This is a genomic window from Nocardia takedensis NBRC 100417 (genome assembly GCF_000308695.1).
GTDB lineage: Bacteria > Actinomycetota > Actinomycetes > Mycobacteriales > Mycobacteriaceae > Nocardia > Nocardia takedensis.
In genome coordinates this window covers 56,422-104,036 of the sequence record NZ_BAGG01000264.1, presented here as the reverse complement: position 1 = coordinate 104,036, position 47,615 = coordinate 56,422, and the positions used below count along the sequence as shown (strand labels likewise).

42 protein-coding genes and 1 pseudogene are annotated in these 47,615 nt (G+C 68.8%); 11 read left to right on the top strand and 32 right to left on the bottom strand.

Going from position 1 to position 47,615, the window contains the following annotated elements; all coding sequences use genetic code 11:
- Positions 1 to 41: 41 nt before the first annotated feature.
- The 11 genes from ON30_RS34315 to ON30_RS34265 form a co-directional block, all read right to left on the bottom strand.
- Positions 42 to 629 (bottom strand): hypothetical protein, encoded by a 588-nt coding sequence (locus tag ON30_RS34315; protein ID WP_051030413.1) that lies wholly within the window; start codon positions 627 to 629, stop codon positions 42 to 44.
- 9 nt (positions 630 to 638) lie between these two features.
- Positions 639 to 1,103 carry an SRPBCC family protein gene (locus tag ON30_RS34310; RefSeq protein ID WP_218006341.1) on the bottom strand — a complete coding sequence of 155 codons (465 nt, stop codon included), beginning with the start codon at positions 1,101 to 1,103 and terminating at the stop codon, positions 639 to 641.
- A 30-nt stretch (positions 1,104 to 1,133) separates the two neighbouring features.
- Positions 1,134 to 2,417, bottom strand: a complete 1,284-nt coding sequence (locus tag ON30_RS34305; RefSeq protein ID WP_051030410.1) for an aspartate aminotransferase family protein — start codon at positions 2,415 to 2,417, stop codon at positions 1,134 to 1,136.
- Positions 2,418 to 2,437: 20 nt separating this feature from the next.
- Complete coding sequence (locus tag ON30_RS34300; RefSeq protein WP_040714480.1) at positions 2,438 to 3,568, bottom strand: acyl-CoA dehydrogenase family protein; 1,131 nt, start codon at positions 3,566 to 3,568, stop codon at positions 2,438 to 2,440.
- 19 nt (positions 3,569 to 3,587) lie between these two features.
- Entirely contained in the window at positions 3,588 to 5,231 is a 1,644-nt protein-coding gene (locus ON30_RS34295) for an aldehyde dehydrogenase family protein (protein ID WP_051030407.1), read from the bottom strand.
- Positions 5,232 to 5,721: 490 nt separating this feature from the next.
- On the bottom strand, positions 5,722 to 6,816 hold the full coding sequence (locus ON30_RS34290; protein WP_051030406.1) for a hypothetical protein: 1,095 nt from the start codon (positions 6,814 to 6,816) through the stop codon (positions 5,722 to 5,724).
- A gap of 702 nt (positions 6,817 to 7,518) precedes the next feature.
- On the bottom strand, positions 7,519 to 8,670 hold the full coding sequence (locus ON30_RS34285; RefSeq protein WP_051030405.1) for a helix-turn-helix domain-containing protein: 1,152 nt from the start codon (positions 8,668 to 8,670) through the stop codon (positions 7,519 to 7,521).
- A 48-nt stretch (positions 8,671 to 8,718) separates the two neighbouring features.
- Complete coding sequence (locus tag ON30_RS34280; RefSeq protein WP_051030404.1) at positions 8,719 to 9,360, bottom strand: TetR/AcrR family transcriptional regulator; 642 nt, start codon at positions 9,358 to 9,360, stop codon at positions 8,719 to 8,721.
- Positions 9,361 to 9,723: 363 nt separating this feature from the next.
- Entirely contained in the window at positions 9,724 to 11,295 is a 1,572-nt protein-coding gene (locus tag ON30_RS34275; protein ID WP_051030403.1) for an MFS transporter, read from the bottom strand.
- Between the two features lie 261 nt (positions 11,296 to 11,556).
- The gene (locus tag ON30_RS36830) at positions 11,557 to 12,090 is read right to left on the bottom strand and encodes a hypothetical protein (protein WP_051030402.1); all 534 of its coding nucleotides are present in this window, start codon (positions 12,088 to 12,090) and stop codon (positions 11,557 to 11,559) included.
- A gap of 197 nt (positions 12,091 to 12,287) precedes the next feature.
- On the bottom strand, positions 12,288 to 12,869 hold the full coding sequence (locus ON30_RS34265) for a hypothetical protein (RefSeq protein WP_040714479.1): 582 nt from the start codon (positions 12,867 to 12,869) through the stop codon (positions 12,288 to 12,290).
- A 217-nt stretch (positions 12,870 to 13,086) separates the two neighbouring features.
- Between ON30_RS34265 and ON30_RS34260 the strand changes: the two genes are divergently transcribed.
- Positions 13,087 to 14,049, top strand: a complete 963-nt coding sequence (locus ON30_RS34260) for a YihY/virulence factor BrkB family protein (RefSeq protein ID WP_051030401.1) — start codon at positions 13,087 to 13,089, stop codon at positions 14,047 to 14,049.
- Positions 14,050 to 14,129: 80 nt separating this feature from the next.
- A complete protein-coding gene (locus ON30_RS34255) occupies positions 14,130 to 14,693 on the top strand; it encodes a dihydrofolate reductase family protein (RefSeq protein ID WP_040714478.1) in 564 nt (187 codons plus the stop codon).
- Between the two features lie 48 nt (positions 14,694 to 14,741).
- Here the strand turns inward: ON30_RS34255 and ON30_RS34250 are convergent, their stop codons facing one another.
- From ON30_RS34250 to ON30_RS34180, 14 genes are all read right to left on the bottom strand, one after another.
- Complete coding sequence (locus ON30_RS34250) at positions 14,742 to 16,043, bottom strand: cytochrome P450 (protein WP_040714477.1); 1,302 nt, start codon at positions 16,041 to 16,043, stop codon at positions 14,742 to 14,744.
- Positions 16,044 to 16,094: 51 nt separating this feature from the next.
- Complete coding sequence (locus ON30_RS34245) at positions 16,095 to 16,916, bottom strand: class I SAM-dependent methyltransferase (protein ID WP_051030400.1); 822 nt, start codon at positions 16,914 to 16,916, stop codon at positions 16,095 to 16,097.
- A gap of 73 nt (positions 16,917 to 16,989) precedes the next feature.
- Positions 16,990 to 17,697, bottom strand: coding sequence for a 2-hydroxychromene-2-carboxylate isomerase (locus ON30_RS34240; protein ID WP_040714476.1), 708 nt, complete (start codon positions 17,695 to 17,697; stop codon positions 16,990 to 16,992).
- Positions 17,698 to 17,712: 15 nt separating this feature from the next.
- The gene (gene fabG / locus ON30_RS34235; protein WP_040714475.1) at positions 17,713 to 18,450 is read right to left on the bottom strand and encodes a 3-oxoacyl-ACP reductase FabG; all 738 of its coding nucleotides are present in this window, start codon (positions 18,448 to 18,450) and stop codon (positions 17,713 to 17,715) included.
- Positions 18,431 to 19,363, bottom strand: coding sequence for an ApeI family dehydratase (locus tag ON30_RS38640; RefSeq protein ID WP_051030399.1), 933 nt, complete (start codon positions 19,361 to 19,363; stop codon positions 18,431 to 18,433). Before ON30_RS38640 ends, fabG begins: the two co-directional genes overlap by 20 nt.
- Entirely contained in the window at positions 19,360 to 20,475 is a 1,116-nt protein-coding gene (locus ON30_RS34220; RefSeq protein ID WP_218006340.1) for a beta-ketoacyl synthase N-terminal-like domain-containing protein, read from the bottom strand. The genes ON30_RS38640 and ON30_RS34220 overlap by 4 nt, the downstream gene beginning before the upstream one ends.
- Positions 20,463 to 20,843, bottom strand: coding sequence for a hypothetical protein (locus ON30_RS34215; protein ID WP_051030398.1), 381 nt, complete (start codon positions 20,841 to 20,843; stop codon positions 20,463 to 20,465). Before ON30_RS34215 ends, ON30_RS34220 begins: the two co-directional genes overlap by 13 nt.
- 2 nt (positions 20,844 to 20,845) lie before the next feature.
- Entirely contained in the window at positions 20,846 to 21,253 is a 408-nt protein-coding gene (locus ON30_RS34210; RefSeq protein ID WP_040714474.1) for a hypothetical protein, read from the bottom strand.
- Position 21,254: 1 nt separating this feature from the next.
- Positions 21,255 to 21,578: a hypothetical protein gene (locus tag ON30_RS34205; RefSeq protein WP_040714473.1), complete on the bottom strand. Its 324-nt coding sequence runs from the start codon at positions 21,576 to 21,578 to the stop codon at positions 21,255 to 21,257.
- A gap of 10 nt (positions 21,579 to 21,588) precedes the next feature.
- Positions 21,589 to 22,566 carry an acyl-CoA thioesterase family protein gene (locus ON30_RS34200; protein WP_040714470.1) on the bottom strand — a complete coding sequence of 326 codons (978 nt, stop codon included), beginning with the start codon at positions 22,564 to 22,566 and terminating at the stop codon, positions 21,589 to 21,591.
- A gap of 5 nt (positions 22,567 to 22,571) precedes the next feature.
- On the bottom strand, positions 22,572 to 23,519 hold the full coding sequence (locus ON30_RS34195; RefSeq protein WP_040714468.1) for a beta-ketoacyl synthase N-terminal-like domain-containing protein: 948 nt from the start codon (positions 23,517 to 23,519) through the stop codon (positions 22,572 to 22,574).
- Positions 23,516 to 24,658, bottom strand: coding sequence for a beta-ketoacyl synthase N-terminal-like domain-containing protein (locus tag ON30_RS34190; RefSeq protein WP_218006339.1), 1,143 nt, complete (start codon positions 24,656 to 24,658; stop codon positions 23,516 to 23,518). Before ON30_RS34190 ends, ON30_RS34195 begins: the two co-directional genes overlap by 4 nt.
- 8 nt (positions 24,659 to 24,666) lie before the next feature.
- On the bottom strand, positions 24,667 to 25,905 hold the full coding sequence (locus tag ON30_RS34185) for a beta-ketoacyl-[acyl-carrier-protein] synthase family protein (protein ID WP_040714463.1): 1,239 nt from the start codon (positions 25,903 to 25,905) through the stop codon (positions 24,667 to 24,669).
- Between the two features lie 35 nt (positions 25,906 to 25,940).
- Positions 25,941 to 26,192, bottom strand: coding sequence for an acyl carrier protein (locus tag ON30_RS34180; protein WP_040714461.1), 252 nt, complete (start codon positions 26,190 to 26,192; stop codon positions 25,941 to 25,943).
- A gap of 406 nt (positions 26,193 to 26,598) precedes the next feature.
- Here ON30_RS34180 and ON30_RS34175 point away from each other — a divergent pair, with 406 nt between their 5' ends.
- Entirely contained in the window at positions 26,599 to 28,155 is a 1,557-nt protein-coding gene (locus tag ON30_RS34175) for a phytoene desaturase family protein (RefSeq protein ID WP_040714460.1), read from the top strand.
- A 25-nt stretch (positions 28,156 to 28,180) separates the two neighbouring features.
- Here ON30_RS34175 and ON30_RS34170 read toward each other — a convergent pair whose 3' ends face one another.
- A complete protein-coding gene (locus tag ON30_RS34170) occupies positions 28,181 to 29,197 on the bottom strand; it encodes a ParB/RepB/Spo0J family partition protein (protein WP_083911887.1) in 1,017 nt (338 codons plus the stop codon).
- 329 nt (positions 29,198 to 29,526) lie between these two features.
- On the opposite strand from ON30_RS34170, the gene ON30_RS34165 reads away from it, so the two are divergent.
- The 8 genes from ON30_RS34165 to ON30_RS34130 all read left to right on the top strand — a co-directional run bounded on the left by ON30_RS34165 (position 29,527) and on the right by ON30_RS34130 (position 42,699).
- Positions 29,527 to 30,357: an acyl-CoA thioesterase domain-containing protein gene (locus ON30_RS34165; protein WP_051030395.1), complete on the top strand. Its 831-nt coding sequence runs from the start codon at positions 29,527 to 29,529 to the stop codon at positions 30,355 to 30,357.
- 51 nt (positions 30,358 to 30,408) lie between these two features.
- The gene (locus ON30_RS34160) at positions 30,409 to 30,597 is read left to right on the top strand and encodes a ferredoxin (protein WP_040714458.1); all 189 of its coding nucleotides are present in this window, start codon (positions 30,409 to 30,411) and stop codon (positions 30,595 to 30,597) included.
- 74 nt (positions 30,598 to 30,671) lie between these two features.
- Positions 30,672 to 31,940: a cytochrome P450 gene (locus ON30_RS41915; protein ID WP_040714457.1), complete on the top strand. Its 1,269-nt coding sequence runs from the start codon at positions 30,672 to 30,674 to the stop codon at positions 31,938 to 31,940.
- 43 nt (positions 31,941 to 31,983) lie between these two features.
- Positions 31,984 to 32,823, top strand: coding sequence for an SDR family oxidoreductase (locus ON30_RS34150; protein WP_051030394.1), 840 nt, complete (start codon positions 31,984 to 31,986; stop codon positions 32,821 to 32,823).
- 93 nt (positions 32,824 to 32,916) lie between these two features.
- Positions 32,917 to 34,758 (top strand): asparagine synthase (glutamine-hydrolyzing), encoded by a 1,842-nt coding sequence (asnB, locus tag ON30_RS34145; protein ID WP_040714456.1) that lies wholly within the window; start codon positions 32,917 to 32,919, stop codon positions 34,756 to 34,758.
- Positions 34,759 to 34,842: 84 nt separating this feature from the next.
- A complete protein-coding gene (locus tag ON30_RS34140; protein WP_051030393.1) occupies positions 34,843 to 40,437 on the top strand; it encodes an SDR family NAD(P)-dependent oxidoreductase in 5,595 nt (1,864 codons plus the stop codon).
- The gene (locus ON30_RS34135; RefSeq protein WP_083911885.1) at positions 40,434 to 41,552 is read left to right on the top strand and encodes a cytochrome P450 family protein; all 1,119 of its coding nucleotides are present in this window, start codon (positions 40,434 to 40,436) and stop codon (positions 41,550 to 41,552) included. Before ON30_RS34140 ends, ON30_RS34135 begins: the two co-directional genes overlap by 4 nt.
- A 184-nt stretch (positions 41,553 to 41,736) precedes the next feature.
- Positions 41,737 to 42,699, top strand: a complete 963-nt coding sequence (locus ON30_RS34130) for an alpha/beta hydrolase (protein WP_051030391.1) — start codon at positions 41,737 to 41,739, stop codon at positions 42,697 to 42,699.
- Between the two features lie 61 nt (positions 42,700 to 42,760).
- On the opposite strand, the gene ON30_RS34125 is transcribed toward ON30_RS34130, so the two are convergent.
- The 6 genes and pseudogenes from ON30_RS34125 to ON30_RS34105 form a co-directional block, all read right to left on the bottom strand.
- On the bottom strand, positions 42,761 to 44,569 hold the full coding sequence (locus ON30_RS34125) for a multicopper oxidase family protein (RefSeq protein ID WP_040714454.1): 1,809 nt from the start codon (positions 44,567 to 44,569) through the stop codon (positions 42,761 to 42,763).
- Positions 44,570 to 44,815: 246 nt separating this feature from the next.
- On the bottom strand, positions 44,816 to 45,016 hold the full coding sequence (locus tag ON30_RS34120) for a hypothetical protein (protein WP_040714452.1): 201 nt from the start codon (positions 45,014 to 45,016) through the stop codon (positions 44,816 to 44,818).
- 202 nt (positions 45,017 to 45,218) lie between these two features.
- Positions 45,219 to 45,623: a hypothetical protein gene (locus ON30_RS34115; protein WP_040714450.1), complete on the bottom strand. Its 405-nt coding sequence runs from the start codon at positions 45,621 to 45,623 to the stop codon at positions 45,219 to 45,221.
- 72 nt (positions 45,624 to 45,695) lie between these two features.
- The gene (locus ON30_RS34110; protein ID WP_040714448.1) at positions 45,696 to 46,820 is read right to left on the bottom strand and encodes an FAD-dependent oxidoreductase; all 1,125 of its coding nucleotides are present in this window, start codon (positions 46,818 to 46,820) and stop codon (positions 45,696 to 45,698) included.
- 27 nt (positions 46,821 to 46,847) lie between these two features.
- Positions 46,848 to 47,060: pseudogene (locus ON30_RS39935) on the bottom strand (peptide deformylase); the annotation flags it as partial.
- A gap of 21 nt (positions 47,061 to 47,081) precedes the next feature.
- Positions 47,082 to 47,492, bottom strand: a complete 411-nt coding sequence (locus tag ON30_RS34105; RefSeq protein WP_040714447.1) for a hypothetical protein — start codon at positions 47,490 to 47,492, stop codon at positions 47,082 to 47,084.
- Positions 47,493 to 47,615: the final 123 nt, after the last annotated feature.

Below are 47,615 nucleotides of genomic sequence, written 5' to 3'. Positions count from 1 at the left end.
CTTCGAGGAGGGACTTGCGCAGTGCTTCGGTGAGACGTTCTTCAGTCGTCATCGGCGGACCTCACTGATTCGGATGTCGAGACTGACGGATTTCGGGAGGGATCGGCCTCGGCCGACCGCGCGCGGAAGGGGTCCGCCGCGGCGGACCCCTTCTGCGCGATGAGCTTCCAGTTCATCGTGATGCCGTGGTACATGCGGTAGTCGGCTTCGAATCGCTCGAACGCGGGATGCGGCACCGGCTCGAACGCCAACCCGTACGGTTTGGGATAGTTGTTGAACACGGAGCGATCGGCGCACACGTGCGCGGGGATGGCGAGGATCGCCCATTCCCAGCCGAAGACCAGGATGTAGGCCGTGACCACCAGGCCCTGGGTGACGGCGCTGTGCATCACGTTGTACAACACGAAATATGCCCGGGCGATATTGCCGTCCGGGCTTCGTCTGAATGCCAGCATCCCCGGCGCCGTGCCGACCAGGTCGATGTAGCCGAAGAGCAGCACGGCGTGCCACACGTCGAGGTCGCTCCAGTTGAACAGCATGAGCAGGAAGCACGCCGCGAACCCCAAGCCGTATTCGAGGCGTGCGTGCAGTGCGGTCGCCGGGGTGAAGAAGTGATTGACTGTGTCCATGGCGATCGCCTACCCGCGGGGCTGTGCGGCCGCGCCCACCGCGCGCGCCGGACCGTCGTCGATCATGATGCCGCCGAACAGCTTCGACACGATCTGCGACATGGCGTGCCTGAGCACCCGCAGCGCGACGGGATTCACGATCGACTCCATGCTCGGAACTCCGAAATCGAATTCGGCCGTGAAGGTGAGGATCAGGTCGCCGTCGACCTCGTCGACGCGCCAAGCACCCTCGAAGACGTCGAAGTCGCCGTCGATCTGGGTGAAGGTGATGGTGCAGGTGTCGTCGTCGTAGACGTCTTCTTCACTCCAGCACAGGACGCCGTTCCTGAAGTAGATCTCCCAGTGGGTGAGCGCGGACCCCGGGCGCGGGCCTGCCTCGGTGCGCACCGACTTCACCTGCTCGGGCGCGTATTTGACATAGACTTCGCCGTCCTTCAGTCGCTCGTAGACCTCGCGCCGCGACCAGCCGGACACCGCCGAGCGAACCTCAACCGCCTGCATTCGTTACCCCTGCCCATTGTCGAGTTGGATTGTCGCCGGCGTGAGCGAGGCGAAGCTGCGCTGCACCGCCTGTTCGATCTGCGCGATCTCCGATTCCGCGATCACGGCCGGCGGGGTGAAACGGATAACCGTCGGGCAGTTGACGGAATGATTGGCGATGACGCCGTTCTCGACCAGCCCGAGCATCATCTCGCCCGCGTACCCACCGTCGGCGAAGTCGATCCCGATCAGCAGGCCCGCGCCGCGGATCTCGCGCACGACGTCGGGCGGTGCGTGTCGCGCCGCGGCCTCGAAGCTCTCCAGCAGTCGCTTGCCGATCCTGGCCGCCTCGTCGACTACGTCGTAGATGGCCAGGGCTTCGATCGCGGCCAGCGCCGCGGCCGCGGTGATCGGCGCGCCACTGAAGGTCGACTGGTGCAGGAACGGATCCTTCTCGAACGGCGCGTACGCGCTCTCGGTCGCCACGACGGCGGCCACCGGGACCACGCCGCCGGACAGCGTCTTGCCGACCAACATCACGTCGGGTCGCACGGCCGTTCCGTCGATCGCCCACAGCTTTCCCAACCTGCCCAGGCCGGTGAGGATTTCGTCGACGATGAGGAAGGCCCCGAATTCGGTGCACGCGGTCTGGACGCCGTCGAGATAGTCGGCGTCGGGAATGATCACGCCCGCTTCGCCTTGCACGGGTTCGAGGATGACGCAGGCGGGCGGGCCGTCGCTCAACGCGCGCCGCAGCGCCGCGACGTCGTTGTACGGAATCTCCTCGACATCGGGAAGCAGCGGGGTGAACGGTTTCTGATAGACCGGTCTGGCGCTGACGCTGAGTGCGCCGATCGTGCGGCCGTGGTAACCGTTGGACATCGTGACGACGCGCCGGTAGCCGTGGATGCGCGCGAGTTTGAGGGCTGTCTCGGTCGCTTCGGCGCCGGAGCAGGTGAAGTAGACCTTGTCCAAGCCCGGTGGGGTGATGCCGACGAGTGCCTCGGCGGCTTGGGCCACGCGGCCTTCGATGAACAGTCGAGCGGACAGCGGATGACGCTGTACCTGTTCGACGACGGCCGCGACGACGTGCGGGTTGGTGGCGCCCAGCAGAAAGACGCCGTATCCGGAACAGTTCACGTACGGCGTGCCGGATTCGTCGAAGACCAGCGCGCCGTGCGAACGCTGTTCGACCTGCCCGCCGAAAATCCTCGAGAGCGCGACGAGCTTTCCCCCGAGGTGGCGTGCGTAGGTTTCGCGAACTCCCGCGCCGAGGGCGGGTGTCGTGCTGTCGGTATTGGGCTGCATGCGAAATCCCCGTTACTGGTTCAGGTGATGGAAATGGGCCGACCCAGGAATGAACCCTCGAGTTCGCTCACCATCGAGTTCCGGGAAGGCGGATGCAATGCCAGGGCGTGTGTCGCGGAGGCCAGGTAACTGATGGCGGGATCGGTGATGAACGCGATGCCGCCCAGGGTTTCCACGACGGCGCCGACCGTGCGGACGATCGCGTCCTGCGCGGCGTATCGGGCGATGAGCGCGCGGCCGAGTCGATCGGACCGATCGTCGGGGTCGTCGATGGATCGCGCGACGCTTTCCAGCGACAGCATGGTCGCCTGGAGCGCGCCCGCGGCCGCCGCCCGCGCGTGCGGCGTGCCTTTCCCGCTGTCCAGGAGCCGATCCACCAGTGCGCCCGCCATGCCCAGATACGCGGCGGTGATCAGCAGGGTGAACCACGTCAGACCGTGGGTCTCGAGTTCCTCGAGGGTGATGTCGATGCCTTCGGCGGGTTTCATGACGAGTTCGTCCGGAACCTCGACATCGGTGAGGACGACCTCGTCGCTCTCGGCGGCCCGCAGCACCGACGCGTTCCAGAACGGGCGCACCGAGAGGCCGTCGATGGTCGACGGGATGACCAGGACGCCGATCTGCGGTTCGTCGTCGTCGCCGATCAACGACACGCTGGCCGACATGAGATCCATCGATCGCGACAGGCTGCACGGCTTCTTCGACCCGTTGACGATCCAGTGTCCGCCTTTGCGATGGGCGGTCATCGTCGGCGACAGGAAACCCTGACCGGACCGTCCCTCGGCGAATCCCGACGACATGAAGAGGCGGTCGTTGGCCACCGCGTCGAGGACCATCCATTCCACGCCGTCGAAATGCTCTTCGATGGAACTCAACGCCGCTACCGAGAAATTGTGCATCGTGGCCGCGACCGCCAGGGACGGCGCGAGCGATCCCAGCGCCCGCGTGCAGTGCAGCGCTCGGTGGGCGGAGGCCCCCATCCCGCCGTGGCGTTCGGCGACCAACATCCCGGTCGCTCCGGAATCCCGATAGATTCCGAGTCCGATCGAACTGTCGGACTCCAATCGGCCGAAATCGGTCCGGGCGAGATTCTCGCCCAGGCCCGGAACCACATCTTCCAGAATCTCCAGCGACTCACGAGTGCTTCCCACCGTCAGTGCTCCTTCTCACCTAGTCGGAACCGAGGGGTCGGTCGTCTGCCGCGTTTTCGGAGTCGGTCAACCGGACGAACACCGATTCCCGGGGTCGCACCGCCGACGCGATGCTGATGGCCTGTAGATGACTGGTCCGCAGGATCGGGAAATGCGCCTCACCGAACGGGCCGCCGGTCAGTCCGGTGCCGCCGTGGGTCGGTAGACCGGGCGCCTGGGAGATGTGGCTGTCGTTGATCTTCAGGAAGCCACCGTTGTTCAGTCGGCGACAGAAGACCTCGATGAGATCCGGGTCCTGGATCCAGGCGGAATTCCTGAGCCCGTAGCGATTCGCGTTCATGAAATCGACGCAGGTTTCGAATAGGCCGTCCTGGGTACCGTCGGCATCGGTGTCCGCATCCACGACGACCAGCGGCAGCAGCGGGAAGAATGTCTCTTCCCGCACGACATCCAGCGTCTCCGCCACTTTCAGCCCGTCGATCCTGAGCAGGGTCGGATCGATGAAATATCCGGTTTCGCTGGGGGTCCCGTCGATTTCTATGCGTCCGCCGCCACACAGCACCTGCGCACCCGCGTCGGTCGCGGCGCCGAGCATCGACTCGAATGCCGCCGACTTCATCACCGGGGAGAGCAGCGAGCCCTCGTCCTCGGGATAACCCGGCCGAATTCGGCGGACCACCTGGATCAGTTTTTCCAGCAGGGTGTCCGCGACGTCCTTGTGCACGATCGCGTATTTGGGCACCATGCAGATCTGGGTCGAGCCGTAGAAACATTCCGACAGCGCGGTGACCGCGAGGTCGACCTCGGCGTCCGACCAGACCAGGACACCGTCGTTTCCGGCGAGTTCCAGAATCGCTTTCTTGCCCCGCGCGTGCCAACGGTTGCCGAGATCGATTCCGCGAACGGATTCGCCGAAGTACATCAGATCGTCGACATCGTCGGATTCGAGCCAACTGTCGAGCACGTCGTTGGGCGAGGCACAGATCACGTTGGCGGTGCCCGCGGGCGCCTTCCATTCGGAAAGAACCGGGTTGACGATCTCACGCCAGAACCACGCCGTCGCCAGGGGCGCGCTGCGCGGCGCCTTCACGATGACGGTATTGCCCGCGATCAACGCGCCGAGAGCGATCATCGAATTCGCCGCGGGCGCGTTGTGCGGGGGGTGTACCGCGACTACGCCGTCCGGTTTGCGCACCAGCCTGAGTTCTCGGCCGCCTTCGGTGGTGACTTCGGACAGTTGCTTGCGGGCGCGCGACAGATTCACCTCGGAGGTCATCTCGACGGCGCTGCCCACTTCCCACACGGCCAACTGCCTGGGATGACCTTCTGCGACCAGCATGTCGGTGAACTCGTCGGCACGCGCGCGAATCCGCTCGCCCACCGCCGTCGCGACCGCGAGACGCTCCTCCGGCGACCACCTCGACCACTCGGGGAACGCCGCCCTGGCCGCCGCCGAGGCTTCGCGCACTTGGTCGAGCGAACTCAGACCCACCCGCCCCACGACGCGTTCGTCCTCGCAGTCGTCGATGAGGCCGCGATCGAGATTGCGTTTCAATTTCAGCGCCGAGATCTCATCGCGCAGCAGTGCGCTCGCGCGGATGACGTGTAGCCATTTGCGGTGATCCGCATCCCGACCGTCGATCAACGACGGGTAGCTCTTCATAGGGACGTGTCCTCTCGAATGCATTGCCGTCCAGCGTTAACCGGCATTCTGTAGACGAATCACTCCGAGCGTCAGCGCTCCGGGCAAAGCTATGACAGAGCCGAAATCGCGTCAACGCGTCCGTCTGCCACACCAGATGGAAAGAAGCCGTTGGACACGCGGAGGCGGCGCGGGTCGCGACACGAATAGACCACCGCGGATTACTTGACAGGCATCGCGAGTTGTCTGTATCGCCCATTCACGAGTATCGAGCAGCGCCGATCACCGACAGGGCAGTGCGGCGGGCCGATCGCGTTCGACGGAAATCCCGATTCGGGAGTCATGAGGCACGAGGCGTTTCGAATTGCCGAATGTCAGCCGCTGAACAGGTGATCCGCGCCGAAGAAGGCGAAGACGCCCGAAAATACGCCCCGTCGGGACTTCACCGTCGAGGACGCGGGCGATATAATTTTCCGTCCGCGCTACGGACGAAACGTGGTCGGGAAAGAGTTCAGGACGTCTCGGTGCGCAGTTGCAGATCGCGCGCGATGGTAGCCCAGGTCACCGAGCAATACCTCGCCAACTCGATGAAGTGCGAAACGCAATGGTCCGGAACGGAGGTGGCGATCTTGGTGCTGTCGTCGAACCTGACGGTGCGCGCATGCAGCCAGCGCAGCAGTTCGCGTCCGGTCTCGTTCATCCTCAGTGCCGGGTCGCGCGAGAGGATCGCGAGCAGCGCCGTCGCGTCGGCCGGCTGATCGACACCGACGGGATGTTGTCCGTCGGCGCCGAGATGTACGGCATCGACCACGTCGCCGGGAGACGGTGATCCGGGAAATTCGCCACGGCTCAGGCGATCTCGAACGTTGCGCACCGTCCCCGGCGAGACTCCGGCCGCGCGTGCGATCGTGCGCAGCGACGCCGTGGGCATCTGCTCGAGCAGTTCGGCCGCGCGCCTGCGACCGTCGGAGGCGTCGACCGGACGGAACCGGCCGTCCTTGCCCAATCGGGTGTTCGACTGCGGATCGGCATCAGTTGCACACCGCAGGCGACTCACCACTTTGGCGGAGAGCCCGGTCGTCGAACCGATCGCACGGTCGGACCATTCGCTGTGGGTCACAAGGATTTTGGCGGCGGCAGCGCGTCGCTCCGCGAAGGTGAGCGGCAGTCCGTTGCTGATGTTCGCCTGCACCGCGACGATGAAGGCCAGGTCGATCGGACCGGTGATGAGATAGGCATCGAGTTCATCCATGCCCTTGCAGACCGCCGCGGCCACGCGATGCAGGCCGTCGAGTATGCGCATCGTCTGGCGATGGACGATGATGGGCGGCAACGGCCACTCGGCCGCCACCATCCGCTCGACATGGGCGCTGTTGAGGCCGCTCGAGCGTGGCGAGCCCTCGGCGAGCAGGTCGCGGATCTTGACCACACTCACGGGCAGCGAATTCCGGCTCGGTAGCCCGCCTCCCGCCGAGAGCGTCGCCGAGGACGAGGGTTCCAGGTCCACCCCCGGCACGCTCACCTCGTGACGGCCGCCCAGGGCGACACTCTCGTCGATTCTGCCAGTTGTCATCTTGTGCCTCGTCTCGGACTCGACGCCGTTCACCAGGGACGAATACGTCGGCAAGAAAACCTTTTTCACGCGCGGCTCCCCTGCCCCGTGCGCGTGCCGAGCGCCCCGGGCCCGGCGACGGGTCACCCCCGGTCGTTTCGGATGTCCTCACGCAAACCGACCCCGAACAGCGCGGAGTCGCGGATTCGTCGCCTCGAACTCGCCGACACGGACACGCCCCGTCGGCGGGCGGATCATCGTAGCGGTTCAGGAGGAGGTTCTATTTCGCCGTGAACTCCGGATCGGGCCCCGCCTTCCAGGCACTGCCCGCCGGCGATCCGTATCGGGTCCAATGCTCGACTCCCCGTTCGTGAAACTCGCGGATTATCCGCCGCACATGGACTTCCACCACTTGCATCAACAGGTGACCACCCGGATCGGCCTGCACCACGCCGAAGCCGTCACCACATCACACGGCGCGTCCTGATCGATTACCCGGTCGCGCATGTGATTTTCTACAACCACTTGGTCAGCAGCCCAACCTTTCTGGACGAGACATTGTGATCAAGCTACATCTGGATGCAAGTGCAGTCAAATACTTGGCCGATTCGCGCCGTGCGACGCGCGGCGACGAGGGCGATCATTTCCGAAAACAATGTATTTCACGTTCTGCCAACGACTTTGGTTCATCACCGTCTCACACCTCCCCCTACCAGCGAGGCTTTTACCGCGGCGAACCCCGTCGGCGATTCGGCTCTACGGCATCGCGGCATCGGCGCGGTCGACCTCGCGCCCCTCACCGTTCGGACGCGGACGGTAGGCACTCGGCGGAGTGCCGGTCCACCGTGCGAACGATCGACTGAACGCCGCCGTGCTGGCATAGCCGAGGCGCGCCGCGGTCTCTTTCACCGTGAGGTCGAGGACACCGAGCATATCGATGGCGAGCGCGCAGCGGACCTCCTCCTGGACGATGCGGAAGTTGGTCCCCTCCTCGGCGAGTCGCCGATGCAGGGTGCGGCGATCCATGTTCAGTCTGGCCGCGATCTCGCCCGCGGTCGGCGCGGTGTGGATCTGTTGCAGGAGAATCGCGCGAATCCTGCTCGCGAGCGGGCCGCGCTCGTGTCGGTTCTGCAACAGATCCAGGCACTGCTGCTCGCACAGCGCGGCGGTCGCCGGATCCGGCATCGACATCGGTTCCGCGAGCAGATCGAGGGGGAACGTCAGTTCCGTGGTCGGGCGGTCGGCGGTGATCCGCAACCGCCCGATCGGATCGTGGGCGAGGTCGGCGAGCATCCGCGCCATGCCCTCGGTCATCGTCGCCACACGATGCTCGGGCAGCGCCAGGTCCAGGCGCGCCTCCCCGAGACGATCCACCAGTCGCGGACTCAGACAGCGCAACACGATCACGCCGAAGATGATCACGATGTCGCGTTCGAGCAGGAACGCGCGGACATCGTCCGGGAGGTCTTCGTGCCGGAACGTGATCCGTCCCGTCGTCTGACTCAGACCGAAGGTGATGTCGATGAAACGGTTGCCGATCCGCAAGGTCCGCAAGGCGACGCGCAGCGCCTCGCCCGCGGTGGGGCTGCTGAGCATGGCGAAGCCCAGCAAGCCGAAGTTCGCCAGCGAGAAACGCATCGCCACCTCGGTGCCGAGCCCCGGTCGGTCCCCGAGCGTCTGCACCAGGTTTCGCGCGACGGACAGTTCCTGCACGCCTTCGACTTCCAGGTCCTCGGCGTCGAGATCGGCGACATGCAGTCCGGTCGAGGCCAGCAGTCGACGCTCCGCGATCCCGTGATCGAGGCCGACCCGGACCATGTGCCGGATTCCGACGGCGCCGCGGCGGAAGTCCCATGACTGTTGCTTCACCGTGCCGAAATTATCAAGGTTCCCCGTCGCGGGGTCCATCCCCCGATCGGTACGGCGTGGCCGGCGTTCGGCGGAGTCGGGCGCGGACTACACCGCGGGCCGGTCGTGCAGATGCGCCAGGCATCGCCAATACACGGTGAGAAATTGGACGAGATTTTCAATCAACGCGTCAGCCTCGCTCGTGGTGGAGCCATTGATCCACGAAGCCAGAATCTGTCCGACCCCGCCGACCATGAGCTGAGCGACGAACGGCACCGAACCGTGCTGATCGGTCGGCGTCGCCTCGCGGAGTTGCGCGTCCATGAGGTCGACGAACAATTGGGTCGATTCATACCGCTTGTGCAGGAGAACGGGATTGAATTGATTGGCGCTGAACAGCAGACGGCCCACGCGACTGTCGGCTTCGATGGCGCGCACAATTTCACCGATACCGGCGCGCAACTTCTCCTCGACCGGCGCGTTCGCCGCCGCCAGTTGCGCGGAGGCCGCCAGTTCCCGCACCGCCCAGTCGTAGATCTCGGCGGCGAACTCGTCTCTGTCCGTGAAGCTTTCGTAGAAGTAGCGCTGGGTGAGGCCGGCCTGCTGGCACACGTTGCGCAAGGTGAGCTCGCCGGGACTGTCGTGCACCCCGAGGATATTCAGGCCCACCTGAAGTAAGTGCTGGCGTCTTTGCGCGACCCGCTCTGCCGCGGGAAGACCGTTGTACGGACGGCTCGTTGTCGACGTCACCCCTCCAGTTTGACAGATGCGGGCCCACCGTATGCGGAGCCCCATCGAAGTCGGGGGAAGTATCGCGAAAGGGAATAACCGGCCCTGTCGCACATTTCGAATGCGACCGGTCTGATCGTTCCAATTGGTATGTCCCCCGGTGGAACTCGCGGCGTCCGGGAACCGGGGGAAACAAAGCACCGAGATCGGCGAGCGCGGTCCCGACCTCGCATGTGTGCCGGCTCACATATCCGTGCTTGCGAATTCGGCCGTGATCGCGGCCGCGAGGTTAGCGGCGACCCGCGTCGACGTGGTTCGCCGGTGCTCCGCGACGCCCCGGTGTCGGGACGTCGCTCCCCTGACGTCCGGGGCGTTTCGACTGTCTCAGCTCACCGGCGACGGCGGCTTCGTGGCCTGCGAGGCGTCCGCGACGTCCTCGGCGCTCGGCCGCACCCCCTCGGTCGGTTTGAGCAGGAGCCAGCCGACGACAGCGGCGGCCACCGAAACACCCCCGGCGACGAGGGAGGCCGTGTGGAAGCCGTCGAGGAACGCGTCTTTGACGAGGCCACCGAGTTGGGCGCCGACGGGATCCGGGATCGAATGCGCCGCCTGGACACCGGTCAACATCGAATTCGTCGCCGCGTCGTGGGCCTGCTGGGGCAACGGGAGGTCGGCCAATCCGGTGGCCACCTTCCCGGAGTACACCGACGCGAGGATCGAGCCGAGCACGGCGACCCCCAGCGTCCCGCCGAGTTCGCGACTCGTGTCGTTGACCGCGGAGCCCGCACCGACCTGCCCGGTCGACAATTCGTTGAGCACCATGAGGGTCGCTGGCCCCGAGACTAGCGCCACACCCGCGGCCAACGTCACCATCACGGGCACGATCACACCCCAGTACGAGGTGTCCGCGTCGTACCGAATGGTGAGCCAGAACGCGGCGGCCATGACGAGCGAGCCGAACACGGCGGTACGGCCGGCGCCGATCTTCGAGCCCAACCACATACTCGGACCGGCGAACACCGCCATCGCGATGGCGAAGGGCAGTGTTCGGATCCCCGTCTCCAGGGGCAGGAATTCTTTGACGCCCTGGAAATACTGCGTCATCAGGAAGACGAATCCCATCAGGGCGAACATGCCGAAGGTCAGCAGCATGGCCGCCGCGGCGAAGGTGCGGTCGCGAAACAGACGGATGTCGAACAACGGCGAGGAGAATCGGGTCTCCCAGACCACGTACGCCGCGATGATCGCCGCACCGACCGCGAGCCCGCCGACCGTGCGGAGGGTCAGCCAGCCGTTGTTCGGCGCCTCGATCACGCTGTAGACGATGAGGGAGATGCCCGCCATCGACAGCACCATGCCACCGAGATCGAAACGGCCGACATCGGGATTCCTGTTGGGCGGAATGAGGGCCGCGACCCCCACCAGGGCCACGATCCCGGCGGGGACATTGATCCAGAAGATCGAACTCCACGAATAGTGGTTGAGCAACCAACCGCCCACCACCGGCCCCACCGCGGCGGCGACGCCGGCGACCGCAGCCCAGATCGCGACCGCGATCGCGCGTTCGTTGAGGTTGTCGAACAGGATCACCACGATCGCGAGCGTGGCCGGAAAGACCAGGGCGGCGAAGAGCCCGAGGCCAGCCCGCGCGGCGATCAACTGGTTCAGATCCGTCGAGATCGCCGCGAGTGCGGACACCGCCGCGAAGCCCACGATGCCGATCAGGAGCACGGTCTTGCGGCCGAAGCGATCACCCAGGTAGCCGCCGGTCAACAGCAAGCCCGCGAACACGAGCGTGTACATGTCCACCACCAGTTGCAACCCGGAGGTGCTCGCGCCGAGCTCCGTGGAGATCTTCGGCAACGCGACATTGACGATGGTGTTGTCCACGAATACCAGGAACTCGGCGAAGCACAGGGCCACCAGTCCGAGCCATCGGATCACCACGGAACGCATCGGTTATGGACCTTCTTGTCTCTGGCGGACGGCACCCGGCGAGAGCCGCGACCCGCGCGCGGCCCGGTACCGGCGCCGACCACCGGTCGGCACAACGCCACTGTATGAGACACCCGAGGCGACCGGAATGATCCAACGGGACAGAACCTTGATCATTTCGGCACGAGGGAAGGACGACCGAACTCAGGGTCTGCGACGCCGAGCGCGCGAAATCCGCTCGGAGAAGCGGGAAGATCACGTCGTGACGAGTGCGGTCGAGATCTACGCGTTCGCGGGCTGGTCCAGCTTGCGCAATCGGCCCATCCAGCCTTGGGCGGTGTGCCGAGGGACGTCGTAGTGCTTGGCCACGGCGGTGACCGTGCCGAGGTTGTCGTATATCGCGCGCAGTTCGTCGACGTCGGGCATGCGCCGGTACGCCCTTCCTGGCTCCTCGCCTGCACGCGGCGACGGCGCGGGAGTCGCCGTCTCGCGGCGGACCGGAGCCGAGGCTTTCGGCGGGACAACGGGTTCGGGTGTCGCGTCGGCGGCCGGTGCCGGGGCGGCGGGCCGGGTCGGCTCGGCGAGCGCGGCGGTGGGACGGAACTTCGCGGCCAACGCGGTCACGATCGCCGTCATGTCGATGGCGTCCACGCTGGCCGCCGTCAATCCGGCCACGGACGTCGAACTGAGGGCGATTTCGGTGACCCGCGCCTCCTGCGCGGTCGTCTCGACGCGGACGGTCAGCCGCGGCGTCTCACCCCGGGCACGCTGATCGTCGACCGAATCGGGAATGATCACCACGGTGTAGCTCGGCATGTACGGTATGTTCCTCGTGACGGCTTCGGGTGTCGGGTCTGGCGTTTGCGAACGATAGCACACATGATTTCGGATTCCGGGCGAGAAGATTCCGTCCAGAATTCCTCGGTGCGAACAGCAGTCCGCTCTCACGATGTGTCGACCGTTCTCGACCGGGCGCTGTGGCAATGGTGAACGTGTCGGTCATGGGCGGCTTTCTATCGCCGTCCGGCCGGACGCGATTGTTTGGTGGGCCAGGGCGAGGCCAGTTGACGCTGGTCCTGCAATGCCCTGATCCAGTCCTTCGCGACGCGATGGGGTACGTCGTAGTGGCGGGCGACTTTCGCGATACTTCCGAGTCGCCAGTAGTTGACCCCGAAATCCGACGGCATGCCCGCTGCCCCGGGCTGAGCGCCCTCCCCCGCCGCCGTTTCGGACTGCCGGATGGCTGCCTCGGCACCGTCCTCTGCCGACATCGATTCCGGCACAGCAGGCGGTAGCGAAGCGTCCCGCTCAGCGAAAGTCTCTCGGCGCGAGGGCGTGTCGTCCGGAGGGCGCGGGACCGCGTCCGCCTCTGGGGTATCCGACGGGACCGCCTCCGGCGCTGTTCCGGTCAGCAATCGCACCGTGCGGACGATCAACCCGAAGTCGACATCCGCCAGTTCGCCGGGGATCTCGTACCCACCGGTCGCGGCCTGCACTTCGGCCAGCGACACCGCACCGCCGTCGATGTCCACCCTGGCTCTGGCGAGGGAATCTCCCGCCTCCGTCGCGATGGTGATGACGAAACTCTCGGTCATTGTTCACTCCGTCGAAAGAAGGCGCGGTCGCCGGCGGAGTCGTCTCTGTCTGCCGCGAGGGGGTAGCCGAACAACTCGTGGGTCTTCCTGCCGGTGTGTGTCGATTGTGTCGTATAAGAATGTAGCAGCGCGAACCGACAGCGAGTATTCGACCACGGCGACCCGTTTGGCGCCGGTGGGGAGGGGTATTTGCGGTGGTGAGCGGGAGGTTCGGGCGATGGCGGAAATCGCGGTGACGACTGTCGGTCGGTCCGGGCGCAGGGTCAGGGGCCCGTGGGCGCTACGGCGCGGTACCTGGTGGGCGGTGTTGCGGCGCACGGTGAGCACGTTGTGGAACGACGACCTGACCGACCGGGCCGCTAGTCTGACCTACTACAGCGTGATCTCGTTGCTGCCCGGTGTGGTGGTGGTGTCGGCGCTGCTGGGGTTGGCGGGGCCGTCGGCGACGCGGTCGCTGATCGACACCATCACCGAACTCGGTTACGGCGGCGACAATTCGGTGTCGATCCAGGTGCTCGAGGAGTTGCAGAGCGCGCGAGCGTTGGCGGGCCCGGCGGCGATCGTGGGTCTGGTGACCGCGCTGTGGACGGCGTCGGGATACATCGGCGCGTTCGTGCGCGCGATCAACGCGGTCTACGACACCGAGGAAGGTCGGCCGCTGTGGAAGACGGTGCCGTTGCAGATCGCGCTGACCGTCGCGCTGGTGGTCCTGGTCGTGGTGTGCGCGGGCGGTGTCGTGCTCAGCGGCCGGGTCGCCGAGGTCATCGGAAGGTGGCTGGGGTTCGGTCCGGCCGCGGTGGGTGTGTGGGGCGTCGCGAAATGGCCGGTGTTGGCGCTGTTGGTGAGCGTGGTGATCGCACTGCTGTACTGGGCGGCCCCCAACGCCCGTCAGCTGGGACTGCGGTGGTTGACCCCCGGCAGCGTGTTCGCCGTCGCCCTGTGGATCGCCGCGTCGGCCGGATTCGCTTTCTACGTAGCGCATTTCGGCTCCTACAACAAGGTCTACGGGTCGTTGGCGGGCGCCGTGGTGTTCCTGGTGTGGATGTGGCTGTCGAATGTGGCGATCCTGCTGGGCGCGAAACTCGACGCCGAGTTGGCCCGCGGCCGCCACATCGAACAAGGCGGCGATCCCGACACCACCCCGATCCTGCCCCACCGCGACGCCCCCGACACCGACTGATTCGTCCCGTCGAGCACCGATGAGATTCTGGTGCCGGGACCGTCTGTCCGTGGGAGATCGACTCACGAGAGGATGGCGGAATGCGGAAACTGATCTTCGGCATGAACGTGACCTTGGACGGCTTCGTCGCGGCCCCCGGCGACGACATCGGCTGGGGCGTGTCCGGTGACGAACTGTTCCAATGGTGGCTCGACCAGGAGCGGGCCTACGACACCGTGCTGTACGGACGCAAACTGTGGGAGGCGATGAGTTCCCACTGGCCGACCGGCGACCAGCGGCCCGACGCCACCGCGGCGCAGGTCGAGTTCGCGCGGAACTGGCGGGACACGCCGAAGGTGGTGTTCTCCTCGACGCTCACCGAGGTCGACTGGAACGCCCGCCTGGTCTCCGGTGACGCCGTCGCCGAGATCACCCGGCTCAAATCCGAGGACGGCGGTCCGATGAGCATCGGCGGCGCGGCACTGGCCGCCGCGGCCATGCGGGCCGGGCTGATCGACGAGTACGCCGTGGTCACCCATCCGGTCCTGATCGGCGGCGGCACGCCGTTCTTCACGGCGCTGGACCGGTGGGTGAACCTGAACCTGGTGCAGACGCGCACCTTCCCCGACGGAGTGGTCCTGACCCGATACGAGACGAGGCGCTGAGGCCGCGGGGAGCGAACCGACGGCCGTCGCCGTACCCGCCGGATGGTGTCAGTTCGGCGTGTGGGCCCGGGCGACCGGACCCAGGTCGGCGGGCATGTGTTGGTAACCGCGCAGGGTGAACAGCCGCCTGCGCCGCGGTTCGCCGCGCAGTCGCAGGTTCGGGTAGCGGGTGTAGAGCGAGCGCAGCGCGTGTTCGGCTTCCATTCTGGCCAGCGTCGCGCCGAGGCAGACGTGGATGCCGCTGCTGAAGGCGACGTGGTCCGCGGCGTTGGGGCGGGTGATGTCGAAGCGGTCGGGGTTCTCGAAGACGAGCGGGTCGCGGTTGGCGCCCGCCAGGGAGAGCATCACCGTCGTGCCCGCGGGCACCGTCTGACCGTCGACGTCGATGTCCTCGGTGGCCAGGCGCGCGGCGGCCACCACGGGCGGGTCGAAACGCAGCGTCTCCTCGACGACCGCGCCCCAGCGTTCGGGCTCGGCCAGGGCGAGGGCGAGTTGGTCGGGGTTGGCCGACAGCGAGGCGACCGCGTTGCCGATCAGGTTCACCGTCGTCTCCAGTCCGGCGCCGAGCAGCACACCCGCGCTGACCAGTAGTTCCCGGGTGTTCAGCTCCCCCGAGGCGACCAGCGCGGACAGGATGTCCTCGCCGGGTTCGCGCCGCAGTTCGGCGATGTGGTTCTCGAAGAACTCGTTCATCGATTCCATCGCGGCCATCGCCCGGCCGTAGGACCGCCACGAGGTGCCGACGTCGAACAGCGGCGTGATCCGGTCGCCCCAGTGCTGGAACTGCGCTCGGACCGACGGCGCGAAACCGAGCATGTCGGCGATGATCGTCATCGGCATCCGGGAGGCGAAATCGTCGATCAGGTCGACCGATCCGTCCGGCGGCATCGCCTCGAGTATCTCGGCGGTGACCACCTCGACCCGGTCGCGCAGTCGCGCGATCGCGCGCGGCGTGAACGCCGAGGCGACCGGTTTGCGCATCCTGGTGTGCTCCGGGGGATTCAGCAACAACATCGCCGGCGGATTCATGGGGTTGACGGGCATCCGCACGCGTTCGGCGACTCGACGGAACGGCGCGGGCAGGTCCTGGGGGATCGAGGGCTGCACGGCGAAACGCGGGTCGCGCAGGATGGTGCGCACATGCCCGTGCTCGAACGCGACCATCGCCAGCGGCGTGCGGCGCAGTCCGCCCTCGCCGCGCAGTTGCCGGATCAGCGGGTGCGGATCACGCAGTCCGCGTTCGCCGTTGAGCAACTGCGCGAACGGATCACCCCGCCGCAACTGCCAGCGCAGGAACGCCCGTCGCACCCCGTGTTCGGCCGACCATCGCACCCAGTATCGCGGTTTCATCGCCCACCCTTCTACTCGTCCGAAGATTTCCCGCCGCTTCCGAATCGACGCCTACGGCGAGGCGGGCTTGCGGGCGATGAGCAGGACGTAGCCGAGAAACCCCGCGTCGGCGCCCTTTCCGAGCGCGCCGAAGGCGCCCGCGACGGCCGTGACCTGCCGGGTGGAGTCCGCCGCTTCGACATCCTGTCGCAGGTCCGTCGCCCGCTCGACGAGTTTCGCCCACGACGGGCGGACCCGCGGCCCGATGTCGCGCACCTCGACGATCTCGAAACCCGCCTGCGCGACCAGATTTCGGTAGTCGCTCGGCGACAGCAGGGTGGCCATCGCGCGCAGGTCGGATTGCGCCGCGTTGGTGAGCTCGAGCAGCCCCTCGGACTGGGTGAGGTCGGCGACGACGAGCGTCGCGCCCGGCCGCAGCACGCGGAAGACCTCGTTGAGGGCCCGCTGTTTGTCGGCGATGTGGATGAGCGATTCGATCGCCACCGCCGCGTCGAATTCCGCCTCCGCGAAGGGCAGGTCGGTGGCGTCGCCCACGTGGAAGTCGACGTCGGCGTCGTCGTTGCGAGCGAGGGCGACCTCGACCTGTTTCGGGCTGATCGTCACGCCGGTGACGGCGGCGCCGGTAGTGGCGGCGATGTGGCGTGCCGGGCCGCCGGTGCCGCACCCCACATCCAGGATCCGGGTGCCCGCCGTGGGGGCGGCCGAGGCGGCGACCAAGTCGGTGAGCCGCTTCTGAGCGTTGTCGAGTCCGTCCTCGACCCCTTCCGGCCAGTAGCCCAGGTGGATGTCGGGGCCGAAGATGATCTCCATCGCCAGGGTCTGGTCGTACAGGTCGGTCACTGCTTCGGAGGTGTGCGAAATGCTTTCGCGCATGGTAGTTCTCCGCTCTCGGTCGAAGGGGAAAGGGGTGGTTCGACAGGTGGTGCCGCGCCGAGGTGAGGCGAATTCATCCGCAGCCGCCCGCGTGACCTCGGTCCGGTCCGGCGCCTCCCTCCAGCGTCGACGCCGGGACGGGCACGTCGGTTTCCGGAGGGGCCTTGCCCGCCTCAGCGCCCGTCGCGAACAGACCCAGGCGGTCGACGCCCCAGAACTTCTCGCGGCCGTGCACGAAGAACGGCACGCCGAACACGCCGTCACGGTCGACGTCCAGCAGCGCACGCGCGCCCCGCGCCCGATAGTCCTCGTCGTCCGCCGCGTTCGCGAAGCGCTCGGGAGGCAGTCCCAGGTCGACGGCGAGGTCGCCCATGGTGGCGGGATCGCAGATGTTCCGGCCGTGCTCCCAGCGCAATTCGCTCGCGCGGGTGACGAATTCGGGGCCCCGCCCGGCGTCGGCGGCGGCGAAGTAGGCCAGGTGCGGGATCTCCCAGACCGGATCCCGGTCCACGGGCCAGACCAAGGGCAGTCCCAGGCCACAGGCGAGGCGGCGCACATCCCGGAGGATGTAGAGGTGCTTGGCCTTGGACATCGCGGTGTACGGGAAATCGCCGCCGAGCGCGGTCAGCATGGCGGTGCTGCGGGCGTCCGGTTCCCAGAACGGCCGGTACTCCAGTCGGGCGAGCAGGTCGGGATACCGGTCGCGCAGCAGATGGCCCGCGATCCACGAGTAGGGGCTGCGCAGCGAGAAGTACCAGCGCGGGGAATTTTTGGAAGACATGGCGCACCCGATCCGTCAGAGGACTATTCCGCCGTCGATGGGCAGGACCGCGCCGTGCACGTAGGACGCCGACGCCACGTAACCGACCATGTCGGCGACCTCCTCGGCGGTGCCGAACCGTCCGACCGGGATACTGTCGAGCGCCCCCTGCCGCACCGTCGGCGAGAGCGAATCGGTCATCTCGGTCTCGATGAAGCCCGGGGCCACGACGTTCACGCGGATGCCGTAGCGGCCGACCTCCTTGGCCAGGGCCTTGCTGAAGCCGATGATGCCCGCCTTGGCGGCCGAGTAGTTGGTCTGCCCCGCGTTGCCCGACACCCCCGCGACCGAGGAGATGTTGACGATGCTCCCCCGCTTGCGTTTGATCATCTCGAAGACCACCGTCCTGCAGATGTTGTAGGTGCCGGAGAGGTTGACGTCGATGACCTCGTCCCAGTGGTCGTCGCTCATCAGGGCCAGTGGAGTGTCGCGGACGATGCCCGCCGAGGTGACCAGCACCTCGGGGACGCCGAAGTCGGTGCGCACCCGCCGCACCAGCGCCCGCACCTCGTCGCGGCGGGTGACGTCGGCTTCGACGGCGACCGCCCGGTCACCGTTGTCGGCCACCACCCGCGCCGCCTGTTCCGCGCTGCGGGCCGTGTGGCAGAACGCGACGAGGTATCCGTCGCGGACCAGGCGCGCGACGACGGCCCGGCCGATGCCGCGCGATCCGCCCGTCACCAGCGCGACCGGATCATGCTCGGGTGCGGTCATCGGCGGCTTCCTTTCTCGGTCGACCGTTTCCGGTCACCGCGGCGATCGGTCGCAGCGCGATCGTCATCTGCTCGACCTCGAGCACGGGACGACCGTCGACGGTGCTGACTCCCTCGGCGAGGACGGTGTCCGAGATCCGGCGGACGATGCGGACGTGGTGGTCCATGACGTCCCCGGGACGGACCGGCGCGGGCAGTCGCGCGCCGGACAGGCTGCCGAACAAGGGCACCGTGTCGAGGGGGTTCGCCGAGGGCCGTTCGCGGGCGATCAGCACGGCCGCCGCCTGGGACCAGGATTCGAGGACGAGGGCCGCGGGGTAGTCGTCGGAGGCGGCCTCCGGTCCGCCGGGCGGGCTCTGGTACCAGGGCTCGCCGCGGGTCACCGCCTTCTGCGCGAACACCTCCTGGTCCGTGACGGGACCGACGACCCGATCGATCAAGAGCATCGGATAGCGATGGGGCAGCAGGCGATGGATCTCGCTCCCGGTCATCACCGGGTGCCGGGAGTCCCGCGCCCCCACCACGTCCGACGGCGATGCCGGAGGGTCACCGAAGACCAGGGACAGCCGGGCGGCGGGCCCGTCGGCGGTGCCGACCGCCGCCGAGCAGTGCCACCGCTCCCCCGTGCGCTCCCAGGTCAGCCGCGCGGTCAGCCGATCACCCGGCCGGATCGGGTTCAGGAATCGCGCCCGCCGCACGCTCTCGACCCGCAGGCCGGTGCGCGGCGCCGGGTGGGTCGACACGGCGGCGCGGCGCACGAAGTCGATCACACCGATTGCCGGGAAGATCGGGAAGTGCGGGAAATGTCCGGCGAACACGGGTTCGTCGGCGGCGACGGGCATCGTGACGACCGGTGACGGACCCGTCTGCTCGACGACGAGCGCACCGCGCACCACGCCGTTGTCGGCGGTCATGGACGCACCTCCAGCAGCATCGCGCCGACCACGCCGTCCGCCTCGACGGAGGTGATCACCACCTGGTGCCGCGCACCCGGTTCGGCCTGTGCCAGGGCCGCGACGATCTGGAAGGCCGCCGAGGCGGCGGAGGTGTCGCCGATCGCCGTGTCGAGCGAGATATCGCGCGCCCCGGTGGTTTCGAGGACTTCGGCCAGGGCGGCCCGTTCGTAGTCGCCCTCGGCGCGGTCCGCGCCCGAGGTGACGACGAAGCGGATCTCATCCGCCGAGGTCCCGCTGTCCTCGAGGACCCGCCGCACGCACCGCGCGAGGACGGGTTGGATGCGGTCGAGGGTCCTGGCGAAACCGAACTCCATCCGTCGGGGCACCCCGAGGATCCGGCGGCCGTGTGCGCGGGCGGCGGCTTCGTCCTCGAGCAACCACATCGCCGCGCCCTCGCCGAGGACGGTCTTCTCGACGTCGGGTCTGCCGCGGGCATGCCATTCCAGCCAGGCCCGCGCTTCGGAGAACTCCTCCACCGCGCCACACAGCACGGTGGAGGTCCGGCCCGCGCGCAGCAGTCGCAGCGCGTATCGCAGCGCCAGCAGTCCCGACGCGCGGCCGCCCGCGACGGTCGCGTTGGGCCCCTTCAGCCGGTGCCAGATGGCGGATTGCCCTGCGGCGCAATTCATCACCGTATTCGGGAAGTGTGCCGGATTGACCAGATAGGGCCGTTCCTCGACCAACGAGTCGCGGGTGAACGACATCATGCTCTGCGCGCTGCCCATGGCGGTTCCCAGCACCAGTCCGGCGCTGTCGGTGACACCGGCCCTGCGGTTCCCCGTGCCGTCGTCGAGCAGCAGGCCCACCGCGGCCACCGACAGCGCGGTCATCCGGTCCATCGATCTGGTCCCTTTCCGGCCCAGCGCGGTGCGCGCGTCGAAATCCGGTACCAGACAGGCGTGTCGGAACGGCACCTCCCAGTCGGCGTCGTCCAGTCGCCGGGCGGTCGGGCCGGTCGAGCGCAGCCCGGCCGAGAATTCGGCGGCGCCGATTCCCCAGGGGGAGATGGCGGACCACGCCGTGATCGCCACGCTGTCGGCGTCACGTCCGTCGGTCGTCAGAAGAACCACACCCTCTCGTAGTCGGGCCAGTCCGGGCCCTCTCCGGCGGCGACCGGACGGACTCCGGGTATCAGCCGCCGCGCGGCACTGTCCCCGAACATGCGCAGGTCCGTCGCATCGACCCACACCCGGGCGCCCGCGGCCAGCAAGGCACGCAGTGAACGGCGCGGGTCGGCGGGACGCACAGACGGCGCGATGCCGGACGTGGCGACGACGCCGGTATCGATGGCGTATCCGGCCGCGGTGCCGCGCAGATGGATGTCGAGGCCGCCGCCCTGCCGGTACAGGGCGGCGGCGAAATACAGTTCGTCGGAGAACTGGGTCTCCAGCCAGCCGCGGTGGCCGCGTTCCAGGATCAGCAGAGTGGTGGCGGACACGATCAGACCGCCCCCACTGCCAGCACCTTGCCGGACACTTCGACGTGCCGCCAGAACGCCCCGGGCGAGCGCACCACGACCTGCGGTATCTGCTCGGGCGCCGCGCGGTCCCGGCAGCAGAACCGACACACGTACCAGCGCAACCGATCCGGGTGCGCGGCGAGCAGGTCGCGCACGACGGCCGCGGTGGACGGGTAACGGGTCGTATGGTCGGTGACGTCGATCGGTTTCTCGTCGCCGAGGGCGGCGCTGGTCAGTCGCGTGGCGTCACCGCAGGCCCACACCTGGACCCGCGCACCGCGGCCGAGCAACGCGTGCGCCAAGCGCAGCGCGCTGCCGATCAGATCGTCCCGGTGCGGCGCTCCCAGCAGCTTGATCAGGACGTCACAGGAGGTGGGCTCATGTCTCATGTCAGTGCCACACCGCCCGAACCTCTTGCCGCAGCAGGGTTTCGGCGATCCGGTCCATGCCGACCGCGATCACGCCCGCCGCGAGGTCGGACCGGGCCACCCCGCGCTGCGCGATCGACCAGTCCTCGGCCCACACCGCGCCACCCGCACCGGTGAACTCCGCCAGGCGCGGCAGCACGCCGGGGACCGCGGCGAGTACGCCGTCCTGGATCAGCGCCAGCACCACCCGCGCGCCGCCGTGCCGCAGCCGGCAGGCATCGCCGACGAACCGGTCGGCGGCGGCCGAACCCGGTGCGCGGGACTCGATCAGCAGGTAGGAGGGCACGGCGCACCGGTCACTTCGCTTCGACGCGCAGCGCCTCGAGCACCCGATCGTCGAACGAGGCCAGCGACCAGTCGCGGCGGTCCTCGATCACCGCGTAGCCGTGGGTGATGGCGCCGGTCGCGGTGTGCAGCAACGCGCCGTCACGCACGACGTAGCAGTCCATCCGCGCGGAATAGGTGAACTCCTTGTAGACATCTTCGACCGTGAAGACGGTGTAGAGGTCCTCTTCCATCCGCGCGTGGTCGAGGATGCGGATCGAGGAAGCGGGGACCACCGGGATCCATTTCCGGTCCGCGAGCAGTTGTCTGATCGAGATGTCGCGGTCGGCCAGGAACAGGTCGACCACCTCCTCCATCTGCCGCAGATACCCGGACATCTGCAGCCGCTCGGTGAAATGGCAGTAGAAGTACGGGATGCGCCATTTCCAGCCGAAGGCGTTGCGGCCGGCGGTCAGTTGTTTCAGCACCGCGGCACGGTCGGTGACGTCGACCTCCGCGCTCGGTGCTGCCGGATCGATCGGGCCCGACACCACGAACGGCGCGAGTTCGGCGGGACATTCGGCGATGTCGCCGCCGAATGTGCCGGGTACCAGCACCGCCCGCACGGTGGCCGCCGCCGCGCGGACCTGTTTGCCGTCGCGCTCGACGGTCAGTCGCACACGGAAGCCGAACCCCGCCTCCTCGCCCGCGGTGGTCGGCGTGACGGTCGCCTCGACGAGATCGTCCATGTGCAGCGCGTGGGCTATGCGCGTGTTCAACCCGACGAGGTCCAATCCGAGGCCGTACTCCTCGAACAGCGCCCTGGCGGGCAGGCCCGCGGCGCGGAAATGGTCCAGCACCGCCTCCTCGACCAGGTAGTTCACGTGTTTGAAGCCGATCCACGTGCAGATATTCGAACCCTCGTAGCGCGGCCGCAGGGCGACCCGACTCGGTGCGTCGCGCACCGAGTCGCACCGGGCGCGCAGTTCGTTCGCCGTCGACGTGCTCATCGCTCTCAGTTCCCTTCGTCCGGCACCGACAGGTGCCCGCTCACGACCAACCCCGCGAAGTCGTCGTCACCGCCGCTCGTCATCACCGCCGCGCCGCCGCCCGATTCGAGCCAGGCGACCGCCGCCGCGCATTGCAGGACGCCGTGCGCTCCCGAAGACCATCCGTAACGGGGGGCCAGCGCGCGCCGGGTGAGTCCGTCCAACCCCGCGTCCGGGTCGGTGTCCTCGGTCAACCACAGATCACAGGCGCGCGCCGCGTCCCGGCCGATCTTCTCGACGTACGCCGCGGGCGAGTCCGCGCGCGCGTACGCGCCGATCCGGGCCATCGCGCGGGCTCCGCGCGCCCGGGCGCGATCCGAGCTCTCCAGGTACACGGCGACGGCGCCCTCGAACAGTTCCGGTGCCGCCACTCCCGTGAACCGGGCGACCACCTCGTTGCGCGGTTCGGCCCCGACCACGAGAACACCGGCGCAGCGTCGCGCCCGCAGCAAGGCCACGGCCCATCCGATCGCGTCCAGACCGGAGGTGTTCCCGTTGCACAGCAGGAGATTCGGCCCGCGCAGGCTATACCACCGGGCGGTCGCGGCGGCCAGGACATTGCTGGACGCGGTGGGCAGCGCCAGGGCGCTCAGCGCCGCGGAGGTCTCGGCGGCGATGCGCGCCGACATCTCGCACACCGTGTCGAGATTGCCGAAGTTCGAGCTGGCGACCACCGCGATGCCGTCGCCCTCGGTGGCTTTCGGGCCGAGCAGGACCCCGGCTTCGGCGAGGCAGTCGCCCGCCGCCGACAGCGCGAGTCGGGTCGCGCGATCCAGATATCGGACGCCGCGACCGCTGACGGTGACGACCGGGTCCGCGCCCACCACGCTGTCGGCGTCGAGCAGGGCGCCGCGCCCGCCCGCGCCCGCCAGCGTCGTGCCGACTCCGGTCACCACCACCTCGTCCGCGCTCACGACGCACTCTCCAGGATCGCCACCGCGTTGACCCCGCCGAAACCGAACGCGTCGATCTGCGCGAGGCGCGACGGTGCGGCCACGGTGTCGCGTTCGGTGCGGGCGAAGCGCCACTGCCGCGCCGGGGCGATCGGATTCCGCAGGCCCAGCGTCGGCGGCACCGCGCCCGTCGCGAGCGATCGGGCGGCCACGATCAGGCTCAACAAGCCCGAGTTGCCGGAGGTGTGGCCGGTCATGGACTTCAGCGCCGTCATGATCGGCCGCCGCGCCCACGGACCGAACACCTCGCCCAGCGCGGCGGCCTCCGCCTCGTCGTTGAGGACCGTGCCGGTGCCGTGCAGCAGGACGAGATCGATGTCGGCGGGTGTGACCTCGGCGAGCAGGTGAGCCGACCGCATCGCCCGCGCGATGCTCTCCGGGTCCGGCGCGGTCGGGTGGTGGGCGTCGCAGTTCATGGACACCCCGCGCAGGAACGCGTGTGGGGAAACCTCTCCCCCGGGCGCGCGACGGGACAGAACCACCGCGGCCGCACCGTCGCCCATCAACGTGCCGCAGTGGGCTTCGTCGAACGGCAGGACGCGATCCGGCGTGGTCAACTGCACCCGGTCCAGCGCGCCGAACATGCTCGCGGTGATCGTGTCGACCCCGGCGACCACCACGGTGTCGGCGACCCCCGCGGTCAGCATGTCCATGCCGAGGGCCGGGGTGTGCAGCGAGGCCGAGCACGCGTTGGCGAACGTGTGGGCCTGCCTCGTCCCGAATCGCTCCCGCAGCGCGACGCCGAAATCCAGTCTCCGGATGTCGAATTCCGCGCCTTCGGTCCACGCCAACTCGACCGAGCGCAGTTCCCGCAGCCCCGTCCCGACCAACACGGGGATATCGGTCAGATCCTCGCCGAGACCGGCGTCCGTCACCGCTTGCGCCACCGCGTGCAGCAGATGCTTCGTCGCCCGGCCGGGCAGGTCGCGGCCGTCCGGACGGTCGTCGATCTCGTAGGCGAACTCGGCTCGGAAGCGGTCGCTCGCGAACGCCCGCAGCGGCGCGCGACCGCTGCGCCCGCGACACAGCGCCGCGAACACCTCGTCCACGCCGTCACCGACGCTCGCCACCGCCCCCATACCGGTGATGGCTGTTCGCACGCCCGCGTTCATCGGTCGGCCCCGTCCGCGCAGGCGCCGTAGAGCACGATCGCGTTGTTGCCGCCGAAGGCGAAACTGTTGTTCTGCACGACGCGCGGTCGGACGGCGGCGGCGCGGTTCGGGACGCAGTCGATCCCGCACTCCGGATCGGTTTCGCGGTGGTTGATCGTCGGCGGAATGAAGCCGTCGGTGATCGCGAGCACACAGCCGATGGAGGCGAGCGCGCTCGCCGCACCCATGGTGTGCCCGAGCATGGACTTCATCGAGACGGTCGGTGGCGCGGTCCGCTCACCGAACACCCGCCGCACCGCGCGCGCCTCCGTGACGTCGTTGGCCCGGGTGCCGGTGCCGTGCGCGGAGATGAAGTCGACCTCCTCCGGCCGCACCCGCGCGTTGTCCAACGCGAGCAGCATGCACGCGGCGATGCTGTCCTCGTCGGGCGCCACCTGATGGTGGGCGTCGCAGTTGATGCCCGCCCCGAGAACCTCGGCCAGAATCCGCGCGCCGCGCGCCCGCGCGGAATCGAGACTCTCCAGCACCAGCATCCCGGCGCCCTCACCGGTCAGGATGCCCTTGCGATCCCGATCGAAGGGTTGGCAGAGTTCGGGAGCGATCGTGCCGATGCGATAGAAACCGGTGAAGGTCTTGCGGCACACCGCGTCCGCGCCGCCGCACAGCGCCAAGTCGACATCGCCCGCGCGGATCGCGTCGAAGCCGTAGGCGATCGCGTAATTGCCCGCCGCGCACGCCGTCGGCAGGGTGACGACCTCGACATCGCTGAGTCCGAGTTCGCCCGCCACGGCCGCCGAGAGCCTGCCCGCCGGGACACGGGCGGCGATCTCGCCGGAGATCTCGGACGGTCCGCGACGCACCTGTGTCTCGACGATGCCGTCGAGATCGCGGGCTTCCCCGTCGGTGGTCCCGACGGCGACGAGCGCGTCGCTCGCGCCCACCCGTTCCTCGGTCAGCCCGGCGTGTTCGATCGCCATGCGGGCCGCCGACGCCGAGAACGTGCTCGCCCGGCCCATGTCCTCGGGACTGCCGTGGCGAATCCAGCGGTGCGGATCGAACTCCCCGACCTCGCAGCCCAGCGCGTGCTCGTAACCCGTGGTGTCGAACGCGCGGATCGGCCGCACCGCGCTGCGACCGGAGCGCAGCGCCGCGCCGAACTCGCTCGCGCCCATGCCGATACTGGAGACGACGCCCATGCCGGTGACGACGACACGGCGTACGGATGATTCACTCATGGCGTGGTTCCGCCTCGGCCCGGTGCACCGGCCCGCTAGCGCGCCAGCGCCTCGTCGACCACTTCGTAGACGCCCACCAGGTTCACCATGCGCGCGAGTTCGCCCTGATCGATGGAAACGCCGTACGTCTTCTCCAGCGCGGCCAGGATCTCGATGGCCATGAGCGAGTCGACATCGTGGTCGTCCTTGAACAACGCCACCTCCGACAGTTCTTGTTCGTCTATCTCGATGATTCGGCAGACGATCTCTTTGATCTCGACACGACGGCTGTTGACGGTGGAACTCATCTGTACCCCTTCGTGGAATCGCCATCCCTCGGCGGTTCGCCCTGCTGAATTCGTGAATTACCGGGAAAAGTCGACGACGGTCGACCGATCGACTCCGTGGCGGGGTTCTCCCGAATATTTCGTCGCACGCGCCATTGCTCGAACACCCTCCCGCCGGATTTCCGGTCGATTCGAATGCCTCGGAGCCGCACAGTCCATTCCGCATGCCGAGAGCAGGAACAACGGCTCTGTCACCGCGGCAACCCCTCGTCGCGACTACGCCTATTTCCGATTCCGTATGTCCGACGCGATATCCGTCTCGAATTGAACCCGACCCGCGATAACCAGTCAAGGCCGGTGGATCCCAGGAAAGTCGACCGATTCGCGCGCGAAGCCCGGAGCCCGACCCGACCAGTAGCATCGCGAGATGACCGAAACTGTCGACGCCGTCGTGATCGGCGGCGGTCACAACGGACTGGTGGCCGCGAACATCCTCGCGGACGCGGGCTGGGACGCGCTCGTGCTCGAACAGGAACCGGACTTCGGCGGCGCGGTCCGTTCCACCGAGTTGTTCGCGGGCTTCCGGGCCGACCTCTTCAGCGCCAATCACCCTCTGGCCGTGGTCTCCCCGGCGCTGCGCGGCCTGGATCTGGCGGCGTTCGGATTGCGGTGGGCCTACGCGCCGACCGTGGCGGCCTCGGCACGCACACCTGAGGACGGCGTGGGCTTGTACCCGGACCCCCGGCGGACCGCCGACGAACTCGGCCGCCATCATCCCGAGGACGCCCGGACCTGGCTGGAGTTGTCGACCCAGTGGCGGCGGGTACGAGATCCCCTGCTGCAGATCGGCTTCGGCGGTCGCCGCCCGCTACGCGAAGCGGTGCGGCTGCTGCGCGCCGAAGGTGCGCCGGAACTGGCACGCTTCGCCAGGTTCCTGCTGCTGCCCGCCGACCGTATGGCGCGCGAACTGTTCCGCGGCGAGCACGCGCGACTGCTGCTGCTGGGCAACTGCGGTCACGGCGATCTGGCCGTCAACGCCGCGCCGTCCGGGGCCGTCGGATGGCTGCTGACGATGCTCGCCCAGGACACCGGCTTCCCCTGCCCGGTCGGCGGGGCGAGCGCGCTCACCGACGCACTGGTCGCCCGGGCGCGGGCGGCCGGTGCCGAACTCCGCGCCCGCGTGCGGGTTTCCGCTCTGGAGGTGCGGGGGGGACGCGTCACGGCGGTGCGCACCGCGTCGGGCGAGCGCGTCGCGGTGCGGCGTGCCGTCGTGGCCGACACGCCCGCGACGACCCTGTACCGGGAACTGCTCGCCCCCGAGGCGCTCCCGGCCCGCGTGCACGAGGATCTCCGACGTTTCGAGCCGGACGGCGCGGTCGTGAAGGTCGATTACGCGGTGTCGCGGCCTATTCCGTGGCTGGCGCCCCAACTGCGCGGTGCGGGGACGGTGCACATCGGCGCGGATGAGCGCGGTCTGATCCGCTGGGGAGCCGAGATCGCCTGTGGCGCCGTACCGGAGCGCCCGTTCCTGCTCCTGGGCCAGATGACGACCTGCGATCCCACGCGCTCACCGGAGGGCACCGAATCGGCGTGGGCCTACACCCTGATGCCGCGCGGCGTGCGCGACGACGCCACCGCCGAACTGCTGGCCCGCGAGATCGACGCGGTCATCGAGGACCACGCACCCGGATTCTCGGCGGCCCTGCTCGATCGACAGGTGCGGCGCCCGGGCGATATGGCGGCCATCGGCACTCGGCTCGGTGGCACGATGGCGCTGCACCAGCAGGGCCCCTTCCGGCCGCTGCCCGGTCTCGGCGGGCCGCAGACCGTCCTGCGCAACCTCTTCCTCGGGAGTTCCGCCGCCCATCCCGGCGGCGCCGTCCACGGCGCCTGTGGCGCGGATGCCGCCCGTGCCGCGCTGCGCCGCAACGGTATTCGCGGCCGTGCCCGCCACCGTCTGCATTCGGTGCTGGTCGGGCGTTGACGGGTCGGGTCGGCCTCCGACGGCGTCATCCGCGCCGGTTGAGCAGATCCGCCAGGTAGAGCAGCTCGCGGGAGCGCTGCTGGGCGAGTTCGGCGATGCTCGGAGCGCAGTGGTGCGGAATGCCGGCGATCATGGCGTTCAGGTCGGCGCCTTGTCCGACCAGGGGCTCCAGCCGCCGCAGCAGGTTGCGCCCGGTCTCGCTGAAACGCAGCGACGGGTCTTTGCGCAGCCGCTGGAGCACCGCGGCGGTGTCGGCCTCCCGGGCGGCGGCCCGCCCCGGACCGGCGGGCTCGCGCGCGGGCTCGGCGGGCGGGACGGCGGGTGGCGCGGGTTCGACGGCCGACACCGGCGGTTGCCCGGTCCGCACCAACTTGCGGACTTCTTTGGCGGTGGTAAGCGAGATGCCGGCGGCGGCGGCCACCTTCCGCGCCGACGCGTCCGGGTCGGCGGTGAACATCTCGATCGCTCGTCGGCGGCCCTGCTGTCCGTCCAGTCGGTGCACCACGCCGTTGGCCGCGACCCGGCCGGTCGACTGGACAATCTGTCCAGTCGACCGGGTTCGGATGGCCGCCACGGTGCGATGGGAGATCCCGGCGACGGCGGCGATCGACCGATCCGAGGACTCCGGATAGGACAGCAGTATCCGCAGTGCCGCGGCTTTGCGTTCGGTGAGCGACAGCGGCAGTCCGTGCGCCGCGTTCACCTTCACCGACAGCACGAACGCCTCGGTGGCGTCGCCGTCGAACAGCACCGCGGCGATGGTCTGCTCGCCGCGTAGTCGGGCGGCGTGCAGCCGATGCCAACCGTCGATGATCTGCCTCGTCGCCCGGCGGACGATAATCGGCGGAAAAGGGGCCGCGGAATCGGCGAGAGTACGCACATGTTCCATGTCCACCGCCGATGTGCGCGGCGACGAATCCGCCGGAAGCACATCGGAAATCGATAATTCGACGACATTCGTACAAGGCGACAGTGCGGAGATCGGCGCCCTCAGCAAATCACTTCTCCTCGTATGCGAACCGAGGTTCCCGGCGTTGCCCATCGATCCCCCTGTGTACTTCGTGGTTACCACCCTGATCGCCTCCTAAACCGGCACTTGCTGGAGGAACTCGGTCACCTCGGCAGCCGGGGGCCCGCGTCGACGGCGGCGGCGAAACGGGCCACCTCCGCGAGGATCTCGGGTAGCTCAGCATCGGAGGCTAACAGTTCGCAGACCTTCGGCACGGCCGGTCGGCGACACTCGGGAATGGCATGAACAGGCCACACCTATTTCCCGATGAAACGACCTGGAACGCCGTTCCGGTCCCTTCCGCCGAGCCCTGAAACGTGTTCTACTCGGTGGAATCTCGAAGCGGGAGAGAGGGGTCCGGCTTGGTCGCGATCTTCACGATGTCGCAGGACCGCTATCTCGCCACCGACCTCGCGGTCAGTCCGTGGTCGGACTCGCACCTGCGCGGCACCGCGGTGTGCGGTCTGTTGGCTCGCGAGGCCGAACGGCACTGTCCAGGAGCGTCGTTCGTCCCCGCGCGGTTCACCGTCGATCTGTTCCGTCCGGTACTGAACGAGCCGATCCGGCTGCGCGGCGAAGTGGTGCGCGACGGCAGACGAGTACGCGTCGTCGACACCTCGATCGTGCAGCGGGACCGCGTGCGGGCCCGCGCGACGGTGCTGTACTCGGCCGCCACCGAGGAACCACCCGGACGGGTGTGGCAGCGGGCGCGGGAGTCGCCGACGCCGACGCACCCGCTCGACGCCGCCGGGGGCCACGCCATGCTGTTCAGGTCGGGGGAACGGGACTGGACGACCGATATCGCCGCGGGTCTGCACGGCGAGCGCCTGTGCGCCTGGCACGACGTCCCGACCCTGGTGGACGGCGAGCCCAACTCGCCGTTCCAGTCGGCCGCCTACGCCGCCGACGCCTCGAATATCGTGTGCAACTCAGGAACCGAGGGCGTCGGCCACATCAACTGCGACGTGACGATGACCCTGTCACGTCTTCCCGTGGGCCACGAGATCGGACTGCGGGCCGCGGACCGCGTCGCGACCGAGGGGGTCGCCGTCGCGTCGGCGCTGATGTACGACCGCGCCGGTCCGCTGGGTCTGTGCCTGGTCACCGGTATCGCCAACGGCCTCGGGCAGATCGACCTGTCCGCGTTCTCCGCCGCGCAGGCGCTCTCGGCGCGGCGCGGCGACCCACAGTAGGCCGAAGTTCCGCCAGGCCCGCGCACCCGAGCGGGCCGTGAGTGAGGTGTGATGAAGGTGTCCCTCGATCCCGACCGCTGCGGTGGCCACGGCATCTGCGTGTCGCTGTGCCCGGAACTGTTCGCCCTGACCGAGCACGGCTACGCCGAGGCGCGGCGGTCCGACGTTCCCGTCGACCTCGAGCGGGCGGCCGCGGCGGCCGCCGGGGCGTGTCCGGAGTGGGCGATCGTCGTGGGCTGACCGGAGCCGATCGACCGGGCGGTGCGTGCCGCGACCATCCACGTTCTCCTCCACCACGAAAGGCTGACGAGCACATGACCGATCTGGCCTCCGTCGACTTCTTCTCCGATCCGGCCATCGCCCAGAACCCCTACGAATATCTGGAGTTCCTGCGCGGTCAGAACCCGGTCTACCGCGAACCGAATCACGGTTCCGTACTCGTCACCGGGTACCAGGAGGCCATCGAGGTGTTCCGGGACCCGGGCACCTATTCCTCCTGCGTCGCCATCGGCGGGCCGTTCCCACCGCTGCCGTTCGAGCCCGAAGGGGACGACATCAGCGACCAGATCGAGGCGCATCGTCACCTGTTCCCGATCAGCGAGCACGTGGTCACGATGGACCCGCCCCAGCACACCCGCACGCGGGGAATGCTGAGCCGGATCCTGACGCCGAAGCGACTCAAGGAGAACGAGGATTTCCTCTGGGTGTTGGCGGACAACCAGTTCGACGAATTCCTCGCCGAGGGCCGATGCGAATTCATGGGCGACTACGCGAAACCGTTCGCCGCCCTGGCGATCGCCGACCTGCTCGGCGTCCCCGACGAGGATCGCGCCGAGTTCCGCGCCAGGCTGGCCGGGAAGGGCAACCGGGTGGGGGCGTTGGACCACGCACCCGTCGGCGTCAACCCGCTGCGGTGGCTGGACGAGACGTTCGGCGCCTACGTCACCGAGCGGCGCGAGGCCCCGCGCGATGACATCCTCGGCATCCTGGCCGCGACGACCCACGCCGACGGGTCGATCCCCGAACTCATCGAAGTCGTGCGGCCCGCGACCCTGCTCTTCGCCGCGGGGCAGGAAACGGTCACCAAGATGCTCGGCGCGCTCGTGCGCGTGCTGGCCGAGCGACCGGAGTTGCGGAAGACGCTGCGCGAGGACCGTGGCCGCATCGCGCCCTTCATGGAGGAGGCGCTGCGCATCGAGTGCCCGACCAAGGTCGACTTCCGTCTCACCAAGAAGCGCACCACCCTCGGCGGCGTGGAGATCGCCCCGGGAACGCTGATCACGCTCAGCCTCGACGCCGCGAATCGCGATCCGCGCAAATTCGACAATCCGCACGAGTTCGACATCGACCGCGTCAACGCCCGCGAGCACCTGTCGTTCGGGCGCGGTATCCACACCTGCGTCGGTGCGGGACTGGCGCGCGCCGAGGGCTTGATCACGATCAACCGACTGCTCGACCGCGTCCGCGACCTCGCCATCGACGAGAACGCGCACGGACCGGCCGAGGATCGCAACTTCCAATACGAACCGACCTATCTGCTGCGCGGTCTGCAACGGCTCGAGATCACCTTCGAACCGGCCTGACCATGCACCGGCAATCGCCGTCCACACACACAGGAGTTGCCCGATGACCAACGGCCTCGCGAACCGACCGCCGCAGGATCGGACGATAGCGGTCACCGGGTCGAGTTCGGGGATCGGCGCGGCAGTCTCGGATCAGCTGCGTCTGGCGGGATACCGGGTGATCGGTGTCGGACGACGAGACGCGGACGTCGTCGCCGACCTGGGCACGCCCGAGGGCCGCGAGCACGCGATCGCGGAGATCACCCGTCTCAGCGAGGGCAGGCTGAGCGGATTCCTGCCCTGCGCCGGCCTCGCCGCGGCGAACGAGCGGCCCGGCGCCCTGCTGGTGTCGGTCAACTACTTCGGCGCGATCACGCTGCTCGAGGGGCTGCGGCCCGCGCTGGAGGCGGCCGGGAACGCCTCGGTCATCCTGATGTCGTCCAATGCCGCCGTCACCCAGCCCGGCTGGCCGGTGGAGTTGGCCGAAGCCTGCCTCGCAGGCGACGAGCAGAAAGCGCGCGAGATCGCCGACTCCTTCGCCGAACTCGGTCCCGTCCACGCCTATCCCGCGACCAAGGCGGCGCTCGCCTGGTACGCGCGCACCAGATCGGCGGAATACGTCCGCGCGGGCATCCGGCTCAACGCCATCGCTCCCGGCATCATCGACACGCCGATGACCGAGCAGTGCATACAGGATGTCCTGGTCGGCGCGGGCGTACGGGCCTTTCTGGCCGCCACACCGGCGGGTCGCGCGGGCAAGCCCGAGGAGATCGCCGCGCTGGTGTCGTTCCTGCTCTCCGATCAGGCCGCGTACTTCATCGGTTCGGTGGTGTTCTGCGACGGCGGGACCGACGCGCTGGCCCGGGGCAAGGACTGGCCCGCCGTCCTGCCGCTGCCCAGCTGACCGACCGCCCGCGCGCACCTCGCGCGAAGGGTCGATCCCTGTCCGTGACAACGACATTCCTCCACGCAAGCCGAATCCACGAGAGGCCGTGACATGTGCGGAATCGCCGGTTGGGTATCGTTCGACGCCGACCTGACCCGCCGACAGAGCGTCCTCGACGCGATGACCGAGACGATGGCCTGCCGCGGGCCCGACGGGAGCGGCGTCTTCCTGCGCCCGCACGCCGGGCTGGGGCACCGGCGGCTGGCCGTCATCGACCTCCCCGGTGGCACCCAGCCGATGAGCGTGAGCACGCCCGCGGGTGAGGTCGCCCTGGTGTATTCGGGCGAGACCTACAACTACCGGGACCTGCGTGCGCGGTTGTCGGCGCTGGGACACCGGTTCCGCACCGACAGCGACACCGAAGTGGTGCTGCACGGCTACCTGGAGTGGGGCGAGAACGTCGTCGACCAGCTCAACGGCATGTACGCGTTCGCGATCTGGGACCAGCGCGAGGAGAAGCTGGTGATGATCCGGGACCGCCTGGGCATCAAACCCTTCTACTACTACCCGACGCCCGACGGCGTGGTGTTCGGGTCGGAGCAGAAGGCGATCCTGGCCAACCCGTCGGTGCGCGGGGCCGTCGATCTCGACGGGCTGCGCGAGATGTTCACCCAGACCAAGGACCCGGGCTGGGCGCTGTGGAAAGGCATGTCCGAGTTGCTGCCCGGGACGCTGGCCCGGGTGGACCGCCACGGAATCCACCGGCGGGCCTACTGGCGACTGCGCGCGACCGAACACACCGACGACCGGGACCGGACCGTCGAGCGGGTGCGGGAACTGCTCGACGACATCGTCGAGCGACAACTGGTCTCCGACGTACCGCGCTGCGTACTGCTCTCGGGCGGACTGGATTCCAGCGCCATCACCGGCCTGGCCGCGGCGAGTCTCGCGCGGCGCGGCGAGCGGTTGCGGACCTTCTCGGTGGAATTCCTCGACCACGACTTCGTCCCCGACGAGATGCGCGACACCCCCGATTCGCCGTTCGTCGACGCGGTCGCGACCCTGGTGCGCTCCGACCATCGTGACGTGCGGCTGAGTTCGGCCGAGCTGTCGGATCTCTCGGTCCGGCGCGCGGTGATCGCCGCGCGCGACAATCCCGTCGGACTCGGCGATATGGATCTGTCGCTCTACCTGCTGTTCCGGGCGATTCGCGAACACTCGACGGTGGCGCTGTCGGGCGAAGCGGCCGACGAGGTGTTCGGCGGCTACCCGTGGTTCCGCGACGAGGGAGTGCTCGCCGCCGACACCTTCCCTTGGCTGGCCTTCTCCCTCGCGGCCACCCGCAACGCTCCCCGCTTCGACTCGCTGCATCCGGGACTGCGTGAACGGCTCGACATCGACGCCTTCACCGCCGACGCCTACGCGGCGGCGCGCGCGGAGGTCGAACACCTGCCCGGTGAATCCGCGGCCGATCGCCGCATGCGCGAGATGTGCCACCTGCACCTGACCCGGCTGCTGCGGATCCTGTTGGACCGCAAGGATCGGATGTCGATGGCGGTCGGTCTCGAAGTGCGGGTGCCGTTCTGCGATCACCGTCTCGTGGAATACGTCTACAACACCCCGTGGTCGCTGAAGAGTTTCGACGGCCGGGAGAAGAGCCTGCTGCGGCACGCCACGAAACATGTGCTCCCGCAATCGGTCGTGGACCGGGTGAAGAGCCCGTACCCGTCGACGCAGGACCCGGTCTACGCGGCGAACCTGCAACAGCTCGCGAAACAGATCCTCGCCGAACCGAATTCGCCCGTGTTCGACCTGATCGACCGGAAATGGATGCTCGACGCGATCGCCGAGGACCCCTCGCGCATGAACCCCCTCACACGGACGGCGCTGGACCGGTCCGTCGACATCCACGCCTGGCTGGACATGTACCGGCCGGAGCTGGAACTGGATTGATATGGATGACCGTCCCGAGTTGCCTGGAGATCGCAGCAGATGAATACTTCGCGGCCTGATCGAAACCCTGAGGACAGCATCGCCGTGATCGGCATGGCCTGCCGATTCGGCGGCGGCATCTCCTCCCCCGAGGACATGTGGGAGGTGCTGAGCAGAGAAGCAGATGTGGTCACCGATCTACCCACGGATCGGGGCTGGGACATCGCGCGGATCTACGATCCGGACCCGCACAATTCCGGGACCACCTACACCAGGTCCGGCGCGTTCCTCACCGGCGTAGCGGACTTCGACGCCGATTTCTTCGGCATATCCCCCAAGGAAGCCGCGGCGATGGACCCCCAGCAACGCCTGGTGCTCGAGATCGCCTGGGAACTTGCGGAGAATTCGGGGATCGCCCCGCACGCGCTGCGCAAGAGCGATACCGGCGTCTTCGTCGGCACGAACGAGAAGGACTATCTTTCGCATTTCTTCCAGGTGCCCACCGACAGCGAGGGTTTCCTGGTCTCCGGCAACGCGCCGAGTGTCGTGTCCGGGCGCATCTCGCATTTCCTGGGGCTGCACGGACCGTCGCTGACCGTCGACACGGCGTGTTCGTCGTCGTTGATGGCGATCCACCTGGCGTGCCGTTCCCTGCGCGAGGCCGAATGCGATCTCGCGATCGCGGGCGGCGTGGCCGTGATGTCCTCGCCGGGCGCGTTCATCGACTTCTCCCGCAAACAGGTCAACGCGCGCGACGGACGGGTGAAAGCCTATTCCGACGACGCCGACGGCACCGGATGGGGTGAGGGCGCGGGACTGCTGCTGCTGGAGCGACTCGGACAGGCCAGACGCCGCGGCCATCGGATCCTGGGCGTCATCCGGGGCACGGCCGCCAATCAGGACGGCGCGTCCAGTGGCGTGGCGGCCGTACCATACGGGCCCGCCCAGGAACGCGTCATCGAGCAGGCCCTCCTCGACGCGGGCATACGGTCGGACCAGATCGACGCGGTCGACGGCCACGGGACGGGCACCGCGGTAGGCGATGTCATCGAGGTCCGCGCGCTGATCAACAGCTACGGTCGCGACCGCGCGCCCGATCGTCCGCTGTGGCTCGGTTCGGTCAAATCGAATATCGGCCACACCCAGGCCGCCGCCGGTGTCGCCGGGGTGATCAAGATGATCAAGGCCATGGAGCACGGGCGGCTTCCGGCCACCCTCAACATCGGCACCCCGAACTCCCGCGTCGACTGGGACGACAGCGCCGTTCGACTGCTGGACCGGCCGCGACCGTGGGAGGCCAACGGCGAACCCAGGCGCGCCGGGGTGTCGGCGTTCGGCCTGTCCGGAACAAACGTGCACGTCATCGTCGAGGAAGCGCCCGGCGCGCCGGAGCCGCGGAGCGAGTCGACGGGCGCCGACCTGCCGTGGACCGCGTGGGTCCTCTCGGCGCGATCGGATCGGGCGCTGCGGGAACAAGCGGCGCGGTTGCGCACCTGGCTCGCCACGTCCACGGACACGATCGCCGATATCGGCGCGGCCCTGGTGCACTCGCGCGCCCCGTTCAAACATCGCGCGGTCGTCGTCGCCGACTGCCGGGACTCCTTCGCCGAATCCCTGTCGACGGTCGAACGCGGCGAACCCGGCGGCGACGTGTCGACCGGTGTTGCCCGTCCGGGTCTGGGACGGCCGGTCCTGGTGTTCTCCGGGCAGGGCGCGCACTGGGCCGGCATGGGCGCTGACCTGCTGGAGGTCTCCCCCGTCTTCGCCGAAACCCTGCGCGCGGCCGACGCCGCCCTCGCGCCGTTCCTGTCCTGCTCGGTGCTCGACGTGCTGCGGCAGGAACCGGGCGCGCCGACACTGGACGATCCGGAAGTCCAGTGGCCTGCCTCCTACGCCGTCACGGTCGCGCTGGCCGCGATGTGGCGGGCCCACGGCGTCGAACCGGGCGCGGTGATCGGCCATTCGCAGGGCGAGATCGCCGCGGCGGTGGTCGCCGGGGCCCTCACGCTCGAGGAGGGCGCGCGCATCATCGTCGCCCGGACCCGGGTCAGGACCAAGATGCGGGGAATCGGGACGATGCTGGTCACCGAACTCCCGGTGGCCGAAGTGCAGCGGCGGATCGAACCGTATCGGTCGACGGTGTCGGTGGCCGTGGTCAACGGTCCCGCGCAGGTCGTCGTCTCCGGGGCGACCGCCGAGGTGACGGCGATCCAGGAACAGCTCCGGTCGGAGAACATCCGCGCGTTCGTCGTCCGCGGCGCCGACGGCGCGGGCCATTCCCCGAAACTGGACGAATTCCGCGACGAGTTCGCCGCCGACATCGCCGGAATCGTCCCGCGAGCGCCCGCCATCCCGTTCTTCTCGACGGTCACCGGGAACCTGCTCGACGCCGAACCCGATGTCGACTACTGGTTCGACAACGGCAGGCAGCCGGTCCGTTTCGACCTCGCGACGCTGTCGGCGATCGGCGCCGGGCACCAGGTCTTCATCGAGTGCAGCGCTCATCCGCTGCTGCTCGGAGCCATCGAGGATCTGGCCGCCGAAGCCGGTGTCCCGGTGACGACCGCCATGACACTGCGGCGCGACACCCACGGCGTTCAGCAGTTCCTCCGCTCCGCCGCCGATCTGCACTGCGCGGGCATCGGTGTCGACTGGGCCTCGCTGTTTCCCAGGGAACGGCACCGCTCGGTGCGGCTGCCGAACTATCCCTTTCAGCGGCAACGGTTCTGGCTCGAACCGGCCGACGCCGACGCCCCGGTCGGCGGCCGCACCGCCGAGCACGAAGCGTTCTGGCAAGCGGTCGAGCAGGGCGACGCCGCGACGTTCGCGCAGACCCTCGGACTCACCGGTGCGGGTGAGCTCGCCGCGCTGGCGGAGGTCCTGCCGAGTCTGTCGGACTGGCATCGGCGCGACACCGTCACCAGCACGATCGAGGCCAACCGGTACGGCGTCGTCTGGGAGCCCAGCGCCCAGCCCCCGCCCCTGCGCGGCCGCGCCGGAAGCTGGCTGGTGCTCGTCCCCGCCGCCCGTGCGCGGGACCAGGTGACCGAACAGGTCCTCGAGGCCGTCCGCGCCCGCGCCGAGGACGTGCGCGTCCTGGCGGTCGCCCCCCACGACGACCGGAGTTCCCTGACCGCTCGGCTACGCGACGAGTCGACCGGGGGCGCGGCGTTCACCGGCGTCGTCTCCTTGCTCGCGCTGGACGAGAGCCCCTCCCCCGCTACCGATTCCGTGCCGACCGGGACCGCGCACAATCTCGCGCTCGCGCAGGCGCTGGGTGACGCGGGCATCGACGCGCCGCTGACCCTGCTCACCCAGGGCGCCGTCCGGACGGGCGATTCCGACCGCCTCGAGCACCCGATCCAGGAACAGACCTGGGCGCTGGGCCGGGTGGTGGCGCTCGAGCATCCCGAGCGCTGGGGCAACCTGATCGATCTGCCCGCGCGACCGGACGCCGTCGTCGTGCGCAACCTCGCCGCGATGCTCACCGAGCACGTCGAGGACCAGATCGCGTTGCGCGGCAACGGCCATCTGGTCCGCAGGCTGGCGCCCGGCGCCAAGCTCAGGCGCGATCGGACGGCGATCGAGCAGCGGTGGCAGCCGGGACCGGCGGACACCGTGCTCGTCACCGGCGGCACGGGCGGGCTGGCCCGACCGGTCACGAAGTGGCTGGCCGAACGCGGCGCGGGTCGGCTGATCCTGGCCAGCAGGCGTGGTCAGGAGGCCGAGGGCATCGCGGAGCACGTCGCCGAACTGACCGCCCTCGGCGCCGAGGTCACCGTGGTCGCCTGTGATGTGCGCGACCGGCGGGCCGTGCGGGCCGTGCTCGACGGCGAACACGCGATCACCGCCGTGTTCCACCTGGCCGGTGTCGGGCGATTGCAGTCGATCTCCGAGTCCACCGCGGCGGACTTCGCCGAGGTCTTCGGGGCCAAGGCCGCGGGCGCCCGCGTCATCCACGAACTCACCGAAGAACTGGACATTCGGCTGGCCGCGTTCGTCCTGTTCTCCTCCGTCTCGGTGCTGTGGGGCGCGGGCCGACAAGCGCCCTACGGCGCGAGCGGCGCCTACCTGCACGCCCTCGCCGAGCACCGGCGCGGCCGCGGACTGTCCGCGACCGCGATAGCGTGGACCGCCTGGAATTGTCCCGGGATGGGCATGCGGGACGCCGCGCAAGAGGCGTTGCGGCGGCAGGGCCTGCCCGACGGCGCGTTCGACCAACTCGGCATGACCGAAGCACAAGCGGCCATGCAGGTGGCGCGACACTGGGGATTCGCCGTCTTCGAACCGGAATTTCAACTGCACGTCCTCGAGGACGCCCTGGCCTCGGCGGAACCCGTCACCGTCGTAGCCGACGTCGAGTGGGAACGGTTCACCGCGGGCTACGCTTCGGCGCGCCGCAGGCCGCTGCTGTCCGGGATCCCCGAAGCACTGCGGGTGATGGACGAACTCGAGGGCATCGGCGCGGGCGGGCCATCCCCGGGGCAGTCAGAGGGCGCGCAAGCGTGGAAGGATCGCCTGCGACAGGCTCCGCCCGGCGAGCGCGCGAGCATATCGCTGGATCTGGTGTGCTCGGAGATCGCCGCCGTCCTCGGCTACGACGCGACACAGATCGACCCCGACCGCCCCTTCATCGAGATGGGGATGGACTCGATCGTCGCGGTGCAGTTGCGCAACCAACTCGGCCGCGCCACCGATCTGCGACTGCCGGGCAGCATCGCGTTCACCCGCCCCACGCCCCGCGCTCTCGCCGAACACATCCTGTCGGCGACACTGGTGAACACGGGCATCGCGGAGGACGCCGCGCCGCCCGCCCCGGACGCCAAAGTCACCGAACCCGTTCCGAGCGAGGCGGATTCGTCCGACAGTCTGGTGCGGCTCTATCTCGGCGCGTGCGAACAGGGCCGGGCGGTGGACGCCGCGCGGATGGTGCAGTTCGCGGGACGGCTCCGGCCCGCGTTCACCGCGCCGGACGTGCCGCCGCGACTGCCTCGACCGGTCCAATTGGCCGAAGGCGCGGAGCATCCCGTCCTCGTCTGCACCACCCCGTACGCCGCGCCGTCCGGTCCGCACCAATACGTCCGCTTCGTCGCGCCGTTCCGCGGCGACCGACAGGTCTGGGCGATCCCCAACCCGGGATTCGCCAAGGACGAACTGCTCGCGGCGGACCTGCCGACACTGTTCGAGACCCAAGCGAGGGCGGTGCTCGACGTCGTCGGGGACGCGCCGTTCGTCCTCACCGGCTACTCCTCCGGCGGCTGGGTCGCCTACGGCACCGCCGCCCACCTCGAGTCGCTCGGCCGCTCGCCCGCGGGCGTGATCATGCTCGACAGCTTCAGCCTGCGGCACCACGACGACGCGCGGATCTTCGCCACCATGATCAACCAGTTGCGCAGCCTGGAAGGCTTGGTGGACGTGCCCTCCGAGGAATTGACCGCGATGGGCCACTACGGACCGCTGTTCGAGCACTGGGCCGCCTCGCCCCTGCCGGAACTGTCGATCCCGGTCCTGCTGGTCCGGGCCGAGGAACAGCCGATGCTCGATCCGGAAACCGGTGAATTCGCCCCGCCCCCCGACGAAGTCACCGTCACCCGCATGACACCGGGAAACCACTACACCATGATGACCGACCACGCCCTGCGGGCATCGGCCGTGGTGCGCGACTGGCTCGCGGAAACCTTTCCGGCGGCGCCGAGATGAGCGTGCGTCCGTTCGACATCTCCACCGGCCTGCGGCTGTGGCTGGTCACCGGATACGACGAGGTACGGCAGGTGCTGGCCGATCAGCGCTTCGCCAAGGACGCCACCCGGATCGCGGACCTGCTGCACAGCCGCGCGCAATTCGGCTACCACGCGCTGTTCAGTCAGTCGCTGACCCACCACATGCTCAACACCGACCCGCCCGACCACCAGCGGCTCCGACACAATGTCGGCCGCAGTTTCTCACCGCGCTACGTCCAGAACCTCCGCCCGCGGATCGAGGAGATCACCGACGAAGTACTGGGACGGCTGGACGGTCGGGAAACGGTGGACCTGATCGACGAGGTCGCCTTCCCGGTGCCGATCATGGTGATCTGCGAGATGTGCGGGGTTCCCGACAGCGACCGGACCACCTTCCGGGAATGGACCGCCGACACCGTCAGGGCGGGTCAGCCGGATGCGAACAAGGACTACACGCCCATGTTCGACTATCTGCGAAAACTGGTGGCCTTCCGGCGCGAGAACCCCGGCGACGACATCATCTCGACGCTGCTGGCCGACGACGGCGAGGACCGTCTGAGCGACCAGGAGATCGAGACCATGATCGGCCTGCTGGTCGCCGCCGGGCACGAAACCACCGTCAACCTCATCGGCAACGGGATGTTCGCCCTGGTCACCCATCCCGAGCAGGCCGCGGCGCTGCGCGCCGACCGTTCCCTGCTGCCCGGCGCGATCGAGGAGTTCCTGCGATACGACAGCCCCGTCAACCAAGCCACGCTGCGCTTCACCGCCGAAACGGTGGAGATCGGGGACGTGACCGTTCCGGCCGGTGAATTCGTCATGGTCAACATCGATTCCGCCAACCACGACGGTTCGCGATTCCTGCGGCCCGACATCCTCGACCTGCGCCGCGACGCCCGCGGGCACCTCGCGTTCGGGCACGGCATCCATTACTGCCTGGGCGCTCCGCTGGCGCGATTGGAGGCCGAGATCGTCTTCGGAAAACTGCTGGACAGATACCAGCACATCGAACTGGCGATCCCGGTCGACCGGATCGATTGGCGGCCCAGCACGATCATGCGAGGTCTCGCGCGGCTACCGCTGCGCATGAGATGACCGGGGTTGTCGGTTCGCGGAGTTCCAGGACCGCGGAGGTCGCCGGACTGCGGAGGTCGCCGGACGCCGGAGGTGTCGGGTCGGGTTGGGCACGCGGCGCGTGGGTATGCCGGGGGCGAACGCGACCGGTGGACGAGGGCGAAACACTCGTCTCCGGTCGATTCGCTCTACCAGGAGAATCTCGATGAGCAGCACTCGGCCGCGCGGTCGTCTCGGCACGGGCACCCGACTCGCCGGTCTACTGATGTTGACGGTGCTGGCCGTCACGTCGGTGGTGGCAGGCGGACCGGCACACGCCGCCCCCGTGCGCGAGACGCTGGTCGTCCACTCGCCGTCCATGAACGTCGACATCCTCGTGGACGTGCTCGCGCCCGCCGATCCGGCCGGAACCCCCGTGGCGATCCTGCTCGACGGGGCCGACGCCGGACGTGACAGCGGCACCCGGGCCAGCGACTGGCTCACCAAAACCGATGCCGCCGACCTGTTCCGCGACAAGAATGTCACCGTCGCGCTGCCCGTCGGCGGCCGGGGCAGCTTCTACACCGACTGGCTGCACCCCGACCCGACCCTGGGCGCCAACCGGTGGGAGACCTTCCTCACCGAGGAGTTGCCCGCCGCGCTGCGCGCCGCCTACTCCGTCGACACCACCAGATCCGCCCTGGTCGGACCGTCGATGGGCGGACACGCCGCGCTCACCCTGGCCGCCCGACACCCGGGCCGCTACCGCTTCGCCGGCGCCTTCAGCAGTTGCCCCGCCAGCGCCGACCCCTTCGCCCAGCAGTCGATCCGCGCCACCGTCGCGACCCGCGGCGGCGACCCCGACCTGATGTGGGGCCCGCCCGACGATCCGCAGTGGGCCGCCCACGACCCCCTGCTGCTGGCCGAGAACCTGCGCGGCACAGCCCTGTTCGTGACCGTCGGCAGCGGAACACCGGCCCCCGACGACTCCGCGCAGGACGCCGTCACCGGCGCGCCGCTCGAATGGGGCGCCAACACCTGCACCGACCGATTCCGCCGGCGCGCCACCGAACTCCACCTACCCGCCACCTTCGTGGACCGCCCCACCGGCCTGCACGCCTGGCCGTCCTGGCAGACCGACCTCCACGACGCGTGGCCGCACCTCGCCGAAGCCCTCGCCATCTCCTGAACACCGCTCACCCAACGGAGTCCCGCAAACGCCGAGCGCACAACGCTTTCGGAACTTATGGTCAGGGGACCAGGCGGTATTTGAGCATCATGTCGTGGTCTTCGTGGTCGAGGATGTGGCAGTGCCAGACGTAGCCCTGGAGATCCGTGCCCGACGCGTGGTCGTGGGTGTGGGTGTCGCCGTGGCCGTGGGTGGTGTGGGTGTCGCCGGGTGCGGGTGTGCCGCCTGCGCGCCGGGCGAAGACGGCGTCCGGGTCGAAGCCGAGTTCGGCTTCGGTCGGGAAGCGCACGATGATGCTGGTCACCGTGCCGCCGTCGGCGCGCACCACGTCTTTCCAGCCGGCCTCCCAGGGTTGCGGCGGCGTCATCGGACCCGCCAGGAAGCCGTCGGCGGACGGCGTCCATTTCCGGCCGATGGGCGGTTGCGGATGGGCGAGTTGGTAGTCCACCGTGCGCAGCGGGGCGCGGCCGAGAATCCGAAAGGTGACCAGGTGCAGGTGGATCGGGTGCGGGTCGGGGGTGATGTTGATGATGTTCCAGCGCTCGACCGTGCCCTGCCTGGGCATCTCGATACCGGGATCGCTGAAGCGCAGATTGTTCAGCGACATGATCGAGGGCGGTGTCCGCACCTCGTAGGGCTGACTCACGGTGACATCACGCACCACGGTCGGTGTGCGCAAGGGCGGCAAGGCGGCGGGTTGTCGTGGGCCGCCGCGCAGACGGTCCGGCACCGCGCCGGTGAAGCCCCGGCGCGACTCGGCGCGGAATCGGCAGAACACCGGCATCGTCACCGCACCGATCACAGCCGCCTGGAAGACGGGCACCTCGTCGTTGCGCAGTTCCACCGACTCCCCCGGCGCCAGGTCCGCGAAATCCACCAGCAGATCGAGCCGTTCGCCCGGAGACAACCGCACCTCGTGGACCGGAACCGGGGCGTCGAGCAGACCGTGGTCGTCGCCGATCACCCAGAATCGCCGCCGATCGCCGAAGAACAGATTCCAGACGCTGAACGACGCGGCGTTCAGCACCCGGAATCGGTACAGTCCGCGCGCCACCGACATCGACGGCCAGATCTTGCCGTTGACCAAGCCGACGTCACCCACCGCGCCGCCCTCCCACGACCCTTCGGGCACAACGGGAGTGGACCGCAGCGACTGGCGGCCGTCGGCGGTGAAGATCTTCTCCTGCAGGACCAACGGCACCTCGAACTCGCCCGCGGGCAGTCCGAGCGGGTTGTCCGCCGCGCCGGAGTCGAATTCGTCACGCAGCAGGAACATTCCGGCCAGCCCGGCGTACACGTTGGCGCGGGTGATGCCCATGGTGTGGTCGTGGTACCAGAGGTGGCCCGCGTCCTGGCGCAGCGGGAAATCGTGCTCGATCTCCTCGCCGGGATACACCACCTGTTCGGGATGTCCGTCACTGGCGGGCGGGGTCACCCCGCCGTGCAGATGCAGGACCGAGGGCGTGCGCGTCCGGAAACTCTCCGCGACACCGTGCACCGAGGTGTCCAGATCGGCGGCGAAGGGATGCGCGCCGAGACGATTCGCGAAGCGGACCCGCAGCGGGGTGTGCGCGTGGTGTTCCACGGTCGGCCCGAGATAGGACATGCCGTTGTAGCCGAAGGCGGGCGATTCCGGCAGGTCGCGATGGAATCGGTGGGTGGTCGACGAGGCGAGCAGGTCCAGTCGGTCGCCGCGCGTCACCGGGATCGGCGGGAGGTCGTCCACGAAAGGTTCGACCGACGGGGAGTGGAACAGCAGCGGACTCGCCGCCACGGGATCCGCCGCCACCAGTGTCCGCGACAGCGCCGTCCCCAGCACGCCCGCACCGACGCCGCGCAGGAACAGGCGACGCCCGATCGGCTGTCTCATCTGTGCACCCTTCCGCCGGCGGCCCCATCGCACGCCCGCACGGCGACCATACCATTGGGTACAGTTGCCCGTACCTTGCTGAATGGGCCACCCGGGAGCGCACCCGCCGAGCGCGCGAATGAACGCCGGCCACAGCGACATTAGACCCCCGCGCCTCGCCGTGACCGCTCGGCACGGGAGTTGACGACGCCGCCCACCCGGAACACCACGGGACGCTCCAGAAGCGCCGTCGTCCGAACGAACCGCTCACAGCGTGGCGGCCGCGGGCGCGGCGGCGATGATCCAGTTGCCGAACTCCACGGCGAGATGCCATCGGTGCTGATGGATCATTCGCGCGGGCAGACTCGCCGGGAACCGGACGGTCAGGCGTTTGTCCCGAGCTCGGACCTGGTCTCGGGCGACTTCGTCGCCGCCCGGGAATGTGTGGATCGCGATGAACTCGCCCATGAGTTCTTCGCCTCATCCACGTCGGCTACAGGATCCGAGTCGCCATGCCATCTCGAGCAAGAACTACTTGCGTTAACCCATCCTCCCTGCCGCGGCGCGACTGCGCTGTCGCGCGAACCGGGGAGGCCGGCGATAGGAAAAGGTCGATGCTGACCAGGCGAAACTTCATGACTCGGACGGCAGGGGCGACGGCCACGGCGATCTACCTCGGCGGCGGCGGCGCGAGCGCGCAACCGGATTCTCCGGTGTTCGGGACCTGGCTGCGGACCTTCATCGGCGGTGCGCCGATCGAACAGGCCGGGATCGTGGAATGGGAGCGCCGTCGGCTGTCGGTGGCGGCGGCAGCGCAACGACTTCCGCGGCCTGGAATCGGGCGGCGGGTCAAGGGTTTCGCGCACCGCCAGCACACGGGGATGCGCTCGAGGTCGCCGATTCGCTCGAATCTCTCGATGACGGCGCGGAATACGGTGCTCGCCTTGTCGTCGCCTCCTCGTTCGGCGAGTTCGTGCGCCGACTCGGCGGCGCGGTCGAGGTCACCCGCGGCGACGAAAGCCATGCCGTGCTCGAACAATTCGTTCGTTCCCGGCCCCTCCGGTTCACCGTTCATCCCACCCACCCGTTCGGATCGATCGTTTGCCGCACACGAGGGGCGACACCCCCATCATGACCGGACGCCCGCCTACTCGGGGCGGTAGGGATCGTTCGCGCGCACGCCGCCGTAGATGCCGCGCCGCACTATCCACGGCAGCAGAATACGGTCGACCGACCAGGAAGGGAGGCGGAAGAGTTGGCCGCCGGGAGCGAACAGGTCCAGACCTTCCGGTTGGACGCCGAGCACCGAACCCCAGCGCCGTCTCGGCGGACGGTAGGCGCGCGGCGTGCCGCCGTGGAAATGGGCGCGCAGGTTGTGGGCCAAGAGTTTGTCGGCGCGGTTGCGTGCGGAACTCCGCAGCGGATCGGTCGCCGCGACATCGCCGACGGCGAAGACCTCCGGGTGCCCCGGCACCGCGAGATGCTTTGTGACGCGCACGAATCCGCGTTCGTCGAGCAGTTCGGCGGGCAGCCAGCCGGTATTCGGTCGCGCGCGTCCGATCGCCCACAGCACGGCCGCGGCCCGCGTCTCCGGTTGCCCGGTGGTCCATTCGACCGGCTCGTCGGTGATCGCGTCGCACGCGAACCCGTCCGGCACCACCGCCCGGTGTCGGGGACGCAGGTCCACCCCGAGCTCGCCGAGCCGGCGTCGTATCCGATCCCACACTCGCGGATGGTGCTCCGGCAGCGCGCGCTCCCCCGGGAAACACAGGGCGATCCGTTTGCCGGGCCACACGCGCGCCAGATTCGCGGCCGAACTCACCGCCGCCGCGCCGCCGCCGATCACCAGCACCGAATCCGCGGCGGCCAGTCGTTCGTGCGCCGCCCGCAGATCCGCGCCGATCTCGGTCGCGGACTGCACCGACGGTTGTCGCCAGAAACCGTTGCGCACCCCGGTCGCGATCACCAGCGCGTCGTAGCTCTCGGCGACCGCGCCGCCGTCCGGTCCGCGCCCGAACACTGTGCGCGCCGCCAGGTCGACCCCGGTGAGTTCGGCCCGCACGGTGCGCACCCGGTCCATGCCGCGCAGCCGATCGAACGGCATCCAGTAGTCGCGCGCCCAGCGCCCTGGCTCGCTGAGCCTGATCCCGAGTTCCTGCCCGCTGACCAGCGCCGATCTGGCCGAGATCCCGACCACCTCGACGTGCCGCGCCAGATGCATCGCGGTGAGCACACCCGTGTCGCCGAGACCGGCGATCACCACTCGACTCACCGCGTCACCTCCTGGCCGAACCCCCCGTCAGGGTAGACGCCGCGGGTCGCCGCTGTTCACGATCTCGGCCACGTCGTTCACCGGCAATCCGAAGCGCGGGGCGTACGCGGCTTCGTGCGGAGTCGGCTGCGACCAGCGTCGTCGCAGTTCGGCATTGCCCGCCAACGAGCGGATCTGGGCGCGGTCCAGGATGCCGTCGAGATGGTCGATCTCGTGCTGGACGATCCGCGCCGACCAGCCGGAGGGGCCGGTCGGCGGAGGTCAGCTGATGGTGGTGCCCGACCAACCGAAGCTGAAGCTGTGGCCCTTGGACGTGCACAGCAACGCGCCCCGTCCGCCACCGGTGCAGGTCGCCCCGCCGTTGGTCAGACTGCCGTCGATCGGCGGGCTGCCGGGGCGTCCGTGCGGACCGACGAGCCCGAAAGTGGGATGGGCGGGCAGGAACGGCAGATCGATCGCGAGGTCGTGGACGGTGAAGCCGAAAAGGTTGGTGCCGCCCGGGATGTCGCATCCGACGTCGCCGTTCGGGCGGATCGCGCAGTTCGAGCCCGAGAAGCTGAAATACACGGTCTCCTCGGCGACGGGGCTCGGAGACGCGCTCGCGACGGGGCTGGTCGCGAGACAGAAGGTCAGCGAGACCAGGGCGAGGCCGATTGTCGTTGGTTTCCTCATGCTGGGGATATAGCCCCGACCACCGTGTTCATATCCCCCCAAAAGCACGGGCACCGCCCTCGGCGGCCGAGCGCGAGGCACCGTCAAGCCGGCGCTTCGGCGCGGGGCGACGCCCGACGGATG

Coding starts and splice junctions, on each gene's coding strand:
- ON30_RS34175 (WP_040714460.1), top strand. CDS start 26,599: ATGACCGAAACTGTCGACGCCGTCGTGATCGGCGGCGGTCACAACGGA.
- ON30_RS34160 (WP_040714458.1), top strand. CDS start 30,409: ATGAAGGTGTCCCTCGATCCCGACCGCTGCGGTGGCCACGGCATCTGC.
- ON30_RS34150 (WP_051030394.1), top strand. CDS start 31,984: ATGACCAACGGCCTCGCGAACCGACCGCCGCAGGATCGGACGATAGCG.
- ON30_RS34285 (WP_051030405.1), bottom strand. CDS start 8,670: ATGGACCCCGCGACGGGGAACCTTGATAATTTCGGCACGGTGAAGCAA.
- ON30_RS34250 (WP_040714477.1), bottom strand. CDS start 16,043: ATGAAACCGCGATACTGGGTGCGATGGTCGGCCGAACACGGGGTGCGA.
- ON30_RS34105 (WP_040714447.1), bottom strand. CDS start 47,492: ATGAGGAAACCAACGACAATCGGCCTCGCCCTGGTCTCGCTGACCTTC.
- ON30_RS34170 (WP_083911887.1), bottom strand. CDS start 29,197: ATGGGCAACGCCGGGAACCTCGGTTCGCATACGAGGAGAAGTGATTTG.
- ON30_RS34120 (WP_040714452.1), bottom strand. CDS start 45,016: ATGGGCGAGTTCATCGCGATCCACACATTCCCGGGCGGCGACGAAGTC.
- ON30_RS41915 (WP_040714457.1), top strand. CDS start 30,672: ATGACCGATCTGGCCTCCGTCGACTTCTTCTCCGATCCGGCCATCGCC.
- ON30_RS34305 (WP_051030410.1), bottom strand. CDS start 2,417: ATGCAGCCCAATACCGACAGCACGACACCCGCCCTCGGCGCGGGAGTT.
- ON30_RS34130 (WP_051030391.1), top strand. CDS start 41,737: ATGAGCAGCACTCGGCCGCGCGGTCGTCTCGGCACGGGCACCCGACTC.
- ON30_RS34185 (WP_040714463.1), bottom strand. CDS start 25,905: ATGAGTGAATCATCCGTACGCCGTGTCGTCGTCACCGGCATGGGCGTC.
- ON30_RS38640 (WP_051030399.1), bottom strand. CDS start 19,363: ATGACCGCCGACAACGGCGTGGTGCGCGGTGCGCTCGTCGTCGAGCAG.
- ON30_RS34315 (WP_051030413.1), bottom strand. CDS start 629: ATGGACACAGTCAATCACTTCTTCACCCCGGCGACCGCACTGCACGCA.
- ON30_RS34295 (WP_051030407.1), bottom strand. CDS start 5,231: ATGAAGAGCTACCCGTCGTTGATCGACGGTCGGGATGCGGATCACCGC.
- fabG (WP_040714475.1), bottom strand. CDS start 18,450: ATGACCGCACCCGAGCATGATCCGGTCGCGCTGGTGACGGGCGGATCG.
- ON30_RS34245 (WP_051030400.1), bottom strand. CDS start 16,916: ATGCGCGAAAGCATTTCGCACACCTCCGAAGCAGTGACCGACCTGTAC.
- ON30_RS34265 (WP_040714479.1), bottom strand. CDS start 12,869: ATGACCGAGAGTTTCGTCATCACCATCGCGACGGAGGCGGGAGATTCC.
- ON30_RS34135 (WP_083911885.1), top strand. CDS start 40,434: ATGAGCGTGCGTCCGTTCGACATCTCCACCGGCCTGCGGCTGTGGCTG.
- ON30_RS34240 (WP_040714476.1), bottom strand. CDS start 17,697: ATGTCTTCCAAAAATTCCCCGCGCTGGTACTTCTCGCTGCGCAGCCCC.
- ON30_RS34275 (WP_051030403.1), bottom strand. CDS start 11,295: ATGCGTTCCGTGGTGATCCGATGGCTCGGACTGGTGGCCCTGTGCTTC.
- ON30_RS34180 (WP_040714461.1), bottom strand. CDS start 26,192: ATGAGTTCCACCGTCAACAGCCGTCGTGTCGAGATCAAAGAGATCGTC.
- asnB (WP_040714456.1), top strand. CDS start 32,917: ATGTGCGGAATCGCCGGTTGGGTATCGTTCGACGCCGACCTGACCCGC.
- ON30_RS34255 (WP_040714478.1), top strand. CDS start 14,130: ATGCGGAAACTGATCTTCGGCATGAACGTGACCTTGGACGGCTTCGTC.
- ON30_RS34260 (WP_051030401.1), top strand. CDS start 13,087: ATGGCGGAAATCGCGGTGACGACTGTCGGTCGGTCCGGGCGCAGGGTC.
- ON30_RS34200 (WP_040714470.1), bottom strand. CDS start 22,566: ATGAGCACGTCGACGGCGAACGAACTGCGCGCCCGGTGCGACTCGGTG.
- ON30_RS36830 (WP_051030402.1), bottom strand. CDS start 12,090: ATGCCGAGCTACACCGTGGTGATCATTCCCGATTCGGTCGACGATCAG.
- ON30_RS34125 (WP_040714454.1), bottom strand. CDS start 44,569: ATGAGACAGCCGATCGGGCGTCGCCTGTTCCTGCGCGGCGTCGGTGCG.
- ON30_RS34115 (WP_040714450.1), bottom strand. CDS start 45,623: ATGAACGGTGAACCGGAGGGGCCGGGAACGAACGAATTGTTCGAGCAC.
- ON30_RS34210 (WP_040714474.1), bottom strand. CDS start 21,253: ATGAGACATGAGCCCACCTCCTGTGACGTCCTGATCAAGCTGCTGGGA.